Source organism: Paraglaciecola sp. (assembly GCF_030730205.1).
Classification (GTDB): Bacteria; Pseudomonadota; Gammaproteobacteria; order Enterobacterales; family Alteromonadaceae; genus Paraglaciecola.
In genome coordinates, this window is sequence record NZ_JANQVQ010000186.1 from 1 (window position 1) to 42,995 (window position 42,995).

General features: G+C 42.7%; 38 protein-coding genes. 21 read left to right on the forward strand and 17 right to left on the reverse strand.

Going from position 1 to position 42,995, the window contains the following annotated elements; all coding sequences use genetic code 11:
* The 4 genes from NWQ57_RS12570 to NWQ57_RS12585 form a co-directional block, all read left to right on the forward strand.
* The coding region (locus tag NWQ57_RS12570) for a hypothetical protein (protein WP_306022495.1) at nucleotides 1-359 on the forward strand (359 nt) is incomplete at its 5' end.
* Nucleotides 360-635: 276 nt separating this feature from the next.
* Nucleotides 636-941: a DUF883 domain-containing protein gene (locus NWQ57_RS12575; RefSeq protein WP_306022496.1), complete on the forward strand. Its 306-nt coding sequence runs from the start codon at nucleotides 636-638 to the stop codon at nucleotides 939-941.
* 9 nt (nucleotides 942-950) lie between these two features.
* On the forward strand, nucleotides 951-1,355 hold the full coding sequence (locus NWQ57_RS12580) for a hypothetical protein (RefSeq protein ID WP_306022497.1): 405 nt from the start codon (nucleotides 951-953) through the stop codon (nucleotides 1,353-1,355).
* Nucleotides 1,356-1,372: 17 nt separating this feature from the next.
* A complete protein-coding gene (locus NWQ57_RS12585; RefSeq protein WP_306022498.1) occupies nucleotides 1,373-1,660 on the forward strand; it encodes a hypothetical protein in 288 nt (95 codons plus the stop codon).
* A 149-nt stretch (nucleotides 1,661-1,809) separates the two neighbouring features.
* On the opposite strand, the gene rraB is transcribed toward NWQ57_RS12585, so the two are convergent.
* Both rraB and NWQ57_RS12595 read right to left on the reverse strand, forming a co-directional pair.
* On the reverse strand, nucleotides 1,810-2,169 hold the full coding sequence (gene rraB / locus NWQ57_RS12590; protein ID WP_306022499.1) for a ribonuclease E inhibitor RraB: 360 nt from the start codon (nucleotides 2,167-2,169) through the stop codon (nucleotides 1,810-1,812).
* Nucleotides 2,170-2,205: 36 nt separating this feature from the next.
* The gene (locus NWQ57_RS12595; protein WP_306022531.1) at nucleotides 2,206-2,922 is read right to left on the reverse strand and encodes a 1-acylglycerol-3-phosphate O-acyltransferase; all 717 of its coding nucleotides are present in this window, start codon (nucleotides 2,920-2,922) and stop codon (nucleotides 2,206-2,208) included.
* Nucleotides 2,923-3,124: 202 nt separating this feature from the next.
* On the opposite strand from NWQ57_RS12595, the gene NWQ57_RS12600 reads away from it, so the two are divergent.
* Nucleotides 3,125-4,264 (forward strand): HD domain-containing phosphohydrolase, encoded by a 1,140-nt coding sequence (locus NWQ57_RS12600; protein WP_306022500.1) that lies wholly within the window; start codon nucleotides 3,125-3,127, stop codon nucleotides 4,262-4,264.
* Between the two features lie 233 nt (nucleotides 4,265-4,497).
* Nucleotides 4,498-5,190 (forward strand): hypothetical protein, encoded by a 693-nt coding sequence (locus NWQ57_RS12605; protein WP_306022501.1) that lies wholly within the window; start codon nucleotides 4,498-4,500, stop codon nucleotides 5,188-5,190.
* Between the two features lie 82 nt (nucleotides 5,191-5,272).
* Here the strand turns inward: NWQ57_RS12605 and glnG are convergent, their stop codons facing one another.
* The 4 genes from glnG to glnA all read right to left on the reverse strand — a co-directional run bounded on the left by glnG (nucleotide 5,273) and on the right by glnA (nucleotide 9,898).
* The gene (gene glnG, locus NWQ57_RS12610) at nucleotides 5,273-6,691 is read right to left on the reverse strand and encodes a nitrogen regulation protein NR(I) (RefSeq protein WP_306022502.1); all 1,419 of its coding nucleotides are present in this window, start codon (nucleotides 6,689-6,691) and stop codon (nucleotides 5,273-5,275) included.
* Entirely contained in the window at nucleotides 6,688-7,770 is a 1,083-nt protein-coding gene (gene glnL, locus NWQ57_RS12615; protein ID WP_306022503.1) for a nitrogen regulation protein NR(II), read from the reverse strand. Before glnL ends, glnG begins: the two co-directional genes overlap by 4 nt.
* Nucleotides 7,771-7,852: 82 nt before the next feature.
* Nucleotides 7,853-8,380, reverse strand: coding sequence for a DUF4124 domain-containing protein (locus tag NWQ57_RS12620; protein WP_306022504.1), 528 nt, complete (start codon nucleotides 8,378-8,380; stop codon nucleotides 7,853-7,855).
* 108 nt (nucleotides 8,381-8,488) lie between these two features.
* Entirely contained in the window at nucleotides 8,489-9,898 is a 1,410-nt protein-coding gene (gene glnA / locus NWQ57_RS12625) for a glutamate--ammonia ligase (protein ID WP_306022505.1), read from the reverse strand.
* Between the two features lie 379 nt (nucleotides 9,899-10,277).
* Between glnA and typA the strand changes: the two genes are divergently transcribed.
* On the forward strand, nucleotides 10,278-12,116 hold the full coding sequence (gene typA / locus NWQ57_RS12630; RefSeq protein WP_306022506.1) for a translational GTPase TypA: 1,839 nt from the start codon (nucleotides 10,278-10,280) through the stop codon (nucleotides 12,114-12,116).
* A 98-nt stretch (nucleotides 12,117-12,214) separates the two neighbouring features.
* On the opposite strand, the gene lspA is transcribed toward typA, so the two are convergent.
* Nucleotides 12,215-12,715, reverse strand: coding sequence for a signal peptidase II (lspA, locus tag NWQ57_RS12635; RefSeq protein WP_306022507.1), 501 nt, complete (start codon nucleotides 12,713-12,715; stop codon nucleotides 12,215-12,217).
* 252 nt (nucleotides 12,716-12,967) lie between these two features.
* On the opposite strand from lspA, the gene NWQ57_RS12640 reads away from it, so the two are divergent.
* The 5 genes from NWQ57_RS12640 (at nucleotide 12,968) to NWQ57_RS12660 (ending at nucleotide 17,054) form a co-directional block, all read left to right on the forward strand.
* Entirely contained in the window at nucleotides 12,968-13,306 is a 339-nt protein-coding gene (locus NWQ57_RS12640; protein WP_306022508.1) for a P-II family nitrogen regulator, read from the forward strand.
* A 61-nt stretch (nucleotides 13,307-13,367) separates the two neighbouring features.
* On the forward strand, nucleotides 13,368-14,576 hold the full coding sequence (locus tag NWQ57_RS12645; protein WP_306022509.1) for an ammonium transporter: 1,209 nt from the start codon (nucleotides 13,368-13,370) through the stop codon (nucleotides 14,574-14,576).
* A gap of 180 nt (nucleotides 14,577-14,756) precedes the next feature.
* Entirely contained in the window at nucleotides 14,757-15,131 is a 375-nt protein-coding gene (locus tag NWQ57_RS12650) for a hypothetical protein (protein ID WP_306022510.1), read from the forward strand.
* A 100-nt stretch (nucleotides 15,132-15,231) separates the two neighbouring features.
* Nucleotides 15,232-16,197 carry a calcium/sodium antiporter gene (locus NWQ57_RS12655; protein WP_306022511.1) on the forward strand — a complete coding sequence of 322 codons (966 nt, stop codon included), beginning with the start codon at nucleotides 15,232-15,234 and terminating at the stop codon, nucleotides 16,195-16,197.
* 56 nt (nucleotides 16,198-16,253) lie between these two features.
* Nucleotides 16,254-17,054, forward strand: coding sequence for an ABC transporter substrate-binding protein (locus NWQ57_RS12660; protein WP_306022512.1), 801 nt, complete (start codon nucleotides 16,254-16,256; stop codon nucleotides 17,052-17,054).
* On the opposite strand, the gene NWQ57_RS12665 is transcribed toward NWQ57_RS12660, so the two are convergent.
* Nucleotides 17,055-18,119 (reverse strand): alkene reductase, encoded by a 1,065-nt coding sequence (locus NWQ57_RS12665; protein ID WP_306022513.1) that lies wholly within the window; start codon nucleotides 18,117-18,119, stop codon nucleotides 17,055-17,057.
* 110 nt (nucleotides 18,120-18,229) lie between these two features.
* Nucleotides 18,230-19,150, reverse strand: a complete 921-nt coding sequence (locus NWQ57_RS12670; protein ID WP_306022514.1) for a LysR family transcriptional regulator — start codon at nucleotides 19,148-19,150, stop codon at nucleotides 18,230-18,232.
* A gap of 112 nt (nucleotides 19,151-19,262) precedes the next feature.
* On the opposite strand from NWQ57_RS12670, the gene NWQ57_RS12675 reads away from it, so the two are divergent.
* The 3 genes from NWQ57_RS12675 to NWQ57_RS12685 all read left to right on the forward strand — a co-directional run bounded on the left by NWQ57_RS12675 (nucleotide 19,263) and on the right by NWQ57_RS12685 (nucleotide 22,359).
* The gene (locus tag NWQ57_RS12675) at nucleotides 19,263-20,489 is read left to right on the forward strand and encodes an acyl-CoA dehydrogenase family protein (protein ID WP_306022515.1); all 1,227 of its coding nucleotides are present in this window, start codon (nucleotides 19,263-19,265) and stop codon (nucleotides 20,487-20,489) included.
* A gap of 3 nt (nucleotides 20,490-20,492) precedes the next feature.
* The gene (locus tag NWQ57_RS12680) at nucleotides 20,493-21,302 is read left to right on the forward strand and encodes an SDR family oxidoreductase (RefSeq protein WP_306022532.1); all 810 of its coding nucleotides are present in this window, start codon (nucleotides 20,493-20,495) and stop codon (nucleotides 21,300-21,302) included.
* Between the two features lie 307 nt (nucleotides 21,303-21,609).
* On the forward strand, nucleotides 21,610-22,359 hold the full coding sequence (locus NWQ57_RS12685) for an SDR family oxidoreductase (protein ID WP_306022516.1): 750 nt from the start codon (nucleotides 21,610-21,612) through the stop codon (nucleotides 22,357-22,359).
* Nucleotides 22,360-22,368: 9 nt separating this feature from the next.
* Here NWQ57_RS12685 and NWQ57_RS12690 read toward each other — a convergent pair whose 3' ends face one another.
* Complete coding sequence (locus tag NWQ57_RS12690) at nucleotides 22,369-25,467, reverse strand: ATP-binding protein (RefSeq protein WP_306022517.1); 3,099 nt, start codon at nucleotides 25,465-25,467, stop codon at nucleotides 22,369-22,371.
* A 44-nt stretch (nucleotides 25,468-25,511) separates the two neighbouring features.
* Nucleotides 25,512-27,965 (reverse strand): EAL domain-containing protein, encoded by a 2,454-nt coding sequence (locus NWQ57_RS12695; RefSeq protein ID WP_306022518.1) that lies wholly within the window; start codon nucleotides 27,963-27,965, stop codon nucleotides 25,512-25,514.
* Between the two features lie 187 nt (nucleotides 27,966-28,152).
* Between NWQ57_RS12695 and NWQ57_RS12700 the strand changes: the two genes are divergently transcribed.
* The 4 genes from NWQ57_RS12700 (at nucleotide 28,153) to NWQ57_RS12715 (ending at nucleotide 35,469) form a co-directional block, all read left to right on the forward strand.
* Entirely contained in the window at nucleotides 28,153-32,592 is a 4,440-nt protein-coding gene (locus NWQ57_RS12700) for a response regulator (protein ID WP_306022519.1), read from the forward strand.
* Nucleotide 32,593: 1 nt separating this feature from the next.
* Nucleotides 32,594-33,532: a diguanylate cyclase gene (locus NWQ57_RS12705; RefSeq protein WP_306022520.1), complete on the forward strand. Its 939-nt coding sequence runs from the start codon at nucleotides 32,594-32,596 to the stop codon at nucleotides 33,530-33,532.
* A 109-nt stretch (nucleotides 33,533-33,641) separates the two neighbouring features.
* The gene (locus NWQ57_RS12710; protein WP_306022521.1) at nucleotides 33,642-34,820 is read left to right on the forward strand and encodes a benzoate/H(+) symporter BenE family transporter; all 1,179 of its coding nucleotides are present in this window, start codon (nucleotides 33,642-33,644) and stop codon (nucleotides 34,818-34,820) included.
* Nucleotide 34,821: 1 nt separating this feature from the next.
* A complete protein-coding gene (locus NWQ57_RS12715; RefSeq protein WP_306022522.1) occupies nucleotides 34,822-35,469 on the forward strand; it encodes a GntR family transcriptional regulator in 648 nt (215 codons plus the stop codon).
* Here the strand turns inward: NWQ57_RS12715 and NWQ57_RS12720 are convergent.
* The 6 genes from NWQ57_RS12720 to NWQ57_RS12745 all read right to left on the reverse strand — a co-directional run bounded on the left by NWQ57_RS12720 (nucleotide 35,456) and on the right by NWQ57_RS12745 (nucleotide 39,561).
* Nucleotides 35,456-35,983: a hypothetical protein gene (locus NWQ57_RS12720; protein WP_306022523.1), complete on the reverse strand. Its 528-nt coding sequence runs from the start codon at nucleotides 35,981-35,983 to the stop codon at nucleotides 35,456-35,458. The two genes, NWQ57_RS12715 and NWQ57_RS12720, sit on opposite strands and share 14 nt — an antisense overlap.
* Nucleotides 35,983-36,465, reverse strand: a complete 483-nt coding sequence (locus NWQ57_RS12725) for a hypothetical protein (protein ID WP_306022524.1) — start codon at nucleotides 36,463-36,465, stop codon at nucleotides 35,983-35,985. The genes NWQ57_RS12720 and NWQ57_RS12725 overlap by 1 nt, the downstream gene beginning before the upstream one ends.
* A gap of 210 nt (nucleotides 36,466-36,675) precedes the next feature.
* Entirely contained in the window at nucleotides 36,676-37,887 is a 1,212-nt protein-coding gene (locus tag NWQ57_RS12730) for an alanine--glyoxylate aminotransferase family protein (RefSeq protein ID WP_306022525.1), read from the reverse strand.
* A gap of 131 nt (nucleotides 37,888-38,018) precedes the next feature.
* Nucleotides 38,019-38,426 carry an ACT domain-containing protein gene (locus NWQ57_RS12735; RefSeq protein ID WP_306022526.1) on the reverse strand — a complete coding sequence of 136 codons (408 nt, stop codon included), beginning with the start codon at nucleotides 38,424-38,426 and terminating at the stop codon, nucleotides 38,019-38,021.
* A gap of 13 nt (nucleotides 38,427-38,439) precedes the next feature.
* Complete coding sequence (locus NWQ57_RS12740) at nucleotides 38,440-38,751, reverse strand: multidrug efflux SMR transporter (RefSeq protein WP_306022527.1); 312 nt, start codon at nucleotides 38,749-38,751, stop codon at nucleotides 38,440-38,442.
* A 156-nt stretch (nucleotides 38,752-38,907) separates the two neighbouring features.
* Nucleotides 38,908-39,561, reverse strand: a complete 654-nt coding sequence (locus tag NWQ57_RS12745; RefSeq protein ID WP_306022528.1) for a methyltransferase — start codon at nucleotides 39,559-39,561, stop codon at nucleotides 38,908-38,910.
* Nucleotides 39,562-39,912: 351 nt separating this feature from the next.
* On the opposite strand from NWQ57_RS12745, the gene NWQ57_RS12750 reads away from it, so the two are divergent.
* Both NWQ57_RS12750 and NWQ57_RS12755 read left to right on the forward strand, forming a co-directional pair.
* Nucleotides 39,913-41,211 (forward strand): M24 family metallopeptidase, encoded by a 1,299-nt coding sequence (locus tag NWQ57_RS12750; protein ID WP_372340921.1) that lies wholly within the window; start codon nucleotides 39,913-39,915, stop codon nucleotides 41,209-41,211.
* Nucleotides 41,212-41,223: 12 nt separating this feature from the next.
* Nucleotides 41,224-42,957 (forward strand): DUF885 family protein, encoded by a 1,734-nt coding sequence (locus tag NWQ57_RS12755; protein ID WP_306022530.1) that lies wholly within the window; start codon nucleotides 41,224-41,226, stop codon nucleotides 42,955-42,957.
* Nucleotides 42,958-42,995: the final 38 nt, after the last annotated feature.

Consider the following 42,995-nt stretch of genomic DNA (forward strand, 5'->3'; position numbering starts at 1 on the left):
TGTGCGTTAAATTGCGCGGTGTTTGGACTAAGAATACTGTGAGAGAAGTCTTGGCTGATTGCCAAAATCAGGTACAAGAGATCAAACATCTTCCTTGGGCTGCTTATGTAGATATTCGTGATTGGGTTATGCCTTCATTAGAGGCGATGGAAGGGTTTCAGCAAATATACGACTGGTGCTGGGCTAACGGCCAAACGCATGAAGCAACGGTTTGTCGCTTTGAACTGCAAAAAAGCATCATTGGGGATGTATCAAATTATAGTGAAGAATATCATTTCTTTACTCAAGAATCGGCAGCGGCCTGTAATTGGCTTGAGGAAAAAGGTTTTCCTGTCTTACTTCCTAAAAGCATCGAATAGATTTACCCCACACTGTAACTCTCTCCTCATTAAATGCATTTTGTTTGTTTTACAGCCCTGTAATATTTACCTGCCATCCGTACAATTTACCTATGACATAAACTTTAGCCATTCGAATCTGACCTTAAGTTACTGAATTTAATTAATTTTATTTTATGGCTTAGCTCTTGCTGCAGTTACATCAAGAGGAACAATGATGATACCAAGGGTGCTATCTGAGTTGCTTCCTAATTGCAGTTAACTTTTTAAATAATTGTCATCAAAAGGAGATTTACTATGGCTACAGCAACTATGAATACGACTACAACTCACGCTAAATCAGCTTCACCTGTTACTGAGAAAACCACTGAGGCTTTGCACAAAGCAGTGGATTCACTTTCAGAAAAAGCCTCTGGAGGAGAGGAGAAACTGCGTGAAACGCTATCTCAGTCAGCAGAATCAATGGCCAAACAGCAAAAAATGATAGAGGAAAAGTGGCAATCCTCGAAGGTTCGCAGCTTTGCTCTAGAAAATCCTCTCGCCACTGCGGGTATTGCTTTCGCTGCTGGTGCACTGCTAACTTCCTTGCTCCGTAATAAATAGTAGCCACTGATGTCTGACTCGGATAATACATCAATCCCACAAGGCCCCCAACCATCCATGGGGGCTGATGTGAAACAGTTGCTGGATTCAGCTGACTTGTTAATTGATGGCTACAAGGATAAGTATTCCGCTCAGGTCAATTTAGCAAGCAAAGAGTGGAAACTATCTAAACAATCCCTCTCCATGCTATTAATGCTTACCATGTTCATGTCTGCAGTATTAGCAAGTTTATGGATATTGTTTAACGTAGCATTGGGCTCGGTGATGCACAATGCGGGTTGGCCACTGTACCTACTAAGTTCAGTCTTAATCGTACTGAATCTGCTACTACTATTTGTGTTATGGCGAACCATTAACTCGCTGGCAGACCGGGTAGGCTTTTCACGCAGCATCTCCGCCTTATTTAGTAAATAATCATGAGGATATAAGGTATGTTAGCGAATTGGTTAGTATCTGCAGATATGCGGGCCGTCAAACAAGCTGAACTTGAGTTATTCAAGACGCAGCAGCAAGTCGTAGCACAGAAGTGGTTATTGAAAAAACAAACGCAGTCTTTTTTCAGACGTAAGGACACCCTATTATGTGTGTTTCTCGCAGGGTGCTTGAAAGGCTTTAAAGGAGGAGAAAGTCAATCATCGAGCAGCAGCTTAATTGGCACTGCCTTCACCCTATTTAGAATCGCTTCACCGCTTTTGGCGGGTTCAGGGTCTGATCAATAAGCGATAAATCCGATTGCCCTATTTCATCACCTGCACTGTTTAACATCTCGCTTACATTAAGTATTACTCAGTGAAGCTTGAGTAGTACGTAATGTGTCTAGGGCCATATTGTTAAATGAACGAGCGACGCTATATGACGCAAACCAACATTAGCTCTCCTCTATCTCTATAAAATACGTACCCCAACCATCGTAATGCACCTTGTGTTTAGTCGCAATTGCCAACAATTTTTCAGTATCGGTATTAATTAAATCAAGTTCTAGCATGCGCTCTACAACGGCATCGAAGCAGAATACTTCTCCACCATCGTCTAATTCCAGTTCTTCAGCGTCACCCACTTCAAATCCGGCCTTGAACGCATCAACTGCTGCTTTCTCGAGTGCTTCGAAATTAGCGCTAGCAAAATGATACTCGATGGTATGTGCTTGTTTGCTGTCACTGCCATCTTCAATTAACGCTTCTATGGTTTCTTGGTTAAAATCGTACCACTCTTGTAATTCGGTGCTCATAGTTATTCCTGTCGATAGGGGGTGGGTAGTTAGCGCTTACAGATGTTCAGCCAATTCGCCATCTAGTTTTTCAATTTGTTGAGTCATTTGTTGATGAAAATAACCGACCCATGCTTTAGTACCTTTTGAACTATCCATCAATTGAGGCTCGCTCACTTCAATAATTAATGTGCCGTTATCCCAACGATTGAGTTTCACCTTGTTATGCAGATTACTCGCTGCAATCGTTACCACTGGTGCGTTTGCCACTTTAGCTAATCGAAAAGCACCTGACTTAAAAGGCAATAAACCTCGGCCATAACTTCTGGTGCCTTCTGGAAAAAACCACACTGATAGCTTTCTATTCTGAATTTTATTGGCCGCTGTGGTTAAGGTATCTTGGGCTTTACCTGAATTATCTCGGTCAATCATAATGTTGCCTGACAACCAATAAACCTGACCGAATATCGGGATCCACTTCAAGCTTTTCTTACCTACTGTCACCGTTCCCTGCTGAGCTGCAGCACATATAGTGAGTAAATCATAACTGTTTTGATGGTTGGCTATAAAAACAAATGGCCCACCTTGCTTAACACTATCAGGAACTCGAACATCTAATTTTAAACCCAGAAAAAATGACACACTGCTATACAGTTTTCCTGCGACATAAACGTTATTGCGGTGGAATGGACGCAGCAGGCACACTAGAATCAACACAAGATTGATCAATAAAAAATAGAAAAAGATGATAACAATGCGAAGTAAGGCTAACACGGTGTATCCGAAAGATAAAAACATCGGCATAGTATACCGACTTTTAATGTTCGCCTAAACTCCTACCACTTATAGTTTTTATTTTGTTTGGTACAAGATATCTCATTAAGGTGTAAGTAATTTGTGAATTATTGGCCAAATTGGCCGATACTCTTTTAACTTTCTATCGCTCAATCATGCTGACCCCAAAAGGCCAATAATAATGAAGACATTTCAACATGAAGATCTTGATGAAGACATCTTGACGGATTTACTCGAAGAAATTAACGAACTCTACGAAGCCAGCGAACAAACGCTTATTGAACTTGAATTAAAGCCCCACGATAACGAAATGCAACGTGCCTTATTTCGTTCCATACACACGATAAAAGGTGATTTAGGCTTAGTGAGTTTCACGCCTTTAATTCCCTTATTACAACATGTTGAAGATCTTCTAGACTTTTTGCGTAAAGGTCAGATTGAATACACCAGTAATATGAGTGACTTAGTGCTGTTGACTATGGATAGGGTCAAAGGTTTCGTGCAAAGTTGTATTAGTGAAGGGCGCGCAGAATATGATGACGTACTCTATTCTCAACTCGTCACCCAAATAATGCGTATTTCACCGGAAAACAGTGAGCAACATGAAAAGCTCCTCGCCGAGGCTGTATTGCTGCTAGACCCCAGTTTAGATTTACATCCTGGCGACAATAATACTGCCAGTGAAACCACTACCAATTCTCCGATTAGCATAGCCACCACGGGTATACCAAAATCCATTAGTAACGAAAAACGAACGGATATTTTGTTTTTTCGAGAGCTGATGAAACCCATTGAAAAACGCTCTATGTATTGGGAAGGCCGGGGTGATCGCATTGCAAAATTAGCCGCTTACATCAATAAAATTGCAGGATCCCCCATTGACGAAGACCAGCTAGCCGTTGCTTGTTACATGCATGACTTTGGTATGGCTTTTATGCCAATTCACCTCTTGCATAAACAAGGTACATTAGAGGATCAAGAATTTAATTTGATGCGGTCGCATGTGTATAAAAGTGCCCGTTTGCTGGAATATTTAACTCAATGGAACGATGCGCGTAAAATTGTTATGCAACATCATGAACGCATTGACGGATCAGGTTATCCTTTAGGCTTAAAAGAGAACGATATTTGTGATGGTGCTTTGCTCCTTGGGATACTGGATACTTTTGATGCCATTACCCATGCTCGAGCTCACGAAGCCCACTTACAACGACCCAAGAAAAAAGCCGTTATTGAAATAAACCGTATTGCCAAAGGGCAATTTAGTACCAAGTGGATGCAAGCCTTTAACTACGGTATGGCAGCTTTACTTACAAAATAACGACCTGAACTTCCACACAAGGGAATGTCTGAGTTCTTAGTTTGCAATAGGTAGCATTATGGCAAATAGCCGCCTATATTTTATAAACAGTAAAGGGGTTACAACCAAAAGTAGGTTACCTTTGAACCCCTCTTATGTATTAGCATACCAATTAGTTAGTGGCTCGCCCATTAGTGTAACGCACTCCTGTTAAAGGCAGTCCTCCTCTCAATTACAATACGGCTCACAGTAATATGACAGAATGCAATCGTCGAATTAGCCTAAAGTCACTCATAGCGGGCACTCTGTTCACCCTACTAAGCCACCTTGACTATGCCCATGCCGAAGCCAATACAAACTTTTCGGTTTCATATATGGACTATCCACAAAATGAACCTTACCTAAGCCTTATTACTGACGTCTATAAGGAGCTAGGAATTACTATTTCGTTAATACCCACGCCTGCCACTCGTGGATTAAAACTAGCAAATGAAGGCAAAGTAGACGCTGATATAATGCGTCTTAGCAAGTCAGCAAGAGAGTACCCTAATCTAATCGTAGTTGAACCACCGTTAAAGATCGTCAAATTAGTCCTTTTGTGTACGCAAAACGTAGTATGTGACTCTACGGTTTTGGAAGATAAAAAAGAAGTGTTGCTGACTACTGAGGGAATATTAAATTATTTAGATAAGTACAACGTTCAAGCCACGTTAGAAACCATTCAAATCGTCGAGAACATCGCTAAAATGCTAAGTTTAAAACGTACAAATTATGCCATATTTGTTGGCGATGACAGTATTGAGATTTTTAAACCCTTCAAACAATTCACCTTACAAGACATTTCTTTGTATCACGTCATACATAAAAAGCATGCTGAGCTATTACCCAAAATAGAACAAAAACTACGTGAAAAATTACTTTTGCGTGACGCTAGCACCAAGCCTTAACTCAGAATCTGAAGCGAATACAGCAGTTCAGAATGATAGAAAAACACTGTAGTAAGGCTTTCTATCACTCTTTACATTTGGTTTATTCGTATTGTTTTAAATTAAGCTCTTTGAGTTTTCTAGTCAGGGTATTTCTGCCCCATCCTAAACGCTTGGCGGCTTCCTGTTTATGACCATGGGTGTAATGAAGCGCACGTTCCAGCAAAATACGTTCAAAGTTTAATACTGCCTCATCTAAAATATTACTCTGCCCTGATTGCAGTTGCACGTCAGCCCAACTGGCAAGCAAAGTCTGCCAATCATTACCTTTTGCAGAGTGCTCGGTCACTATAGGTTGTTGATGGATTTCTGGTGGCAAATCATGCGGCAATACCTCCTGACCGCTTGCCATAACTGTCAGCCAGCGACACATATTTTCGAGTTGACGAACATTTCCAGGCCATGGGAGCTGTTGTAAAATTTTCTTGGTATCTTTGCTAAGGGATTTACTTTCAACCCCCAGCTCAGCTGCCGCTTTTTGTAAAAAGTGGCCGGCTAACAAAGGAATATCTTCTCGTCTTTCGCTGAGTTTTGGTATATGGATACGGATGACGTTCAAACGATGATATAAGTCTTCCCTAAATTTCCCCTCAGCAACGCTTTGTTCCAAATTTTGGTGAGTCGCAGCAATGATCCTGACATCCACAGATACAGGGTTGTGACCGCCAACCCGATAAAACTGACCATCAGCCAAAACACGTAACAAGCGGGTTTGCACCCCAACAGGCATATCCCCAATTTCATCCAAAAACAAGGTGCCGCCATTGGCTTGTTCAAAGCGACCTTGGCGAGCATTTTGTGCCCCTGTAAAAGCCCCTTTCTCATGGCCAAATAACTCTGATTCAATTAAATCTGCCGGAATAGCCGCCATATTGAGTGCGATAAAGGTTTGTTTTGAACGTGGGCTGTGTCTATGTAATGCCTGTGCCACCAACTCTTTACCTGTACCTGATTGCCCATTAATTAACACACTAATACTAGAGCGAGATAAGCGTCCAACAGCTCTAAACACCTCTTGCATGGCTGGTGCTTCACCAATGATTTCAGTGGCTTTAATCAATTCAGGAGATTGATATTGTTTAGTTTGTTCTCTGGCATGGGTTAACGCACGGCGGACTAATCCAACGGCTTCATCAATATCAAAGGGTTTGGGTAAATATTCAAACGCACCGCTTTGATAGGCATTAACCGCACTGTCTAAGTCTGAATGAGCGGTCATAATAATCACCGGAATATTGGGGTACAGTTTATGGACTTTGCCAAGCAAGGTCATACCGTCCATTTGCGGCATACGAATATCTGACACGATAACTTCGGGGGCTTGTCCTGTCTCTAACTGCAGCAATAAGTCTTGGGGGTTTTCGAAACTAACACAACCGAGATTGGCAGTTTGTAGAGCTTTTTGAAGCACCCAGCGAATTGAACTATCGTCATCCACTATCCATACGGGTTCTGAACTCATTTATCTGCTTCCTTCTTATCAATGGGTAAATATAGGGTAAATTCTGTGTGGCCAGGCCAACTATCAACTTCAATTTTTCCGCGATGATGGCCAATCAATGTTTGTGAAATAGATAAGCCCAGCCCAGTTCCGTCTTTTTTGCTGGTTACCATGGGGTAGAAAAGTGTGTCTTTTAATTCATTTGGTACGCCTGGACCATTATCGATTATTTGGATCTTTAAACATAAGGGAAAGGTGGTACCGTGAATGATCACATGCCTTTCTATTCGTGTTACTAAAGTAATTTGTGAATCATCAATATGGATATTGTCAGTGAGCACCTGAACGCTGTTTCTGACAATATTGAGTACTGCTTGTTGCAGCATATCTTGATCGATATATAAATCAGGAATACTGGGATCGTAATCCCTCACAATTTTAATATTGTGACTTAAATCTAGACTGACCAAAGTACATATTTTTTCTAATACTTGATGAATGTTTTGCCAAGTAAAGTTAGGTCTCACATTGGGGCCCAGTAAACGGTCAACCAAATTTCTTAAGCGGTCTGACTGCTCAATAATGACAGCGGTGAACTCTTTTTGATCAGGGGACGCCAGTTCCTTTTCAAGTAACTGCGCTGCGCCACGGATCCCGCCCAACGGGTTTTTAATTTCGTGAGCTAAACCACGGACTAATTCCCTGGCCGCTTGTTGCTGCGCCCATTGATGGGTTTCTTGGCTAATTCGTTTTTGTTGCTGTACTAAGCGAATTTCAAGCAAGATCTGCTGAACATTATTTTCAAGCATATTTGTGACTGAGACATCCGCCAAGATATGACGACCATCAGCGAAGGAAATTTGCACCTCACCATCCGAAAATGCTTCACCATGTTGTGTACTATGATCAAAGCGATTTAGGTCTAAGCTGCTGTGCACAATATATTGAAAGACCGAACAACCTACTAACAAGTTTAAACCTCGGTCAAAAACCGATTGGGCAGCATGATTGGCGTAGATTATTTGTAAGCTATCGTCGAGCAACAATACCGCCGTCGAGAGGTTATCTAATAAATTGTCCAAGTTGGGAAATGTTGACATAGACTCATTTTCATCAAGCACTGTTTCGGTGCAGTATGGTTTAGTTTTGCCGAGACTTTAGTACTAACTTTATAATTTATAGCTAATTAGCATTAATAAGTGCCGAGGCTTTGTGCAGAAAGAAGGTCTGCTGTCCTGATGATGCAAAGATCTTGCCTGAGTTGTCACGTAATTGAACTTCGATTGAATGGGTGCCACGTTCGACATTATTTAATTTTAATTGTTTTTTCCCGCCCGTATTAACTAATTGATTATCAAGCAATAAATATATTATCCCAACAAACTCAGGTTGGATTTCGAAGCGAATATTAACTTCTCCCAGATTATTTCTAATGGTTTCATTTGGGGCAGGAGACAGAATCGCGATTTGATATTGTTGACGAAGGATTTGTGTTTTTTTGTTTACGTTTTGCTGGACCTGTGGACTGGCCAAACTGGGAATAACAACATTCTTGTCTTGCACTATATCAACTTCCACCGAGCCAGGACTTGGCACGTCACTGAAGACTATCGTGCCGTCAGGCTTGACAGTCTTATAAATAGTATTGGCGCATAGTAACGCAGCAAACAATAGCGAGAATACACCAAGTAATAGCCTTACTTTTTTCATCATTCCCCCGAATTTGCTGCGAACAGAGATTAGCTTTATAACAGTGTAACCTTAAATATGGCAAAAAAAAGCCCGCAATTGCGGGCTTGTTATGCATTTATATATGTATTAGCAGCTGTAGTACATATCAAACTCAACTGGGTGAGTTGTTGTATTCAATTTCTGCACTTCTTTGGTTTTCAGTTCGATGTAAGCGTCAATCATATCATCAGACATAACGCCACCGGCCGTTAAGAAGTCACGATCATTGTCTAGCGCATTTAAGGCCATTTCTAATGAGGTACAAACTTGTGGGATTTCTGCCGCTTCTTCAGCAGGTAAATCATACAAATCTTTGTCCATCGCATCGCCTGGGTGGATTTTGTTTTTGATACCGTCAAGACCAGCCATTAATAACGCAACGAAAGCTAAGTAAGGGTTAGCAGATGGATCAGGGAAACGCACTTCGATACGACGCGCTCTTTCACTTGTAACATAAGGAATACGTATAGACGCCGAACGGTTACGTGCTGAATAAGCTAACATTACCGGTGCTTCAAAGTGCGGAACTAAACGCTTATAAGAGTTGGTACCGGGGTTAGTGAAAGCATTAATCGCTTTAGCATGCTTGATAATTCCACCAATGTAGAACAAGGCTTCTTCAGACAAACCAGCATACTTATCACCAGCAAATACGTTTTTACCATTTTTGCTAATTGATTGGTGAACGTGCATACCAGAACCGTTATCACCAACAATTGGCTTAGGCATAAAGGTAGCAGTTAAACCATAAGCATGAGCCACGTTGTGCACTACATATTTGTAGATTTGCACTTCATCAGCTTTTTTAACCATGGTGTTAAACAAACACGCGATTTCATTTTGACCCGCTGTAGCAACTTCGTGGTGATGTGCTTCAACTGTTAAGCCCATTTCTTCCATGACTAAACACATCGCTGCGCGGATATCATGAGCTGAATCGACTGGAGGAACTGGGAAATAACCACCTTTAACGCCAGGACGGTGACCCATATTGCCTTCTTCGTATTCAGTACCAGAATTCCATTTAGCTTCAACTGCATCAATTTTATACATTGAACCCGACATATCGGTATGGAAACGGATGTCGTTAAACATGAAGAATTCAGGCTCTGGCCCCATTAATACTTTGTCGCCGATACCAGTAGAGATTAGGTACTGCTCAGCACGCTCAGCGATAGAACGCGGGTCACGGTCGTAACCTTGCATGGTGTGTGGCTCAAGGATAGTACAACGAATGTTAACTTGAGTTTCTTCAGCAAACGGATCAACTACCGCAGTGTCTCCATCAGGCATTAATACCATGTCAGATTCTTGGATGCCCTTCCAACCAGCAATCGAAGAGCCGTCAAACATTTTGCCATCTTCAAAAAAGCTGTCATTTACTTGATGAGCAGGAATTGAAACGTGTTGTTCCTTACCAATAGTATCGGTAAAGCGTAAATCAACGAATTTTGCTTCGCTTGATTTGATAAGGTCTAAGGCCTTTTGTGCTGACATTGTATCCTCCGGATTAGTATATAAGAATAGGTCACTAACTTAAGATTTAAGCTATGGAGATAGTGAAGCTATTATCATGCCACATACTAAAAAGAATGGAATGCCCGTTATTACAGTATTTTTTTGAAATTCATGCTGCTTTGTTATTAGAAAGCGCACCAAAAACAATCAAACATGCACCAATAAGATCCACCACCTCTTTTTATGCACCACAATAATCCCACCGCGGAAAAATAATTCAGCTTAAAAACTTAATTTTTAACAAATATTATTTGTCATTCGCTATATTGCTGATAAGCCTGTACAATCCGCGCCCAGTAAATTTCAGTTAATCGGTGAAGCACAACGTTTAGTGTGTCACCCCTATAGAGATAATATAATGAGCGCATCGCAAACCTCAATCGACAATTTGAGGAACATAGCAATAATAGCCCACGTTGACCACGGTAAAACTACTTTGGTTGATAAGCTTTTACAACAGTCAGGTACGTTAGAAAGCCGTGGTGCAGCCACTGAGCGCGTCATGGACTCCAATGACATTGAAAAAGAACGTGGTATCACCATTCTTGCCAAGAACACCGCGATTCGTTGGAACAATTACCGTATTAACATCGTCGACACCCCTGGACACGCTGATTTCGGTGGTGAAGTAGAACGCGTAATGTCTATGGCCGATTCAGTTTTACTACTGGTTGATGCGCAAGAAGGCCCTATGCCTCAAACACGTTTTGTTACTCAAAAAGCGTTTGCGCAAGGTTTAAAGCCAATTGTGGTTATCAACAAAATTGACAAGCCTGGTGCTCGTCCAAGTTGGGTAATTGACCAAGTATTTGATTTATTCGATAACCTTGGTGCAACCGATGACCAATTAGATTTCCAAGTTGTTTATGCTTCTGCATTAAATGGTTGGGCTTCGTTAGACGCTGACACTAAAACAGAAGACATGACTCCTCTGTTTGAAACCATCGTAAAACACGTTAACGCACCAGACGCAGATGCAGTTGGTCCATTCCAAATGCAAATTTCGCAATTAGACTACAACTCTTATGTTGGCGTAATCGGTGTAGGCCGTATTACTCGTGGTTCTGCTAAAACGGGTAAACCGGTGACTATTATTGGTGCTGATGGTAAAACTCGTACTGGTAAAGTTGGTCAAGTACTTGGTTATATGGGACTTGAGCGTACGGAAGTAGACGTTGTTAATGCAGGCGACATCGTTGCTATCACAGGTTTAGGAGAACTTAAAATCTCTGATACGATTTGTGATCCATCGAAGGTTGAAGCGCTTAAACCACTATCAGTTGATGAACCAACTGTAACCATGACTTTCCAAGTGAATAACTCTCCTTTCGCAGGTAAAGAAGGAAAGTATGTTACTTCACGTAACATTCTTGAGCGTTTGAATGACGAACTGATTCATAACGTTGCCTTGCGAGTTGAAGAAATGCCAGATCCCGACAAATTCCGTGTATCGGGTCGTGGTGAATTACACTTAGGTATTTTGATTGAAAACATGCGTCGTGAAGGCTACGAGTTAGCGGTATCACGCCCAGAAGTAATTTTGCGCACCGTTGATGGCGTATTAGAAGAACCCTTTGAGACAGTAACGATTGACTGTGAAGAGCAACACCAAGGTTCTATCATGGAGCAAATCGGCTTACGTAAAGGTGAGCTTACTAACATGACTACCGATGGTAAAGGTCGTGTGCGTTTAGATTTCATCATTCCAAGCCGTGGTTTGATTGGTTTCCAAACAGACTTCATGACTATGACCTCTGGTTCTGGCTTGTTGTATCATACGTTTGATCATTATGGTCCGCACAAAGGTGGCACTATCGGTCAGCGTAAAAACGGCGTATTGATTGCCAACGCAACAGGTAAAGCCTTAACTAACGCCTTATTTAATTTACAAGAGCGTGGCCGTTTGTTTATCGGCCATGGTGTTGAAGTTTACGAAGGTATGGTCATCGGTATTCATAGCCGCGACAACGACTTAACAGTTAATGCCCTGAAAGGTAAACAGTTAACCAACGTACGTGCTTCTGGTACTGACGAAGCTCAATCTCTAGTCCCGCCAGTCATATTGGCACTGGAGCAAGCGTTAGAATTTATTGATAACGATGAATTGGTTGAAGTAACACCAAAGAGCATTCGTATCCGTAAAAAGCTACTAACGGAAAACGACCGTAAACGCGCGGGTCGAGGTCCAAAAGATTAAGTTCAGTTTTAAGCTGAATACAAAAAGACCGGCGCTTGCCGGTTTTTTTATGTCTACTATTGGCGATTACGAGTGAGTAAAAGCTACGAGCTTGTTATTTAAGCTTGTTTATCTGTTGAACCGTTGTCGGTTTTAGCGAATAACAACATAAATACCCCTAGCATAATAGCCACATCGGCAATATTGAAAATACCTGTTCTCAGGGACCCAATACCAATATTTAAAAAGTCGATCACTGCGCCATTATTCATTGCCCGATCATAAAAATTGCTGATCCCACCAGAAAATATCAACGATAAACACACCAGACTATAGACATTTTGCTGCTGGCTTTTGAACATATAAACCAATAAAGCGCCGAGGACCACCCCCACCGCTACCACAAATATCCAAAAGCGTAAGCCTTCAGATAAGCCACTACCTAAACCTAAAAAAGCCCCGTGATTTTCTACATATCCAATCCTGACCGTATCAGACAAATAACTATTCATCGCAAAATGAGTGAGATAGCGGTCGGCCCACACTTTACTCAATTGATCGAGCACCACACTGATAAAACTAATAATAAAAACAAGACGAAATCTAAGCCAAGCAGACATATGGTTTCCTAAACGTTAAAAAGACAAATACCGCATACAATGGCAAGATTATGCCAATTAAAAAAACCTTGGCTACCACTAAACACAATATTTAGGCAGCCCCACCACCAACTGCTTTTATTTAAAGCAATCAGCCTTCATGATGTTAATGAAATGTAATTTCATATCCTTTTTAGTTATAGCTTTGTTCGACCTTAAATTTACTAAGTCGTTGTATCATTCTACAAAATTTTGCACTTAGCTGAGAATATAATGAAAAAAGTAGAAGCGATTATTAAACCATTTAAGCTGGAAGACGTTCGCGAAGCGCTTAGCGAAGCAGGCATTCAAGGCTTAACTGTGACTGAAGTCACAGGCTACGGCCGCCAAAAAGGTCACACAGAAACCTATCGTGGTGCTGAATATACCGTGGATTTTTTGCCTAAAGTCAAATTAGAGATAGTGTTAAGCGATGAACACGCTGAGCGATGCATCGAAATCATTCAGCAAAAAGCCCTGACCGGCAAAATTGGCGACGGCAAAATTTTTTTGACTACCGTTGAACGTGCCATTCGAATTCGAACTGGCGAAGAAAACGAAGATGCTATTTAAGCGATCCATTTATACTCAGCTTTAATTCACCAACGTTCTTATTTGTATTCAGGAAACCCCCATGCTAGATATCAATAATGCTATCGCTACCCTCGTCCAAAGCTCAAATACGTATTTTTTATTGATGGGCGCCATTATGGTGTTTGCCATGCACGCTGGCTTCGCTTTTTTGGAGGTCGGTACCGTCAGACACAAAAATCAAGTGAACGCCCTTGTGAAAATCATCACTGACTTTGCCGTGTCGTGCCTCGCCTATTTTTTTATTGGCTATTGGATAGCCTACGACGTTACGTTTTTAAGTCCCGCGTCAGAGTTAAGCACCAATAATGGTTATGATTTAGTAAAATTTTTCTTTTTAGTCACCTTCGCCGCTGCGATTCCAGCGATTATTTCTGGTGGTATTGCTGAACGTGCGAAGTTTTATCCCTTTTTAATTGCTTCAGCATTGATTGTTGCCCTTGTTTATCCATTTTTCGAAGGCATCGTGTGGAATGGAAATTACGGATTGCAAACATGGCTTGAACAAACAACTGGCGCGAGCTTTCATGATTTTGCTGGTTCAGTGGTGGTGCATGCCATGGGTGGGTGGTTAGCGCTTGTAGCGGTATTTTTCTTAGGTTTACGACATGGCCGCGTGAAAGACCAAAAATTAGTAGCCTTTGCCCCCTCAAACATTCCTTTCTTAGCGTTAGGCACATGGGTACTGTGTATTGGATGGTTTGGCTTCAATGTCATGTCAGCTCAAACACTCGATGGTATTAGTGGCTTGGTAGCGGTTAATTCATTAATGGCCATGGTTGGCGGCATTATTGCGGCCCTGTTTTTCGGTAAAAACGATCCGGGTTTTATTCATAACGGGCCACTAGCAGGCTTAGTCGCGGTGTGCGCGGGTTCAGATATCATGCACCCGATAGGGGCTTTAGTCGTGGGTATTGTGGCAGGCTGGTTGTTTGTTAAGTTATTTACCATCATGCAACAGACCCAAAAAATAGATGATGTGCTAGGTGTGTGGCCCTTGCATGGTGTGTGTGGCGCTTGGGGGGGGCTAGCAGCAGGTATTTTTGGTTTAGAAGCACTCGGCGGTTTAGGTGGCGTTAGCTTTATGGCACAGCTTCTGGGCACTCTAGCGGGTATACTTGTTGCACTGCTTGGCGGTGCAATCATTTATGGTATCGTCAACATGCTTAGTGGTTTACGCCTGAGTCAGGAAGATGAATTTCATGGTGCAGACTTAAGCATCCATAAAATTGGCTCAACTAATCACGACTAAGAACGTACAAGCACTGCCGATCATTTGCTTACGGCAGTGCTTTGCTCTGTATCCTTCACTGTTTTAATCCCCCTGCCAAACTAGTTTTTCTATTTTAATTTTTGTTATCGCGCTTAATGTTTGATCAAAACAGCGATATGCCCGATGATCCTATTAAGCTAAAATAAAACGGAAAAAGCCATGAAGCCCTTGTATTGCTGGAAGTGTCATTCATTATTAACAAACGTAATTCTACCAATGTCTCGGCGAGAAGAATGTGCAAACTGTGGTGCAGACCAGCATGTATGTAAGATGTGTACGTATTTTGACTCAAAAAAAGGTTGTGATGAGGAACGCGCAGAAGAGGTCAGCGATCTTGAAAAAGCCAATTTTTGCGATTACTTTAAACCTTCATTTGTTATTTTTGAGCGTCCTGTTGAGGATAAGTCACAAGCTGCCAAAGCCAAATTAGCAGCACTCTTTGGCGACCCTGTGCCGGTAACAGACCAAACAGATCAACCATTGACTCCAAAAGAGTTGGCCGAAAAGAAACTCAGAGAACTTTTAGGTGGTTAATTAAGTAAGTAAGTAAGTAATACTGAGCTTTAGAATTACAGCAGCTGGTTGCATAATTCTGCTAATATACGGGCCTTTAGTTTTTCAAATGGAGATGTATATGATTTTGGCTAGCCTTGCCATTTTGCTTGGCCTACCCCTGCTTATTTGGAGTGCCGAGAGATTCATCCACGGTGCCTCATTCACTGCAGGTTATTTTGGTGTTTCGCCCTTATTTATCGGTATGTTTATCATTGGTTTTGGTACCTCAGCGCCCGAGATAATTGTTTCGGTTTTTGCGGCATTACAAGGTAATGGTGGTCTAGCATTAGGTAATGCCTATGGCTCTAATATTACAAATATCACCTTGGTGGCAGGCCTAACAGCCCTGATCAGCCCCATAGCGGTTCAATCGGGCATCATTCGTAAAGAGCTTCCTCTGCTACTCGCCATCTCATTTTTCTCTGTGTGGCAATTAATGGACCTTGAGTTGTCCCACGACGATGCCATTTCTTTACTCGGTATTTTTGTTCTGCTTTTGGCTTGGAGTGCATGGCACGCCAAAAATGACAAAGGCGACAAACTAGCCGATGAAGTGACAGAATCGATTAAAGGTGACAAAACCCAATTAAAACCCCATGTACTGTGGCTTATTCTTGGTTTGGTGGTATTAATTGCCAGCTCACGTTTGTTGGTTTGGGGCGCAGTCGAAGTGGCCACCTATTTTGGTGTGAGTGATGTGATCATTGGCTTAACCATTATTGGTATTGGTACATCATTACCTGAGTTAATCTCATCCTTAGTCGCAGTAAAAAAAGGCGAACATGAGATGGCAATTGGTAACGTGGTTGGTTCAAACATGTTTAATACCCTTGCTGTTGTTGGTTTAGCTGGCGTGATTCAACCAGTGGCAGTAGATGCAGCCTTTTTCTATCGTGATGCCTTGTTAATGCTCGGCGTAACCGTGGCACTGTTGATCTTTTGTTTAGGTATTAATAAGCAAGGCCGTTTAAATAGACTTGAAGGTGGGGCCTTACTCGCTTGTTTTGTGGTATATAACTTCTATCTAATTAGCACTAATTTTTAGGTAACACTTAGCCGTGCGATGAAGCGCGCTTCATCGCACTTTGGGGGGTGAGTTACATGTATCAGCAGAAATTTATTTGGCGGTATTGCACTCTTTTGTTACTTTTCACTTTGGGCCAAGTGCCCATTACGGTTGTCGCCCAAGGGCAACATCCCCACCCTGTTTTGTTAAAATATGATCTTGGCCAACAAGGAGGCTGGATCCCTTACCAGCAAAGCGCACAAATTGGCCGTCCTGGTATATTTGAAGAAATCACCACACTTATTCAAGCGGCTACAGACCTTGAATTTGAAGCAGTCCACTTTCCCCCAAAACGAGCCGAGAAAGCCTTACTAGACGGCTTAGTTGATTTTGACTTTGTATGCTTAGAATGGCTTAAAGATGAACGCCAACCCGGCTTTGTTTACAGTGCCCCCCTATTTGATGTGTCTGAATATGTCGTCACCTTGAGTAAAAATGCAGCATTAGTGCCTCAACGAAGCGCTATTTACGGTCACCCTGTAGGTACCATTTCTGGCTATTTTTATTTTGATGATAAGCACTTTACTAGAATGGATTTTCTGAATGAAAAACTATTGCTGCTTGGCCTGCAACACGAAAGATTTACTTCCATCATTATGGAAAAAGAGACAGCCAAGTACTGGGCAAATTTATTAGAGATTGATATCGCCTTTACTGCTTTACACACCCATGGTTCAATGTTGATTCGCCTCAGGGATGAAAAACGTGAACTGATGCCGCAGATTAATCAGGCGATAGCACAAATAAAAGCATCGGGAAAACTAAAGAGCCTGCTTGAAAAACAAGGCGTAGAGGCAGTTATTCCCGCCACGCCCAGTTCAGTGCATGCAAACTAGCTATTTGCTACAAGGGTAATCACTGTATCCTCGCGCATCATGGGTATACAAGGTTGTTGTATCGGCCTGAGCCAATGCAATCCCCTTTTCAAAACGAGTAACTAAATCAGGGTTAGCAATAAAGGGCATACCAAATGCCACGGCATCTACCTGCCCGTCTTCGATAGCTTGAGTCGCCTCGGCAAAGCTATAAGCCATATTGCCAATTAGATTTCCATCATAACTATCCAAAGCGGTTTGTATGACATCGCCCTCTTGTTTTTGCTCAAAATCCCCTCTCATCAAGTGTAAATAGGCCAGATCATATTCGCTCAGTCTTTCTAAGACATATTCTAATAAGCCAAGAGGATCACTGTCTTTCATGCTATTAAAACTGTTTAATGGCGATAAACGCAGGCCTACGTGCCCTCGACCCCACACGTTAACCACCTCATCAATGACCTCAAACAGCAAGCGAGCACGATTTTCCATGTCGCCGCCATATTCACCATCGCGATGGTTTGACCCATCACGTAAAAATTGATCAATCAAATAACCATTTGCACCGTGAATTTCTACTCCGTCAAAACCCGCTTCTTTAGCGTTTTTAGCGGCTTTGGTAAAATGCTCCAGAATATCAGGCATGTCAGAATCTTTTAATACTTTGGGCACAACATAAGGCATTTTACCTTCTGGGGTATGCACTTCACCCTGAATGGCAATTGCACTAGGGCCAACAGGCACACTGCCGTTATTTAACGCCGGATGGCATGCCCTGCCTCCGTGCCACAGTTGCAAAAATATTTTGCCCCCTTTAGCGTGTACGGCGTCCGTTACCTTACGCCACCCTTCGACCTGTTCTTCTGAGTAAATACCGGGTTCATGAAAAAATGCACTATTGCCTTTGGCCACCATAGTCGCTTCCGCGATAATTAATCCAGCACTCGCTCGCTGGCTATAGTAGCTAACCATTAAATCGGTCGGCACATGATCAACCGTCGCCCTGCAACGGGTTAAGGGTGCCATGATAATTCGGTTTGCAAGGTCTACTTTACCTAAGGTAATAGGGGTAAAAAGATCAGTCATAGGGTCTACATTCCAATTTTTATCATCAATTTAAGCGTTCACTCAGTTACGCGCCAATAAAAAGTAATTCGTTTTCGATTTATATCACTACTGTAGAAACTGTTTTCAAATCAATCAAATAAATGATTCATTTGCTGTCTAAACCAACTTAACGCTTCATCTTGTTCAGTTTGAGCATGCCAATAGAGATGCGTCTCTATGCCCGTAAGCACAAGAGGCAACTCATGTAAAACCACATCATTTTTTGCGGCAAATTGGGTAAGCATTTGTGTCGCTAAACGTCTTGGCATTGTCAGCAAATAGTCTGACTCAGCAACGATAACAATAGCGGCATAATAATTCTGACATCGAATGCCAATTTGCCTAGCAAACCCCTGCTGCTGCAGCAGTATGTCTTCTACAGCAGCCCCACTTGGACGATTGGATACGCCAATATGTTTAGCCGCTAAGTAGCTCTGCTCTGTCATCGATTGCGCAAGAGGATGATTGGCTTTCATCATCACACAAAATTCGTCAATTAATAGTTTTTTATGCAACACCGGAGGTTTTATTGGCAAGGCCACATCAAAAGCCACATCGATGTGCCCTGCAGCTAAGGCTCGAGTTAGATTCGCGCGTTCAACTTTAATGCTAGCAAAGGTGGTATTAGGGGCAACAGCAGCCAACATTCGCGCCAATAAAGGCAAAATAGAAGGCTCGAGTGCGTAATGCATACCGAGCCTGAAATGATGGGCGCTCGTTTGCGGATTAAATACGCCCCAATGTTGCAGTATTTGGCGCAAGCGACTTAAGTTATCAATAATCATCGGTGCCATTCGCTGACACACTGACGTTGGCAGCATTTGATTATTGCTGCGCACAAATAAAGGGTCGTCCAAGGCTTCACGCAAACGTTTTAACGCATGACTTACCGCAGATGGGGTGATATGCAATAACTCAGCGGTACGCGACATATTTTGTTCTTGGTAAATGCTTTCAAACACCTTAAGCAGATTGAGATCTAGTTTACCGATTTGGTTATTGTCTGCCATCGTCCAGCCTATGAATAAAATTCACAGTACTTATATACTATTTTTCATTTCATTCAATCAATTATTAGCAGTATGCTCTTAGCACTCAGTGCTGTCCGCTCAAGGAAATAACATGAATTTTACCCATAACGAACGAACTCAAGACTATTTAACTAGGCTCTGCGCCTTTTTAGATGAACATGTGTATCCAGTAGAAAATATAATTTACGCTGAAACTCACGAGCTAAACCCTGATGGCAATTGGCGTAACTGGAAGAGTCACCCTTTAATTGACCCACTCAAGCAAAAAGCCAAAGCCGCAGGATTATGGAACTTATTTTTACCCAGCACTGAATTAGGTCAAGGCCTAAGCTGCTTAGAATACGCTCCACTAGCCGAACAGATGGGTCGCTGTGTCTTTGCCTCTGAGATCTTCAACTGTAACGCCCCGGATACCGGAAATATGGAAGTGCTTTATCATTTTGGTAATCAAGAACAGCAAGACAAGTGGCTGAAACCATTGTTAGCCGGTGATATTCGTTCTGTGTTTGGTATGACGGAGCCTGATGTAGCCAGTTCTGATGCCACCAACATGCAAGCGACTGTTGAGTTAGACGGTGACGAACTGGTACTCAATGGTAAAAAGTGGTGGACCACTGGTTTGGGACATCCCAATGCAAAAATCGCTATCTTTATGGCTCTTTCAAACCCAGAAAATGAAAAACACAGTCAACACTCCATGGTCATTGTGCCTCTTGATGCGCCAGGAGTTGAAATAAAACGCATGCTACAAGCTTACGGTGATTATGATGCCCCCTTTGGTCACGGTGAAATGCACTTTACAAATGTACGCGTGCCCAAAGAAAACTTGCTCGTCGGTTTAGGTAAAGGCTTTGCTATCGCCCAAGGTCGCTTAGGGCCGGGGCGTATTCATCATTGTATGCGGTCGATCGGTATGGCTGAAAAAGCGTTAGAGCTTGCCATGCAACGCAGCTTAAGTCGCACTGCATTTGGCCAGCCCTTAATTAAGCTCGGCGGCAACACAGAACGTATTGCTGATGCCCGGATAGCTATTGACCAGGCACGTTTACTCACCTTACATGCAGCATGGAAAATCGATTCTGTGGGCGTAAAACATGCCATGACCGAGATATCAGCCATTAAAGTGGCAGTACCCAGAATGTTAGAACAAGTGGTCGACATGGCCGTGCAAATCCACGGAGGTGCGGGTATGTGTGGCGATTTCCCGCTCGCACGTTTTGCTGCTGCAGCCAGAGCTTTGCGCTTAGCGGATGGCCCTGATGAAGTGCACAAAGGCATGGTCACTCGCTTAGAACTACGTAAATATCAGGCCCGTTAAGTGATGACTCTCCACGTCATCATTACTGGCGGCGCCTCTGGTTTAGGCGCCGCCTTAGTCAAACAGTATGCCAAACGCGGCGCTAAAATCTGCATTGCAGATCTTAATGAGCAGCGTGCAAATGTTGTTATTGCAGACAATGCAGCCCAAGCCAGTGATATATTTTTTCAGCACTGCGATATTACCAATGACGCAGATATTGAGACCTTACATGAAGCCGTGGTCTCTCGCTGGGGTAAATTAGATGTCCTCATCAATAATGCAGGTGTCGCCACAGGCGGTGCACTTGAATATGAAGACATTGAACAATGGCAATGGGTATTAAATATTAATTTGCTGGGCCTGGTACGTATGACACAAACCTTCAGCCCTTTACTGGCTCAACAGCAACAGAGCCAAATAATTAATATTGCCTCACAAGCAGGTATTACACCTATTCCTTACATGGGCAGTTACAATGCCAGTAAAGCGGCAGTCGTGAGTTTTTCAGAAACCATGCATTTAGAGATGGCAAAACGTGGGATAAAGGTCAGTGTGGTTTGTCCCTCCTTTTTTGACACCAATCTCGATGAATCAATACGCAGCAAACAACCGGGTGTTGATGGACTCATTAAAAAGCTGCTAACTCGTTCTACTATTACCGCAGACGACGTCGCCACAATCATCATAAACAAGGCCAATAAGGGAAAGTTTATGATACTGAGTCACCAAGAAGGTCGAAGCGCTTATCGGCTTAAACGCTATCTACCCACTGATTACTACTTAAAAATGATGATTAAAAAATTACAGGGTTTTGGTCCGAGAACAAAGTGAGTAATAGCTAACTCGATATAGCAGGTATAAGAGAATTTTGCGTAGTTAAGGATCTGATTTTGGCGTTTCGCCCCCAAGGTTAATATGCCATTTTATCTGCACAATCGTCAGCTTGATGTTGCGGTGCGCCAAGCCATACACGGTCATACTCAATCTGCCGAGCCATGCTTGCTAGGCCTACAATCCGCTAAAATCAAACATAGTGGAATGGTTATGACCACCCAGTTATATTCACTTTCTTCTATCAATACTCGGAGCGTATTTTCAAATTCGCTTCGTTTTCAAACGCTAAAATAACGAGAACACTATGCTTCGACAAAATATAATCATAACCGGTGCTAGCTCAGGACTAGGTAAAGGGATGGCCATTAAATTTGCTCAAATGGGGCGCAACTTGGCCTTATGCGCTCGGCGTATCGATCGCCTTGAAGAGCTTAAAATCGAGCTGCTGAGTATCAATCCTACTATTAAGATCAGTATTTTGCCTTTGGATGTGGACAAGCATGAACAAGTGTTCGAAGTATTTAAACGTTTTGCTGATGAGTTTGGTCAAATAGACCGAGTTATTGTTAATGCGGGAATGGGTAAAGGTGCGGCGATCGGCACCGGGTATTTTTATGCCAACAAACAAACTGCCATCACTAACTTTGTTTCGGCACTCGCCCAATGCGAAGCCGCCATGCAGATATTCAGAGCGCAAAATGCAGGGCACCTTGTCACCATATCCTCAGTCAGTGCGGTGCGTGGTGCAAGAAGAGCGATGACTGTTTATGCCGCCACCAAAGCAGGCCTAAGCTCCATGACAGAAGGTATTCGCATTGATGTCATGAATACTCCCATTAAGGTAACCACTATTCACCCTGGATTTATTCGTAGCGAAATAAATGAAAAGGTAAAAAAGGTACCGTTTATTGTTGATACAGAAGTAGGTTGTAACGCTATGGTAAAAGCCATAGAAAAAGAAGTGGCAAGTAGTTTTGTACCAACGTGGCCTTGGGCACTGTTTCGTTATATTGCTCGAATTGCTCCCTTAAGTTGGCTCGCTAAAATGAGTTAACTAACGCTGCTAAGTGCCCAAATTTGCAGGTGTTCTTTGCTGCAGATACGCTAGTACTAAATGCTCAAATTGAGGCGCATCGAGGGGCTTGGATACAAAATCATTCATACCCGCCTGTAAACACGCGTCCCTATCGCCCGCCATGGCTCCAGCAGTCATCGCAATAATCGTGACATCTTGTACTTGATCACCGGCGTCTCCTCGACGAATTGCTTGCGTTGCCTCAAATCCATTTAATATAGGCATTTGGCAGTCCATTAATATCAGATCGATATGGTGTTCTGAAGGTAAACTCTGCAAGCATTCAATGGCTTCTGCCCCGTTGGTCGCGGTATAAAACTGAATAGGCAAACGTTCTAGCATGCCCTGCGCAACGTAGCGATTTATTTCGTTATCATCAACAATCAGTACAGTGTAACTTTGCTCTGTGTGCACCGCTAAAGGGGCTATTTTATTCACTAGCTGGCGGTGACTGAATTTTTGCTCGGGATGACGTAAGCCTTGATACGCCATCAAAAAAGCCGCAGGTAAAATGGGTTTGATGAGGTGTTGGCAATCATCACTTTCCTTGAAAGTGATTGGCGCATCTGCAGAAGGCAACAACAACATCAACTTACATCGATGGCTTGCCTTCATTAAATCAAACCAGCGTTCAAAAGCACCATCTACCAAGGATGAATCTACGATAATTAAATCGGGTAAAGACTCAGGGTCAATCGTATACAAATCCTCAATTGAATCACTCGCAAGGGCCAGTGCGCCCCAAGCATGCAATTGCCTAATTAGCGTATCACTTTCATCTTGTTCAGCCATGACCAACAAACATCGACGGCCACTTAATAATGAGCCAATCGTTTTATTTTTAACCTGCTGCTCTAGGGGCGCGGTTAGCATGAAGGTAAACGTTGTACCTCGACCAATTTCACTTGAAACGGCGATTTCACCGCCTAATAATTTGGCTAGCTCTTTAGAAATAGACAAACCGAGCCCTGTACCGCCAAAATCTTTTTCAATGGACGAATTGGCCTGACTGAAAGGTTGAAATAATCTTGTTTGTTGCTCTTCGGTAATGCCTATCCCCGTATCTTTGACTGCTATTTCGATAAAAACATGTTCATTATCAGGTGCTAATCGTGTTGATAAACTCACGACTATCTGACCTTTCTCAGTAAATTTGATGGCATTAGCCAATAAATTTACTAAGATCTGTTTAATCCTGTAACCATCACTAATAATATTCTCATGCCTGACCTCGGCCCAATCGAGCATTAAATTTAAGCCTTTCTCGTGAGCCTTGAGCGCCAAACTCGATATCACAACACTGCTTGTTTCAAGCAAGTTAAAAGAAGCAGGCTCAATATCTAATTTACCTGATTCCATTTTACTCAGATCGAGCAAATCGTTAATGAGCACTGTCAAGGTTGCAACACTATTCTTGGCCATTTTCAGGTAAGCCTCTTGTTTTGCTGATAGAGGCTCACGTGTCAGTAACTCAAGCATGCCGCCGATGCCATTCAGCGGAGTACGGATCTCATGGCTAATGTTCGCAACAAAATGACTTTTGGTTTGATTCGCTTTTTTCGCTTCAATCGACACCGCTTCCAATTGTTTGGTTCTGTCTTGTACTTGCTGTTCTAGCGATGCATTTAAGCCAACAATTTGCAGTTGATTTACGCGCTTCTCGGTAATGTCTCGAATGATGGCGGATACATGGGCCGTCATACCTTTATTTTTCGGAATAACCGGAGACAGACTGACTACGAGGTAGTTGGTATTTGAGGCGAAATTAGTGGTTTTTATTTCAAGAGAAGTCGGCGTCTTTTTATCAATGACTTCAGCCAAGGTTTCAACACTGAACATTTCACTGGCATCTTCGGCAACGAGTAATTCGAATAAACTCCGGTCTTTTGCCTGCGTATCATCCATTCCAAACAAAAAAGCCGCGGCTTCATTCCATTCTTGTATGAAACCCAAACGGTCAAGCACCACAATTGCGTCTGATGAACCTGCAATAACCGCTTCATAGCGAGACTGATCATTGTACAAGTTGAGTATTTTATTGGCGTAACGCTGATACGCATAAATAACCAGTATGACAACACTAAATAAGAATATTAGAAGCATCACAAACACAAGGCGTTGTTGTAACCACAACTCAGATAAGGTGGTTTCTGGTAAAACTGTAACGACATAAAGGGCGCGTTCTTCTGGCGTTGAAAGCGTTATTTTGTGACTCGATACGTGACCTTGCCCCCCCGCAATTGACACGGGTGCGACGGTATCGCTTCTAGGCAGTAAGCTATTGTCTGTTAAGGTTTGCCAAGTAGCCTGTGGCTGATCCAAATCAAAGCCGAATAATAACGAAGTATCAGGTGCACTGATGAAAAAGCCCTGGCTATTTAGTAGGTAAAAATCAAGTCCGGACTGCACAAGCTCTTGTTGCACCATGCGAATTAACTCAGACACATCAACATTGAGTATCAACATGCCAAAAAACACATTACTCTCACCATACACCGGCTGGGCAACCCGATAGGTGGGCCACACCGGCGTATCGATAACGCCAAACTCCCGATTGAGGGTAATATCAGAAGTATAATTTTGATTCGCCTCTAGATTTGCTACCGCCTGAAAGTAGCCCTCCCGCCCTTTTTCTTGCAATAAGCCCTCTGGTGTAACAACAACTTGATTGTTTAATTTTTCAACCCTGACTAATTCCTTACCATTATCAGCCTGACCAATCAGTCGTATTTGCCTAATTTCAGGATTAGTTTTAATGAACGCTTTTAATATGGTGTGGAGCCGAACTTTCCACTGCTCACTCGTTGTGCCATCCAGCGGGTCAATATCCCCATTATTTATGGCTCGGGCAATGCCTGCTATCGGCGGAGTTGAAAACAAAAATTGTAACTTATTTTGGCTTTGGGCAATGTGCGATTCAATTAAGCCGACCGCTTTTTTGTTCATGTTAGCGAGCTTGACTCGCTCTTGTGTGAGGATTTGTTGTTGCAAAAAGTACTGGCCAAGCCCGTAAAACATCACACCCATTAAGATTACCGCCAAGGAGATCAGAACGGGGATAGATCCTTTTTTCTTTCTACTTTTCAATATTCATTTCCTGCATGTACGGCAAAATCCATCACAAAAAGCAACTACGACTTTAAAAAAGTCAAAAATGGCTCAACGGCAATGGGTTTACTAAATAAATATCCCTGCCCTGTTTCACACCCAAGTTCAAGTAGTGCCTTCTGCTGCTCTTTGGTTTCAACCCCCTCTGCCACTAACTTTAGCCCCATCGACTGACCAAGTGAAATAATCGTTTTAACAATTTCAAAATCATGATGGTTGATCAGCATATCTCGCACAAATGACATATCAATTTTCATGATATCGACATTGAATTTTTTTAGATAAGACAAGCTAGAATACCCCGTACCAAAATCATCAATTGAAATAGCAATCCCCAAGGCTTTTAGCTGGGCCAGTTTATTTTGCGTATTAAGCACATCAACCATCAAAGCAGTTTCGGTAATTTCAAGTTCTAAAAGCTCTGCTGGCAACTCGTTTACCGTCAACGCTTCCTGAATATGCAATTCTAGTTCGGCTGAACTAAATTGTGCAGCAGCCACATTAACCGATATCGGCACCCGTAAACCTTGGTCTAATAATAGTTTGATGTATGCACAAGCCTTAAACAGGACTTGGCGGCCCAATTCGATAATTAAACCAGACTCTTCCGCTAGGGGGATAAACTCGGCAGGTGAGATAAAACTGCCATTACCATCAGGTAGTCTTACCAGCGCTTCAGCACCTACAACCTGATGATTGTGCATATTAATTTTAGGTTGGTAAAGCACCACCAGCTCATCGTGTTTCAGCGCATGGCGCAAGGTTTTTTCAAGTTGATGGCGTTGCAGTAAGGCCTCTTCTAGTTCGTCCGAGAAAAAACAAAAACGGTTTCGGCCCTCTTGCTTTGCCCGATACATTGCAGCATCCGCGTGACGCATCAATTGCTCCGCATCTTGCGCATCATCAGGGTAAAGACTTATCCCAGTGCTGACTGAGGCATTGTGTAAATTACCTGCCAACATAAAAGGTTCGTGCATCGCATCCAACAACCTACGCGCTAATTGCGACGCTGCATCTACCGTTACAATACCGCTCATTAATACAACAAACTCGTCGCCCCCTAAGCGTGACAAAGTATAAGCAGGTGGTAACAACGCTTTAAGTCGTTTAGAGACCTGAATGATGAGTTCATCTCCGTATTGGTGCCCAAGCGTGTCATTCAAATACTTAAAGTGATCGATATCAATTAATAAAATACACGCTTTTTGATTATTTGTGGTGGCAGACGCACACGCGACATCCAGTCTGTCTCGTAATAATAAACGATTAGGCAAATCAGTCAGTTGATCGTGATTGGCAAGGTGACTCATTTTCACCGACATCGCCATCGTTTCACTGACATCATGAAACACCATAATTGCGCCGATCATTTCTCCATTTTTATTGCGAATGGGTGCGGCCGAATCTTCAACTAAGTAGCTTGCCCCATAGCGACTTATCAGCTGGCTATTTAAGGCCATCGATACAATTCGCTGCTCGCTAAGTGCAATATAAAGTGGATTTTTCAATTCATGTTTGCTGTGGGCATCGCGCAATGGCATCACGTTTTCTATTTTTAAATTGCGCGCGTCGCGAAACCGCCATCCGGTCAACCGTTCAGCAACAGGATTCATGAACGTAATGAGGCCTTCTATGTCGGTAGCCACCACCGCATCGCCAATAGAACTCAGTGTCACTCTGAGTCGTTCTTTTTCTGAGTAAAGCGCATCTTTGGCTAATTTAACCTCTGAAATATCAACAATGGTGACTAAATACCCCTTGTCCTCATTCCTGCTGGTTAAAGCGGTTTGAAATACTTGGTAGTAAAACTTTGTTTTGCCTTCATTCACTTCGACAACAAATTGTTTTTCATTACCATCGATACGTTCATAATGCTGGATAGCTGAACTTAATGCTTCAGGAAAGAACTGCTTTAAATGCTTGTTATTCTGCCGCTCACTTGGGTCTTGCACGGCAAACCATGAACCACTGAAGTCATTTGAAAACTCCAGTTGCCAGTCTTTATTCCAGTAAGTAATCAGTACGGGAACCTGTTTAACTAAATGCTGAATTTGCTCTCTAGCCTGAATAATTTGCCGTGTTTGCTGTTGTAGTTTGAGTTGATTTCGCACCCTCAACTTACAAATACCGGCATCAAAAGGCTTGGTAATAAAATCAACGGCACCTAACTCTAATGAAAGTTGCTCAAAGCTTGGTTGATTGTGCCCGGTAATAAATATGATAGGGATGTCGGCAAAACGGGCTTGTTGTTTTAGGGTACGGCATACCTGCCAACCATCCATCGAAGGCATTTCGATATCCAGCAAAATCAAATCAGGATTGACTTTAGGGATCAAGTCCAAGGCATCGGCCCCAGAGCTCGAAAAAAAAACTTGCCCAAATTCAGCAATGACTTCTTTTAGTATCATTACGTTTTGCAAGTTATCGTCAACAATTAGGATTTTACTGTTTTGTAATTTTATGTCCGGTAAAAACATGTCACTCCTTTGAATTTTCGCTATAAATTAACAGCCGTTTAGCTTATAAAAATAGAGTAAGACTAAATAATACGCACTAGTTTTGAAATTTACCTACAAGAATATAAAAATTAACCTAAATTCATAGGGTTAATTATAGTTACTTTGTAAGCTTTAATTAATAGAACTATAAGGTTTAACGCCGTTCATGAAAAAAACAGTTATTTGGTTGATACTCTGCGTCCTTTTACTATCTAGTATTTTTCTTGCAAAGCAGGTTAAAGATGCCATTCATCAAGAAAATGACACACTAATCAAAGCGGCAATGGCAGAGCAACTCGATAAAATAAGCCATGACATCGTTAGCGCAATGACCCAATACAACTCTGGATTACATGGTTTATTGGCAGCGGTTAAAACCAATGGCTTTGACCAATTTACTTACGAAAAACAGCTGACTTACTTTAACAGTAGAGATTATCCCACAGAGTTTCCTGGTGCTCGCGGTTTTGGAATAATCAAATACGTTGAGCAAGAGCAGTTGTCTCAATTTTTAGCATCAGCGGCAGAAGAACGCCATGGAGCCTTTGAACTCAAACAGCTGAGCGCACCTAAAAATCCTTTATTCATCATCCAGTACATTGAGCCTGAGTCGGATAATGTTGCTGCTTTAGGCTTAGACATCGGTTCAGAACCAATTCGCCGAGTTGCCGCGCTAAAAGCAGCAAGTACTGAAAAGTCGCAATTAACAGGACCAATTACCCTAGTACAAGCAGATGAAAGGATTAAACATGGCTTTTTGTTACTGTTAGCGGTGTATGAAAAAAATGCAAATCAGACTGAAAAAAAATTGCAAGGGTGGGTATTTGCCCCCTTGCTTATTTCTGAAATAGTCGACGCTGTATCTGCGGTGAATGATGACTTGAAGATTGAGATAGCTGATGCCACCACCCAAAGCCACATCAATTTTTACACTTCATTAGTTAAAGAGTCAGAGCAGGATCCATTAAATACGCTTTACCAAGTTCAAACCTTGACTGAAGTATTTGGTCGTAATTGGCAAATTACAATCACGCCAAGTAAGGACTTTATCGCATCACTTTACCTAGACGACGCTGAACGCATTTTTTGGTTAATTGTAGTGTCTGTCTGTTTAATCATGCTGATTATTTACCTTGTATTGGAGTTCACTGCCGCTCGTTTACAAAAACTCAGAGAACAAGCTGCTTTTGCTAACGTGGTCAATAATGCTTCGGATGGCATTATTGGGGTCGACAGAAATTTTGCCATCGTACATTGGAATGCTGCAGCCAACAGTCTATTTGGTTTTACCGAGGCCAATGCCCGTGGTAAACCATTGTCAGCGTGGCTCACTGCTGGAATTTCAGCGGATAAACTCATTAATTATTTTAAAAAGGTGGCACAAGGCGAGTCTGTCAGACAAATCCATTTTGTTTATCAGTCACCCATCAGTCAGCGTGATAAAAAGCTCATTTTTAATATTTCTCCTTTGTTTCAAAAAAGAGAATTTTGGGGAGCCACCATCAACATCAATGACGTGACAGAAATCAATGAACTACAAAGTAAGTTAGAACTGACCAACAAAGAATTGAATCAAAAAGTTATCCACGCAACCGCGCAAATCAATAAACAATTGAGTTTTCAACACAGTATTATTGAAAGTGATAACTCTGCAATTATTGCCTTTGACAGTAAAGGCACCATATCGCTGGTCAATAACAGTGCCATTAAATTGCTGTCTTACACCGGCGAAGAACTTATTGGTAAAGAAAGTATCTTGCGACTTTTTAACCGTGATACTGTCATTGAAGCCTTTTCCGTCAACGTTTTGTCTGAACTTCAGTTTGAAGAAGCGATGAAAATCGCCATCGACAAACGACGCATTCCTCAGGTTAGTTTATTACGGCGAAAAAACGGCGAACAAGTCAAAGTCAAATTAACCATAGCGAGTTTAAACGAATCTGAAGGCTTCGTTTTAGTCGCCCATGACCTAAGCGAAAAACAATACCTTGAAAATAACATCGCTATTGTCAATGCCGCCATCGACAATGCTAAAGAGTTATTGTTGTGGATTAATATTGACGGCTCTATTTACAAAGCAAACCCTTATGCGCTTCAACGTCTAAATTACTCTGACCTCGCTTTCAAGCACCTTAAAATAAGTGATGTCGTCAACTTTAAAGCCTCGGGCTCTTGGGAGCGAGTGGTAAATGAAATATTAGATAAGCAGCAGTACACTTTTGAAGTTAATTTTAGAAATGCCAAAGGCGGCTGGTTACAAACACTGGTATCAGGCTGTGTTATTAACGTTGACGATCAACAATTAATTTATCTTGCAGCCAAAGATATTGCACAGCGAGTAAAGGAAGAAAACGAGCTTAAAACAGCATTAACCAAAGCAGATACCGCAAATAAAGCCAAAACCGAGTTTATCGCCAACATGAGTCATGAACTTAGAACCCCTTTAAATGCCGCCAATGGATTTCTGCAGTTGCTACAACAAAGTCAATTAGACGAGATTCAACATAAGCACATCAAACAAACTAAAATGGCTATTTCCTCTTTAACGCAAACCGTTGATGAAATTTTAGAAGTCACTTTTGCGGAGCAAAATCAGCTAAGACTGGAGCAAAGTGACTTTGTTTTGGATGAACTTTTAGCCGAAGTTGGCTTATTTTTATATGAAATGGCTGGCAACAAAGCATTAGAAATTCATTTTAAAGTGGCTCCAGATTTACCTATCGCCTTACACGGGGACAAAAATAAACTTAAGCGGATCTTACTCAATTTAGGTAGTAACGCCGTTAAGTTTTCTGATACTGGCGAAGTACTCATAGAACTTTCCGTCCCCAAAAATAACGGCTCTCATATTACCCTAGCGGTAAAAGTAAAAGATAGCGGCATTGGTATTAGCCAAAATAAACTCAATAATATTTTTGAAATGTTTACTCAAGCAGACAATTCATCAAATAGGCAATATGGCGGTTTAGGCATTGGATTGACGATTGCCAACCAATACGTCAATTTCTTGGGCGGTAAAATTGACGTTGCTAGCGAATTAGGCAAAGGCTCAGAGTTTCGTTTTAGCATTTTGGTTCAAGCCGCGACTCAAACAGAAAATGCCAAGTTGTCTTTTACCTCACAAGCGCCTATCAACGTGCTACTAGTGGATGACAATCAAACTAGCCTAAGTATATTAGGCGGCACAATGTCACAACTAGGTTGGCAGGTAACTAAGGCGCAAAATGCGGATGAAGCCTTAGCCGAGTTTCAATCAGCTATGGTACAACAGCGCACGTTCGATTTAGCCCTAATTGATTGGAAGATGCCGGGTGTGGATGGATGGAAACTAGCTGAACTGATTAGAAAAATGGCCCCCGTTGACAAGCTGCCTCTGCTGGTGATGGTCACCGCACACAGCAATGAAATGTTTACCCAAAATCACAGTAAAAATCCGAAGTTGCTGAACGGTTTTATTACCAAACCGGTTACCCGCGCTCAACTCATCAATGCGTTTTATGATGCAGTGGCCTCGAATAAGCAAACTGAGCAAGCGCCAAGCCATTCAACTAATCACAAACCGCTACTTAAAATGCGCATTTTAATTGTAGAGGATAATCCTACCAATCAGAATATAGCCAAAGCGCTTATTGAAAGTCAGGGAGCCACTACCACCCTTTGTAGTAGTGGCTTTGATGCCTTAACAGAATTAGAAAATAGTTTACTGCCCTTTGATGTGGTGCTGATGGATATACAAATGCCTGGGATTGATGGCTATGAAACCACCAAACGCATCCGAGATATGAATAAATTTTCCCTCTTGCCTATATTGGCAATGACTGCCAACGTCATGCCTTCAGATAAAGAAAAGTGTTTTGCTGTAGGCATGAATGGTCATATAGGCAAACCTTTTGAATTAAATGATGTCGTTAAACAAATTTTATTGACTACTAACCGATTTGAAAACACCCAGCAAGAAACTCCTAAGGGAAGCCCTGCATCCCCCCTTGTAAATCCTAAGGCCTGTCAATTTTGTGTGACCAAAAACATCAACATACAAGAAGCCTTAACACGTTTTAATCAGCAAGAATCTATCTATCTCAAATCACTTGAACTGTTTTTTACTGATCTTAAAAATTACTCACTGCAGTTTACTGACAGCAACGCCACCTTTGAGCAAACCAAACTTACCTTACACACGCTTAAAAGCACAGCTGGCGCTCTAGGATTCACCTCATTGACGGAACAAGCTAAACACCATGAACAACAACTGTTAAGTGATGGGCTTGAAAACTTTGTTATTGCAACATATTTTGAATTTTCAGCAGTGTGTGAAGAAGCAGCACAAACCACTGCACAACTGATGACATTGTTAAAGAGCGAACAGGAGCTGTTTTACTCCCCTCAAGATGAAGCAGAAGATTTCAAGGCCACCTACCAACAACTTAAAAAAGAGGTTGAATGCTTTAATATGCGGGCCATAGATACTTTTCAGAGCATATCAGGTACATTGTCCTCTCAATCATTGGACCTTGCTAGCGAGCTTATTGCCGTACTCAATAAACTCAATTTCAAAGAGGCTAAAACAATTCTGATGCGTTTCGATTCGATTTTAAATAAGGAATAGCATGCCTTTAGGAAAATTTAATGAGGATGCAGAAGTTGACTTAAGCCACAGTAAAATATTGGTGGTTGACGATCAACCGATCAATATTCAAACCGTTTACAACATCTTAGCTGAAGACTATGAGGTGTTAGCGGCCACCAGTGCTATCGATGCATTAGAAGTGTGCCAAGCCAATCCACCTGATCTCATATTGCTTGATGTATTAATGCCGGGAATGACAGGCTTAGAACTGTGCCAAATGTTAAAACAAAAGGTTGATACCAGAGATATCCCGGTAATATTCGTGACGTCCTTTAACGAACAAGAAGAAGAAGACGAATGCTGGCGCAGTGGCGGCATTGATTTTATTACTAAACCCGTCAACCCTATGACGGTAAAAAACCGAGTAAAAGCCCATTTAACCCTTAAATTTCAAAAAGACATCTTGTTAAAATTGGTTTACGTGGACGGCTTAACTTCTATTTTCAATCGGCGCTATTTCGATAAACATTTTGAAAAAATACGCAGCGAGGTCAAGCGTTCTCAGCGTGATACCGCACTATTGATGATAGACATCGATTATTTCAAACTGTTTAACGACAACTATGGCCATGTTGCCGGTGACGACACTTTAAAAAAAGTGGCATTAATTATTCAACGTTCGCTCAGCCGCCCCGCCGACTTTGTTAGTCGCTATGGCGGTGAAGAGTTTATTGCTGTTTTACCCGATACCGATATTGAAGGCGCAACAATAGTCGCTGAGCGAATTCGACAAAACGTCTTTAATGAAAAAATTGAAAATGCTCATTCACCGCAGCATTGTGTGAGTGTCAGTATCGGCATATCAACTATTTTAAACAGCGCAAAACATAACTGCGATGCCACAGAAGACGCAGATAAACACTTATACCTTGCAAAAAAATCAGGCCGCAATCAAATTCACTATCCAGCCACGGAATAATCACATTGGTAAATGCAACGCGCTTCAACGTTGCGTCTCGCATTAAACAATAGCGTCCACCGCAAATTTTGTATACATTTATCAATATGTATACAAAAAATCGATAACCATGTTTAAGAAATTGCTATCTGATGTAAGTCTACCCGCCATTAGCGCCGGCTTTATTGCGGTATTAGTAGGGTTTGCTAGTGCGATGGCCATTGTCTTTCAAGCCGCACAAGCTGCAGGTGCGAGTCAAGCAATGATTGTATCTTGGGTATGGGCCTTAGGCTGGGGTATGGGGATAGCCTGTATTGGTTTTTCACTGTATTACAAGCGTCCCATTATTATTGCTTGGTCAACCCCAGGGGCTGCGCTTTTAGCCACCAGTTTGACCAACATCAATATCGAACAAGCCATTGGTGTCTTTGTGTTTGTGGCCTGTCTGATGCTTATTACTGGCCTATCAGGTTTATTCGATACCTTGACGAAGCGCCTCCCTCTACCTATTGCTGGAGCCATGTTAGCAGGCATTTTATTGCAGTTTGGCTTGGGCATTTTCAGTGCATTAACAGCCAGCCCGTTGTTGGTTGGTATCATGTTTTTGGTGTTTATTGTGAGTAAACGGCTGCTGCCCCGATATGCCATTATGCTAGTACTATTAGCTGGGGTGGTTACCGCTTATTGGCAAAAAAGCTTACTTTTTGAGGTACTTGAACTGTCGTTAGCCAGCCCCATTTGGGTTACCCCTACTTTTAGCCTGAGTCATATTATTGGTATTGGCATTCCTTTGTATATTGTCACCATGACCTCACAAAATATTCCAGGTGTCGCCATATTAAAGTCCAATGGTTATGGTGCGCAGCCCATCTCACCACTGTTGAGTGGCACAGGTTTGATTAACCTAGTCTTTGCCCCCTTTGGTGGTTTTACCTTTAACCTTGCTGCAATCACTGCGGCAATTTGCACCAGCGAAGAAGCGCATCCTGACCCGCATAAACGCTACATCGCAGGCGTGTCGACTGGTTTTTTTAATATATTAGCTGGCATTGGCGGGGCAACCGTCGTCAGTTTGTTTGCCGCTTTTCCACAAGCCCTTATCGCTGCACTGGCCGGTTTAGCGTTGCTGAGCACCATTGGAAATAGTTTGGTGACAGCCACCGAGCAACCTCAATATCGAGACTCAGCGATGGTGACCTTCTTGGTGACGGCTTCTGGCGTGTCGTTTCTAGGTATCGCCTCAGCATTTTGGGGGCTGATTTTTGGTTTGTGCACCCATTTTGCCTTACGACAGTACAAGCGAGTTTAATATGCCTGACACCTCTATTATACAAAGCCTATACGCCAGACTTAAACAAGATATTCGGGAGCATAAATTACCTGTGGGGGTAGCACTCAAACAAGAAACCTTGGCGGGTCAATATGGAGTGAGCCGCATCCCCGTTCGTGATGTACTACAACAACTAAAACGAGAGGGTTGGCTGACTCAGTGTGGAAAAAGAGGGGTGATGGTTCAACCTTTAAGTATAGAAGAAGTGCAAGATCTGAGTTTGATGCGAGAATATTTAGAGCCATTAATATTAGAATATGCATTGCCCAATCTAACCAATCAACGTCTCGGTATGGCGGAAGACATAATGGTTTTACTTGATAGCCCTCACTTGAGCGTGGCTGAATATGGCGAGCTAAATTGGCAATTTCATGCCAGTTTATATCAGCCAGCTCAACGCCCTACCCTTTTTACCGTCATTGAAAATTTACATCAGCTTTGTTCACGCTATATTGGTTATCACGCCATAGAGCTGAAATACACCAGTACCAGCCAAGAAGAGCACCGCCAACTGCTTGCTGCTATTAAAAAATGCGACACCCTAAAGGCACAACATCTTTTGAAGTCGCATATTGCCAAGGCAAGTAAGCAACTAGTTGATTATTTAGATAAGGTCAAAGAGGTTTAATATTAGGAATGTAGTGGTTGTGACTGTGCCGAAAAAACACATTGCATTGTTCTAGCACCAGCTTGTCTTGTGTCTCGCTCACATAAGGATTCAACTCTATCGCCACAGGCAGTTGCCCTTTATTTTGTTCAGAGACCCTGAGAATCGCTAAGTAAAGCTGATATTTTTCACTCACATCTACTTTTGATGCAACCCACGGCATGCGTAAAATAATATCGCTTTTACACTTTGGTGCAGCAATCGGAAAGGCATTCTTGTCAATGGTGAGTGAAAACTGGCCGCCATTTTGACGAAATTCCGCTTCGCTGCTGTGCTCAATACCAGTCACATTTTTAGCCGTTAAGTTAAACATCAAGTGATAATAAGGCTTGCCATTTGCACCTAGGTTGATCACGAAAGGCTTAGCTGCTTGCGTTAAGACGACTGCCGTTTCAGGCTCAGTTATCGCAGAGCTACAAGCAAGTGCGCATAAGGATACAAAGCATGAACCCAGCAGTATTCTCAATTTAATCATTAGTCCTCGCTGCCCAGCACATAATGATGCCATTTTTCGATGTATTCGCTAGGCTTGCCTTTACCTAGAGGAGTATTGTAATACTGCTTCCAATAGTTGGCTTGCCCCTCAATATCACCCTGTTTAGGTAAGGCTTCAGATACACGCATATAATGTACTCTTGCCATGGCGGTGGCGTACTGATCATTGTTTTCTAGCTCATCATGTTTATCGGCATCAGGCGAGGATAAAAATGATGTCACCAGAGCGGCACGTCTTGCATTGTATTTTAAATAGTTATTCCAAATATCGTCATGGGTGGCTGGCTCCATTTGAAAATAACTGCGAGCGGGACCGTTGCCCATTTGGCGACGATATTTAAAATTAAGGCTCTCTTGCACAGCAGTACCGAGCAAAAGCTCTTCCGCAGCTAGGTTACTTGCATGCATTTTTTCCAGTACCGGTCTGATGACCTCGTGTTGAAATTTTATCGCTTTATTCATCATTATGCCCTGTTAAATTGGCTGACGTTAAATCCGATAACTTTCGTTACTGCTACTCAACAACAAGTGATTAAACTCAAAACTTAGAATAAAACAAAGTTACAGAATCATGATTGAGGCGGCATGACAAGTGCCTCAAAGTGATTAAATAATGAACTACAAGCGTCGCACTGCCTAGTACTATTTTTAATCACCTGTTGTACCAATAGTTTACAAGCCTTCACTGAACTGAAATTTATTTAGTGCGCTTTCAAGGGCGGCCATACCTGCTGGTAAATCGAGTTTTTGACCCAGTAAATTAAAACTGGCACCAAAGGCGTGCAAGGTTCTAAATAAATTATGTGCGCGGCACTGCTCGCCCATTTGTCCAATACGAACAATGTTCGGTCCAAATGAGCCGGATATTTCAACTTTAAATCGTTTGGACATGGTGCTGAGTAAGGCTTTAGACTCCACACCCCGTGGCATCGTAATACCCACAACGGAATTTAAACGCGCTTGAGGTTTAACATATAAGCTCAAACCCATGGCCTCTATCCCCGCTTGCAGAGCCTGTGAACAACGCAAATGACGATCGAACCGTACTGACAGTGTTTCGCTGCACACTAAGCGTAAAGCCTCATGAATAGCCAAGATGCCCGAGACAGGTGCGGTATAGTGATAAGACTTTTTGTACCAAAACTGATCGGCTAATTTAGCATCCAAACACCAATGTTTAAGTTGATCCTTGCGCTCCTCAATGTGCTGCCACGCCTTTGCAGAAAAACCGACCAAGGAGATACCGGGAATACACGACAAGCCTTTTTGTCCACCAGTAATCACTGCATCAACGCCCCACTCGTCCATATCAAATGCCATAGTACTTAAGGTACACACAGCATCAACAATCACTAAGCAATCATGTTGTTTGGCTATGGCGGCAATGGCGGCAAGCTCGTTGTTACACACCGTATTTGACGTCTCACCTTGCACGATGGTCAGTACCTGAGGTTGATGTTGAATAATGTATTGCTCAACACGTTGTGCGTCGGCACCTTCACCATCTTCTATGGCTAACTGTACAACTTCAGCGCCGACTCTTTGAGCCATTTGCGCCAAACGATGACTAAAAAAACCATTACAAATACTGAGTACTTTACTGCCAGGTAACACTAAGTTAACCACCGCCATTTCCATGGCCGCTGAGCCTGGGCCTGCAACACCTAAGATGCGCCCATCTTGGGTTTGAAACACATAGCGCGACATCACTTTAACCTGCTCGATGATATGTGCCATCGTATCACCCAGATGATTAATAACAATACCGTTAGCGGCCGCTACTTTGGCTGGAATAGGCACAGGGCCTGCTCCCATCATCAGTAGAGGTTCGTCTGGTAAAATATTATCTAAGGCTAAGATGTTGTTTGGCACCGCTATGCGCACAATGTTTCCTTTGGTGTTGATGGTATTTGCTCACCATCATAAGCCATTAGAAAATTCACTTACTAGTGAAGTGCCCCCACTCTTTATGCATAAGATATGCTTTGCTTCATTTTGCCCCATTGGGCATTGGCTTAATGCCTAGCTTGAGTCAGATCATTCAGAGCAGAAATGGCCTCTTGGGCTTGCTCACTCGGCACAAAAATATGATCGTGATAATAAGCGGCGACCACATTGGCACTGATGTTTGCATCCGCTAATGCCTTTGATACTGCTGCGGTTAAACCCACCGCTTCAAGGCTAGAATGCACGTTCAAAGTAATACAGCGGTAGATGCCCGAATAGTGTAATTGCGCAGCCTCTGCTTGTGATCTTTGCAAAATTAAGGTTGTCCCTTCTGACTCCTCAAACAGACCTTTAGGTGAGACGCCCAAACTCGATACCGTTTGAGCGTGAGCGACTGTACAAAACACAAACTCTTCGACTCCTAAGCTTGGTGCCATTGACGTCAATAACACCTTTAACTCTTTTTCGCCTGACATACTCACTCCTACTTTACAAAAATTTAAGACCCACTACGCCTGCTAATATCAAACCATAAAACACATAATGCTGTTTTAAGATAGGCTCTGAAAAAAAGCAGGAATTAAGAACAGATATACTGATCACGCCCACGCCCACCCATATGATATAAGCATGCCCGATGGCGATATCTCGCAGTGCTAGGGTAAATAAATAGAGACTTAACACCATACTAATGACGGCCAGCGCCACGTAAGGCGTTTTACTTAGTGAGTCAGATTGTTTCAAACCCAGCACCCAACCAGCTTCACATACACCAGCTAATAATAGAATAAACCAAGACATAGCTTGCCCCTTAGTTGATGGGGTCGTCCCCAGAAATTAAGGTTGTGTGGCCTGTGTACATACAACCAAAGGCCACTTGATGAGGTCGTCCTCACCACAACAAACTACCAGTCGAAGATAGCAAAAACTGGCCTTAAAAGCATGAAAAATTTGGGTTTATTCCACTCGCCTGTAAGCCAAGATTTGCCCAGTAAATGGGCTCAATTCGCCCTTGTTACCACAGGCTTTACGTTGGCTATGGCTAAAACCTAAGGCCACCATGGCTTTGCTAAAAGGAGCATGCATTTTACGGCCAGGGTCGACCAAAATAATCTCGCAGCTAGGCTTGGTGTGTAGGCTTATAAAATGGGTTAATAACGCGATATGTTGATGTTCGTATAAAACATCTGAACCAATAATGACATCAAACAGGCCTAAGCCTTTACGGTTTTCATCCCAAGCCGTACGCAAAAAAGGAATAGGCCGACCGCGATTTAAGCGTACATTGCTTGATAAAAACTCCCCTGCTAATGGATGAATATCCGTTGCGGTAATATCCGCGTGGCGAGAATTTAATAACAAGCTGGCTAGACCGATCCCACAACCCAGTTCAAGAATACGTTTGTTCTTAATATCAAAGTGTTGCATCTCGGTGGCTAATACCTCGCTCGACTCCCATACCACGCCAAACAGCGACCACTGGGCAGAAGAAATCCCCATGGATTCGGCTTCACCGAGATGATCACTGAACTGTTGTTTGTCGCGAAGCGTGCATAAATGAATATCCACCGAATCAAATTCAATGGTTTGATAGCGTACACGTAAAGGCATAAGTTTGGCTCGGTTAAAAAACGCAACTCGCCAGATTCAAGTAAGATCCGCTACGTAGGGAGGAACACTATAAAGCGTTTATCGCAATACCACTAATAAAGCGCGCAACTAAAAGCCAAAGCCCGTTGGCGTGATTAGGGGAATACCCCTTTGCTCGGTGCAATATACCCGTATTCACCACTGACGATAGCGACTTACTGCTCACGTTTGCCCCTCCTCTCACCTTTACCCGCATTTAACGCAATGGGCTGTAAAAGGAAGAATAAATGTAATAGGCTCAAGTTCATAAAAAAGCGAGCATAAGCCCGATAACAACAACGATTCTTTGACAGGAAAATCACTTACATGAACATCAATAAACGACAGTTTTTAAAAGTCAGTGGTGCAGCTATCGCATCCCTATCAATTCGCCCCGTGATGGCAAGTGGCGAAACTCAGACTCTACAAAATCAACGTGAGAATGTACTGAGATCCATCACAGATACAGTGAAACCCATCACGGTGGCCGAGCGTCAGAAAAGAATCGCCAAAGCTCAGTCACTCATGGTGAAACATAATATTGCCGCGTTGATATTAGAGCCAGGCGCAGCTATGGATTACTTTACGGGAATTCAATGGTGGCGCAGTGAAAGACTCACTGCGGTGGTGCTACCTCGTGAAGGTGACATTGCCGTGGTTTGCCCGTTTTTTGAAGAGCCCAGTATTCGTGAATCACTCAAAGTAGGTAAAGACGTCAGAGTGTGGCAAGAACACGAGAGTCCCTTTGCCTTAGTGAAACAAATTTTAGTCGACCGGGGTGTGGCCAAAGCCAATGGCAGTATCGCCTTCGAGCACAGCGTGCGCTATTTTGTGTTAAAAGGGGTCATGGAACTGGCCAACGATATGGTTGATGTTCGGGCCGAGCCGGTTACGTTGGGCTGTCGTATGTACAAATCGGCACATGAACTGGCGCTGATGCATAAAGCCAATGAAATTACCCTTGAGGCATATGCCCATGTATGGTCAAAACTTGAGTTGGGTATGAGTCAAGACGATGTCAAATCGTTAATGTCGGCGGCCCAATCGCAATTAGGCGGCAGTAGCGTATGGAATATGGCCCTGTTTAATGAAGCCAGTGCTTATCCGCATGGTACACGTCAGAGTCAAACGATCCGCGAAGGCTCAATTGTATTGATGGACTGTGGCTGCGCGGTAGAAGGTTATCAATCTGATATCAGCCGTACTTTTGTTGTTGGTGAGCCCAGTAAGCAACAAACAAAAATTTGGAACACCGTACGCCAAGGGCAAACCATCGCTTTTGAAACCGCACAACTTGGAGTGGCTGCCGGCAAAGTAGACGATGCTGTGCGCCAGTATTATGTATCTCAAGGTTTGGGGCCTGAATATAAACTCCCCGGATTGTCGCATCGCACAGGGCACGGTATCGGTATGGAAGGCCATGAAAGCGTGAACTTCGTGCACGGCGAAACCGCCTTACTCAAAGCAGGTATGTGCTTTTCTAACGAGCCTGGTATTTATCTTCCAGGCGACTTTGGCGTGCGCTTAGAAGACTGCATTTACATGACCGAAAAAGGCCCGCAGTGGTTTACCGTACCACCTGAATCACTGACCTCGCCCATCGGTAAACTTGCCGCCTTAGTCAACGAATAACACGAGTCCATCATGAACATAAAAACCTGCAGCTTACTTGGCGTATTAGCCCTTACAAGTAGCCAAACCTTGGCTGATGCTAATCGCGATTTTAGCGCTTTATTGGCGAAACATTGGCAAAACGCCCAACAAGAAAAAGTCTTTTTTCGCACGGATCCAGACGCTTGGAAACCCGAGGGTAAACTTGCCCAGTGGTCTCCTCAAGCCATGGCGAGGCGTGATGCCTACAACAACGATATACTCAAGGCGCTAAAGACGATACCCAAGGGAGAGTTAGACGCTGACAATCAAATGAGTTACCGCTTATTTTTGTATGAGCGCGAAACCGAAAAGGCCAGTTACACTTACCAAGACAAATACTTTCCCATCAATTTTTTAAGTGGCTGGCACACCTATTTTGCTGAAGCACCTGCCAACATGGCTTTTTTAAACGCCGCTGATTACGACAACTTTTTGATCAGCCTGACTGACTATCCGCGCTTTAATCAAGAGAATATCGACTTGCTCAAAGCTGGGGCATTAACGGGTTTTGTGCACTACTGCGAAAGCTTTAAAGACTATGGCGACAGCATCAAGCTGCATATTGTGGATAGACCACAAGACAGCGCGTTATTTGAGCCTTTTACTCGTATGCCAGCCAACTTCAGTGAGCAACAGAAACAAGCTTATATTGCTCAAGCAAAAAAAGTCATCAACGATGCAGTTGTACCTGCTTATCAGCAGTTTTATGACTATTTTCAAGATGAATACATGCCGCAGTGCCGACCACAAGCGGGTATTGGCAGCGTTAAAGGTGGTGATGAGTATTACGCATACACCGCCAATTACTACACCACTACAACTCTCAGTCCTAAAGAAATTCATGAGCTGGGTGTAAATGAAGTAGGACGTATTCAGCAAGAAATGGATGCCATCATTCAACAAGTGAAATTTGCAGGAAGCTATGCCCAATTTTTACAATTTTTAGCTACAGATCCGCAATTTTATGCCAGTGACCGCCAAGACGTGCTTGAAAAAACCGCCTTTATCACACAAAAGATGTACGGTAAATTACCCGCCTTTTTTGGTCACTTACCGCGCAACACTTTTACCATCAAAGGCTCTGCTTCCAGAGGTGCGTTTTATATGCCGCCACCGGATAACCGAAGCCCTGGCACCTATTTTTTGAGCGCTGATCCCAAGCAACAACCCTTGTACAATCTCGAAGCCTTAAGTTTGCACGAGGCGGTTCCTGGCCATCATTTACAAAACGCCATCGCCCAAGAATTAAACGTGCCTGAGTTTCGCCGTACCTTAAATCATTCCGCCTTTTCTGAAGGTTGGGGCCTGTATTCAGAACGTTTGGGTAAAGAAGCGGGCTTTTATCAAAACCCTTACAGCGACTTTGGCAGGCTCGGTTATGAAATGTGGCGCGCAGTCAGATTAGTGGTTGATACGGGTATTCATGCTTTTGGCTGGACTCGTCAGCAGGCGGTTGATTATTTAGCGGCTCGCACCGCACTGACTGAAAAATCGGTTAATGATCAAATCGACCGGTACATCAGTTGGCCAGGCCAAGCACTGGCCTACAAAATTGGTGAAATTAAGATACGCCAGTTGCGCGCCAAAGCAGAAAAAGCACTAGGTAATCAATTCGACTTACGGGCATTTCATGACACTGTGATAGGTCAAGGCTCTTTGCCTATGGATGTATTAGATGACGTGATTGATGAATGGATAACGAAGGAATTAAAACAAGCTAAATAAAAACAGCGCCTAGGCTTACCTACCTAGGCGCAACTATA

What these genes read in the sequence shown, in the direction of transcription:
- NWQ57_RS12660 (WP_306022512.1), top strand. Translation starts at nt 16,254, where the DNA reads ATGTATCAGCAGAAATTTATTTGGCGGTATTGCACTCTTTTGTTACTT.
- NWQ57_RS12665 (WP_306022513.1), bottom strand. Translation starts at nt 18,119, where the DNA reads ATGACTGATCTTTTTACCCCTATTACCTTAGGTAAAGTAGACCTTGCA.
- NWQ57_RS12650 (WP_306022510.1), top strand. Translation starts at nt 14,757, where the DNA reads ATGAAGCCCTTGTATTGCTGGAAGTGTCATTCATTATTAACAAACGTA.
- NWQ57_RS12725 (WP_306022524.1), bottom strand. Translation starts at nt 36,465, where the DNA reads ATGAATAAAGCGATAAAATTTCAACACGAGGTCATCAGACCGGTACTG.
- NWQ57_RS12685 (WP_306022516.1), top strand. Translation starts at nt 21,610, where the DNA reads ATGCTTCGACAAAATATAATCATAACCGGTGCTAGCTCAGGACTAGGT.
- NWQ57_RS12580 (WP_306022497.1), top strand. Translation starts at nt 951, where the DNA reads ATGTCTGACTCGGATAATACATCAATCCCACAAGGCCCCCAACCATCC.
- NWQ57_RS12620 (WP_306022504.1), bottom strand. Translation starts at nt 8,380, where the DNA reads ATGAAAAAAGTAAGGCTATTACTTGGTGTATTCTCGCTATTGTTTGCT.
- NWQ57_RS12705 (WP_306022520.1), top strand. Translation starts at nt 32,594, where the DNA reads ATGCCTTTAGGAAAATTTAATGAGGATGCAGAAGTTGACTTAAGCCAC.
- NWQ57_RS12710 (WP_306022521.1), top strand. Translation starts at nt 33,642, where the DNA reads ATGTTTAAGAAATTGCTATCTGATGTAAGTCTACCCGCCATTAGCGCC.
- rraB (WP_306022499.1), bottom strand. Translation starts at nt 2,169, where the DNA reads ATGAGCACCGAATTACAAGAGTGGTACGATTTTAACCAAGAAACCATA.
- NWQ57_RS12605 (WP_306022501.1), top strand. Translation starts at nt 4,498, where the DNA reads ATGACAGAATGCAATCGTCGAATTAGCCTAAAGTCACTCATAGCGGGC.
- NWQ57_RS12585 (WP_306022498.1), top strand. Translation starts at nt 1,373, where the DNA reads ATGTTAGCGAATTGGTTAGTATCTGCAGATATGCGGGCCGTCAAACAA.
- NWQ57_RS12735 (WP_306022526.1), bottom strand. Translation starts at nt 38,426, where the DNA reads ATGTCAGGCGAAAAAGAGTTAAAGGTGTTATTGACGTCAATGGCACCA.
- NWQ57_RS12755 (WP_306022530.1), top strand. Translation starts at nt 41,224, where the DNA reads ATGAACATAAAAACCTGCAGCTTACTTGGCGTATTAGCCCTTACAAGT.
- glnA (WP_306022505.1), bottom strand. Translation starts at nt 9,898, where the DNA reads ATGTCAGCACAAAAGGCCTTAGACCTTATCAAATCAAGCGAAGCAAAA.
- NWQ57_RS12740 (WP_306022527.1), bottom strand. Translation starts at nt 38,751, where the DNA reads ATGTCTTGGTTTATTCTATTATTAGCTGGTGTATGTGAAGCTGGTTGG.
- NWQ57_RS12745 (WP_306022528.1), bottom strand. Translation starts at nt 39,561, where the DNA reads ATGCCTTTACGTGTACGCTATCAAACCATTGAATTTGATTCGGTGGAT.
- NWQ57_RS12700 (WP_306022519.1), top strand. Translation starts at nt 28,153, where the DNA reads ATGAAAAAAACAGTTATTTGGTTGATACTCTGCGTCCTTTTACTATCT.
- glnL (WP_306022503.1), bottom strand. Translation starts at nt 7,770, where the DNA reads ATGTCAACATTTCCCAACTTGGACAATTTATTAGATAACCTCTCGACG.
- NWQ57_RS12695 (WP_306022518.1), bottom strand. Translation starts at nt 27,965, where the DNA reads ATGTTTTTACCGGACATAAAATTACAAAACAGTAAAATCCTAATTGTT.
- typA (WP_306022506.1), top strand. Translation starts at nt 10,278, where the DNA reads ATGAGCGCATCGCAAACCTCAATCGACAATTTGAGGAACATAGCAATA.
- NWQ57_RS12720 (WP_306022523.1), bottom strand. Translation starts at nt 35,983, where the DNA reads ATGATTAAATTGAGAATACTGCTGGGTTCATGCTTTGTATCCTTATGC.
- NWQ57_RS12655 (WP_306022511.1), top strand. Translation starts at nt 15,232, where the DNA reads ATGATTTTGGCTAGCCTTGCCATTTTGCTTGGCCTACCCCTGCTTATT.
- NWQ57_RS12670 (WP_306022514.1), bottom strand. Translation starts at nt 19,150, where the DNA reads ATGGCAGACAATAACCAAATCGGTAAACTAGATCTCAATCTGCTTAAG.
- NWQ57_RS12640 (WP_306022508.1), top strand. Translation starts at nt 12,968, where the DNA reads ATGAAAAAAGTAGAAGCGATTATTAAACCATTTAAGCTGGAAGACGTT.
- NWQ57_RS12675 (WP_306022515.1), top strand. Translation starts at nt 19,263, where the DNA reads ATGAATTTTACCCATAACGAACGAACTCAAGACTATTTAACTAGGCTC.
- lspA (WP_306022507.1), bottom strand. Translation starts at nt 12,715, where the DNA reads ATGTCTGCTTGGCTTAGATTTCGTCTTGTTTTTATTATTAGTTTTATC.
- NWQ57_RS12680 (WP_306022532.1), top strand. Translation starts at nt 20,493, where the DNA reads ATGACTCTCCACGTCATCATTACTGGCGGCGCCTCTGGTTTAGGCGCC.
- NWQ57_RS12575 (WP_306022496.1), top strand. Translation starts at nt 636, where the DNA reads ATGGCTACAGCAACTATGAATACGACTACAACTCACGCTAAATCAGCT.
- glnG (WP_306022502.1), bottom strand. Translation starts at nt 6,691, where the DNA reads ATGAGTTCAGAACCCGTATGGATAGTGGATGACGATAGTTCAATTCGC.
- NWQ57_RS12645 (WP_306022509.1), top strand. Translation starts at nt 13,368, where the DNA reads ATGCTAGATATCAATAATGCTATCGCTACCCTCGTCCAAAGCTCAAAT.
- NWQ57_RS12600 (WP_306022500.1), top strand. Translation starts at nt 3,125, where the DNA reads ATGAAGACATTTCAACATGAAGATCTTGATGAAGACATCTTGACGGAT.
- NWQ57_RS12715 (WP_306022522.1), top strand. Translation starts at nt 34,822, where the DNA reads ATGCCTGACACCTCTATTATACAAAGCCTATACGCCAGACTTAAACAA.